The following is a 57,671-nucleotide window of genomic DNA, read 5'->3' on the forward strand; positions in this document are numbered from 1 at the left end:
GCCTCAGCCAGCAGGGCACGCAGGTCAGGATAGTGCTGCAGGGGCGGGCCGGTCGCTGGCCTGAAACCGTGAAGAGCTGGGTTGAAGGAGAGAACCTGTGAAGCAGCGAGGCAGCAGCGCCCTGGGCATGGTGTTGATGATCCTGGTCATCGGCAGTTTTACGCTGCATGCCAGCCGAAAGATGTCAGAGCAGGGAATGCGGCTTCTGGCCGATGAGCAGCAGTTTGTGCAGGATTTCTGGCGGGCGCAGTCGGCGCTGCAATGGGGCTTATCCCTGAACTGGCCAGCCAGTGAGGCGGCCCGCTGTCAGCAGGATGATCGCCAGGGCTGGCGCAGTTGTTTACAACGAGGTGAAAAGGATGAAGGTCTGCTTAAAGGTGAGGCGAGCGAGAGTGGCATGGCGGTCTGGCAATGGGTCCGCTTACGGGGCAATCAGATTACTGCACTGCCGCACGGCTGGATCGACTATTGCCCGCTCACGCCTCCGGCCACCTGTCTGTAAGCACGGTGGATTCAGCCTGCCGGAAGTGTTGTTTGCTCTGCTGTTAATGGCATTAAGCAGCAGCACTCTGTTGCACTATCATCGCGCACTGGCAGTGGGATTCAGCCAGCAGTGGTATCAGCGTGAGGCATGGCGGGTTGCGGAGCGACGTCTGGCAGGGCATGAAGTGGCAGGCTGGAAATCCACGCTGCAACAGTTGAGCGGCCCCTCAGGCTGCACCCTGCAACGGGCAGAAGTGACGGGGCCTTATCAGCGCAGTGCCACCCTGACACGGCTGCGCTGTTAAACATTGCGGGTCGCCCTTTTGATGGGTTTCAACCGCGATACGCGGTAAAGTGACAGAGCCGCAATACCGCAGTCATGTTCTGAGTTATCACAGGAGTTTTCATGTTTCACGTTTATCACTCAAATCAGCTTGATGTGCTGAAGATTCTGGCGGCTGCGGTGATTAAACATGATCCTCTTGATGATCCTTTCGCCTCAGAAATGGTGCTGGTGCAGAGCCCGGGTATGGCGCAGTGGCTGCAAATGGAGCTGGCGCAAACCTTTGGTATTGCGGCCAATATCGAATTCCCGCTGCCCGCCAGTTTCATCTGGGAGATGTTCGTCCGCGTCCTGCCCGATATCCCGGTAGAAAGTGCCTTCAGTAAGGCCAGCATGGGCTGGAAGCTGATGCACCGTCTGCCGGTGATGCTGGAGCATGAAGAGTTCACCTCTTTACGCCACTATCTTCATGATGACGGCGACAAGCGAAAACTGTTTCAGCTCAGCTCCCGCGTGGCCGATCTGTTCGACCAGTATCTGGTCTATCGCGCCGACTGGCTCAACAGCTGGGAGCGCGGTGAAACCATTGAGGGGCTGGGTGACGCGCAGCGCTGGCAGGCCGCACTCTGGCGCGATCTGGTGAGTTATACCCAGGCGCTGCGCCAGCCTGAATGGCACCGTGCCAACCTCTATTCGCGCTTCATTCATACGCTGGAGCAGGCGAAACGCACGCCGGAAAATCTGCCTAAGCGGGTCTTCATCTGTGGCATCTCTGCGCTGCCGCCGGTCTATCTGCAGGCGTTGCAGGCACTGGGACGTCACATCGACATCCATCTGCTGTTCACCAATCCCTGCCGCGATTACTGGGGCGATATTCAGGACTATGCGTTTCTGGCGAAACTGCAAAGCCGTCAGCGCCGACGCCATGGTGCCGATGAATCACGCGGACTCTTCCGGGATGCAGAGCAGGCACCGGCACTGTTTAACGACGCTGGCGAACAGCAGCTGACTAACCCGTTGCTCGCCTCATGGGGCAAGCTGGGGCGCGACAACCTGTTTCTGCTCAGTCAGATGGAGTCGAACGACGATATCGATGCGTTTGTGGATGTGGAGCCGGACAACCTGCTGCACTGCATGCAGCACGATCTTCTCAATCTGCAGGATAACGCCGTCATTGGGCTGAATGCGGCAGAGCTGGCGCATAGCGATCAGAAGCGCCGCCTGGATCCGGCGGATCGCTCAATTGCGGTACAGGTCTGTCACAGCGCCCAGCGTGAAGTCGAAGTACTGCAGGATCATCTGCTGGCGATGATGGAGGCCGACCCGACGCTGAAAGCGCGTGACATCATCGTCATGGTGGCGGATATCGACGCCTATGCGCCTTTTATTCAGGCCGTGTTCGCTAACGCACCTGCCGATCGCTATCTGCCTTTTGCGATTTCAGATCGCCGGGCCAGTCAGGCTCATCCGGCCATTGTGGCATTTCTGCATCTGCTGGCGCTGCCGGACAGCCGTTTTGTCTCTGAGGATGTGCTGGCGCTGCTGGATGTCCCGGCGCTGGCTTCCCACTTCTCCATTGATGAAAGCGGCCTGCGCTTACTGCGGCGCTGGGTCAGCGAATCGGGTGTTCGCTGGGGGCTGGATGATGCCAGCGTAGAAGCCCTGTCACTCCCGATTACCGGCCAGCACACCTGGCGCTTTGGCCTGCAGCGTATGCTGCTGGGCTATGCGATGGAGAGCCACAACGGTGACTGGGAAGGGATTCTGCCCTATGACGAGTCGAGTGGACTGGTGGGGGAACTGGCGGGCCATCTGGCTGAGCTGCTCTCCCGACTTAATCACTGGCGACAGGTGCTGGCTGAACCCCGCCCACTGACGGCCTGGCTGCCCCTGTGCCGGGAGCTGCTGAATGCCTTTTTCAGCCCCGATGCAGAAACCGAGGCCGCCTTGCTGCTGGTGGAAGAGCAGTGGCAGCAATTGATTGAATATGGCATGGATGCGCGGTTTGAAGAGGCGATTCCGGTGGCGATACTGCGCGATGATCTGCGCAGCCGGCTTGATCAGCAGCGCATCAGCCAGCGATTCCTGGCCGGACAGATTAACTTCTGTACCCTGATGCCGATGCGCTCTATTCCTTTTCAGCTGGTCTGTCTGCTGGGCATGAACGACGGCGTCTATCCGCGCACCTTAGCGCCGTTAGGCTTTGATCTGATGCAGCAGCAGTCCCGCAAAGGCGACCGCAGCCGCCGTGATGATGACCGCTACCTCTTCCTGGAGGCGATGATCTCGGCACAGCAGCAGCTCTACATCAGTTATATCGGCCGGGCGATTCAGGACAATACGGAACGCTACCCTTCGGTGCTGGTCACAGAACTGCTGGATTACATTGGACAGAGTTTTTATCTGGACGGCGACGGTCATCTTGAGCTGGATGAGAGTGCCGAACGGGTGCGGATGCATCTTCAGCACCTGCACAGCCGGATGCCGTTTGCTGCGGAGAACTTCCAGCCAGCGGCCAGACTGCAGAGTTTCGCCCGAGAGTGGCTGCCTGCCGCGCAGGGCGCAGGGCAGCCCCAACCCGATTTTGTTCAGCCGCTGGAGGCGCCACTCATTGATGCGCTGACGCTGGAGGCCTTTCTGCGCTTCTGGCGACATCCGGTGCGTGCCTGGTTCCATCAGCGGCTGGGCGTGAGTTTCTGGCTGGAGGAGAACGAACTGCCCGACAGCGAGCCGTTTGCCCTCGACAACCTGGAACGTTATCAGATTAACGCGCAGCTGCTGAATGCCCTGGTCGAAAGCGAGGACACTCAGCGGCTCTATGCGCATCATCGTGCGGCCGGGAATCTGCCTTACGGCGCATTCGGTGAGCTGTTCTGGCAGGCGCAACGCGATGAGATGCAGGAAGTGGCGGCAGAAGTAGTAACGCAACGCAGCGACGGCGAGAGCTGGGAAGTGAATCTGCAGCTGGAGCAGGTCAGCTTAACCGGCTGGCTGACGCAGGTGCAGGATGATGGATTGCTGCGCTGGCGGCCTGGCGTGCTCAACATGAACGACGGACTGTTGCTGTGGCTGGAGCACCTGGTTTACTGCGCGCTGGGCGGCACTGGCAGCAGCCGGATGTTTGGCCGGCAGCAAAGCCGCTGGTGTTTCCTCGCCGTACCGCAGACCGAGGCGATCGCTGCACTGAATGAGTATGTTGCTGGCTATCTCGACGGTATGCGTCAGCCGCTGATGCTGCTTAACAGGAGTGGCGGCGCGTGGCTCACCGCCAGTTACGACAAAAAAAGTCAGCAACTACTGACAGATGAGGCCACCCAGATCAAGGCGCGCAATCGCCTGCTGACGGCCTGGTCAGGCAACTATCAGCTTGAGGGGGAAGGCAGCGATCCCTATCTGCAACGTCTTTGCCGGGTGCTGGATGAATCACAACTACAGCAGATAACTGAGGCGGCACAGCGCTGGTATTTACCGGTGCTGGCTGCACATCAGGATGATGAATAGCCGATCAGAAAGCGTTTTTGCTTTCTGACTCATAACACAGAAATTTTGCTCTGCTTTGAGCCGCCGGGTCCGACATTGGCGGTTTATCGGGAAACGAGAGGGGTTTACATGCGGGTACACGCACGCTGGATAGCGGCGCTAATGTTAAGCCTGGCGGCTTGCACAGCACAGGCGCAGACATCATCGGGCTGGCAGCCAGTTAACGACACCATTCGCAAAAGTGAACAGGATCCCCGTCACTATCAGGCGATCCGGCTGGATAACGGGATGACGGTATTACTGGTTTCCGATCCGGTGGCACCGAAATCGCTGGCGGCGCTGACGCTGCCGATAGGATCGCTGGACGATCCCGATCAGCAGGCGGGACTGGCGCACTACCTGGAGCATATGGTGCTGATGGGCTCAAAGCGCTACCCGCAGCCGGACAACCTTGCTGAATTCCTGAAAAAGCATGGCGGCAGCCACAACGCCAGTACGGCCTCTTATCGCACCGCCTTTTATCTGGAAGTCGAAAACGATTCGCTGGAACCAGCGGTCGATCGCCTCGCCGATGCGGTGGCTGAGCCGCTGCTGGATCCGGTTAATGCCGACCGCGAGCGCCACGCTGTGAATGCCGAGCTGACGATGGCCCGCGCGCGCGATGGCCTGCGTATGGCTCAGGTTGGCGCAGAAACCCTGAACCCGGCCCATCCAGCGTCACGTTTCTCGGGCGGCAATCTTGAAACCCTGAAAGATAAGCCCGGCAGTAAACTGCACCAGGCGCTGCTGGATTTCTATCACACTCATTACTCCGCCAACCTGATGAAGGCGGTGATCTACAGCAACAAACCGCTGCCGGAGATGGCGTCGATTGCGGCTAAAACCTTTGGCCGGGTGCAGAACCATGACGCCAGCGTGCCGGAGATTACGGTGCCGGTGGTGACGGATGCGCAGCAGGGCATCATCATTCATTACGTTCCGGCGCAGCCGCGCAAGCAGCTCAAAATTGAATTCCGCATTGCCAACAACAGCGATCGCTTCCGCAGTAAAACTGACACGCTGATCAGCTACTTAATCAGTAACCGCAGTAAAAATACCCTGACCGACTGGCTGCAAAAACAGGGGCTGGCCGACGGGGTGAATGCGGGCGCGGACCCGATGACCGAGCGTAACAGCGGCGTGTTTGCGATCACCGCTTCACTCACGGATAAAGGTCTGGCACAGCGTGACGAAGTGGTGGCGGCGATATTCAGCTACATCAATCTGCTGCGTCAGCAGGCTGATGATAAGCGCTATTTCGATGAAGTTTCACACGTACTGGCGCTCGATTTCCGCTATCCCTCCCTCACCCGCGATATGGATTACATCGAATGGCTGGTCGATACCATGCTGCGCGTGCCGGTTGAACATACGCTGGATGCGCCTTATCTGGCGGATCAGTACGATGCCGCCGCTATCAAAGCCCGGCTTGACGGGATGACCCCGCAGCATGCGCGCATCTGGTACATCAGCCCGCAGGAGCCGCACAATAAAACAGCCTATTTTGTGGATGCCCCTTATCAGGTTGAGAAGATCACGCCCCAAACCTTTGCCGACTGGCAGCAGCGCGCCAGCCAGATTACGCTGTCGATGCCCGTGCTGAATCCGTATATCCCGGATGATTTCACCCTGTTGCCGTCAGACGGTAAAACGTATCCGCATCCGGTGAAGCTGGAAAACGAAGACGGTATGCGCATTTACTGGATGCCCAGCCGCTATTACGCCAGCGAGCCAAAAGCAGCCATCACCCTGGCGTTACGCAATAAAAACGCCATCAGCGACGCCCGTCAGCAGGTGCTGTTTGGCCTGAATGACTATCTCTCCAGCCTGGCTCTGGACGAGCTTAATTCGCAGGCCTCGGTAGGCGGCATCAGCTTCTCAACCGGTGAAGATGAGGGGCTGGTGTTCAGCGCCAGTGGTTTCACTCAGCGCCTGCCGACACTGCTGAAGAAACTGGTGGAAGGTTATGCCACCTTCCAGCCGACAGAACAGCAGCTGGAGCAGGCCAAATCCTGGTATCTGGAGCGGCTGGACGCGGCGGAAAAAGGCAAGGCGTTTGAGCAGGCGATTCAGCCAATGCAGCTGTTGTCGCAGCTGCCGTATACCCAGCGTGAGGCCCGCCGCAGGCTGGTCAGCACCATCTCGCTCAAAGAGGTGACGACCTATCGCGATACGCTGTTCCGCGACGCCACGCCAGAGATGCTGGTGGTGGGTAACCTCAGTGCTGACAGCGTAAAGCAACTGGGACATGAGCTTAAGCAGCAGATGCAGAGTCATGCCACCCGCGACTGGCACAGCCAGTATGTGACCATTAAAAAGCCGCTGAAAGCCAACCTGCAGCAGCAGGGCAGTAGCACCGACTCCGCCCTGGCCGCGCTCTATGTGCCAATGGGATACAGTGAATATCAGAGCATGGCGCACAGCTCCATGCTGAGCCAGATTGTGCAGCCCTGGTTCTACAATCAGCTGCGTACCAAAGAGCAGCTCGGCTACGCGGTCTTTGCCTTCCAGATGCCAGTCGGTCGCCAGTGGGGGATCGGCTTCCTGCTGCAAAGTAACAGCAAACAACCGGACTGGCTGTTGCAGCGCTATCAGGCCTTCTATCCGCAGGCGGAAAAACGGCTGCGCAGCATGAAGCAGGCCGACTTTGCCCAGTATCAGCAGGCGATGATCAATGATTTGCAGCAGCGTCCGCAGACGCTCTTTGAGGAAGCGGATCGCTACAGCCGCGACTTTGATCGGCAGAATGATCAATTTGATACCCGGCAAAAAATGACAGAGCAGGTTCAGCGGTTAACCCCGGCCAGCCTGGCAGACTTTTTCCGACAGGCCGTGATCGAACACAAGGGCATGGCGATGACCTCGCAGATTGCCGGTACCGGCAATGGCAAAGTTGAATTTGCCCGCCAGCCTGGCTGGAAAACCTGGAATGAAGTGGCGCAACTGCAGCAGTCGCTGCCGGTAAAGAGTGAGACCCAATGACGCAGTTACCTCCCGTATCGCTGAATCCTTTAACGCTGCCGCTCAGAGGCGAGCGGCTGATTGAGGCGTCTGCGGGCACCGGAAAAACCTTTACCATTGGTCTGCTCTATCTGCGCCTGCTGCTGGGTCTGGGCGGAGAAAATGCGTATAGCCGACCGCTTTCAGTAGAAGAAATTTTAGTAGTGACCTTCACCGAGGCCGCGACCGCTGAGTTGCGCGGGCGAATCCGCGAGAACATTCATCAGTTGCGTCTGGCCTGTATTCGCGGCAAAAGCAGCAACCCGATGCATCAGTTACTGCTGGCGCAGATGCCGGATCTGAGTCAGGCCGCCGCGCAGTTGCTGGCGGCAGAACGGCAGATGGATGAAGCCGCTATCTTCACCATCCACGGCTTCTGTCAGCGGATGCTCAATCTCAATGCTTTTGAATCGGGAATGCTGTTTGAGCAGGAGCTGATTGAAGATGAGCAGGCGCTGCTGAAGCAGTCGACCGCCGATTTCTGGCGTCGCCAGTGCTACCCACTGACGCTTGATGTGGCGCGCATTATCGCCGCAGAGTGGAGCGGGCCGGACAGCCTGCTGACAACGCTGCGTCCCTGGCTACAGGGTGAATCGCCGGGCCTGAAACGTCCGCCCGCCGCAGGCGAGACGCTGGAGTCACGTCACGCCAGCAATCTGGCACGCATCGAGGCTATCAAGCAGCAGTGGCAGGCGCTCAGCGCCGATGTTGAGGGGATGATCAGCGCATCCGGCGTGGATAAACGCAGCTACAGCAGCAAACATCTGCCCAACTGGGTCGCCCGCGTCACGCAGTGGGCCGGCAGCGAAACGCTGGATTACCAGTTGCCTAAAGAGCTGGAGCGCTTTGGGCAGCAGGTGCTGGATGAGAAAACCAAAAAAGGCGAAGCGCCGCGCCATTCGCTGTTTGAGGCGATCGATCAGTTCCTGGCCGAACCGCTGTCATTGCGGGATGTGATCATTGCTCAGGCGCTGACCGATGTGCGTGCCACGGTACAGCGCGAGAAACGGTTACGGGCGCTGTTAGGCTTCGACGATCTGCTCAGTAAGCTGGATGAGGCGCTGCAGCAGCCCGGCGGCGTTTTGCTGGCCGAAACCATCCGGGCACGTTTCCCGGTGGCCCTGATTGATGAATTTCAGGATACCGATCCGCAGCAGTATCGCATCTTCCGCACGCTCTATATTAATCAGCCGGAACAGGCGCTGTTTCTGATTGGCGATCCCAAGCAGGCGATTTATGCGTTTCGCGGCGCAGATATTTTTACCTATCTGCGGGCCAGAAATGAAATCAGTGCTCACTACACACTGGATACCAACTGGCGTTCTTCACCGGAAATGGTAGAGAGCGTCAACCGCCTCTTTTCTCAGCTCGATTCGCCTTTCCTGTTCTCGGCGATCCCCTTTCAGCCGGTTAGGCCCGCTGCGCCCAATCAGTCGCTGAAGCTGATTTTTGACGAGCAGCAGCAACCGGCGTTACGGTTCTGGCTGCAGCCTGGCGAGGGCGTCGGTAACAGCGATTACCAGCAGTTTATGGCGCAGCAGTGTGCGGCCGATATCAGCCGCTGGCTGGTGGCAGGACAGCAGGGACGCGCCTGTCTGGGCAAAGGCGAGGCGCTGCAGCCGGTGCGGGCTTCCGATATCACTGTGCTGGTGCGCAGTCGCAATGAGGCCGGTTTAATTCGCGACGCGCTGAATGCGCTGTCGATTCCGTCGGTCTATCTCTCCAGCCGTGACAGCGTCTACACCACGCCGGAAGCGCGCGAACTGCTCTGGTTACTGCAGGCGATTCAGGCACCGGAGCAGGAACGGCTGCTGCGCAGCGCGCTGGCGACCTCTATTTTTGCCATCGACGCGGCAACGCTGGACGCGCTGACACAGAATGAGCGGGAGTGGGATGCGCTGGTGGAGCAGTTTGCCGTCTGGCAGCAGCTGTGGCATCAGCGCGGCGTATTACCGATGCTGCGTGATGTGATGATCAAGCGGCAGCTGGCGGAGAATATGCTGGCCTCGGAGAACGGTGAACGTCGTCTGACTGACCTGATGCATCTGGGGGAACTGCTGCAGGAAGCCTCGGTGCAGCTGGAGAGCCCGCACGCCCTGGTGCGCTTCCTGGCGCAGCAGATCGCCCGGCCGAACAGCCAGGCCTCCAGCCAGCAGCTGCGACTGGAAAGTGACCGCCATCTGGTGCAGATCATTACCATCCACAAATCAAAAGGGCTGCAGTATCCGCTGGTCTGGCTGCCCTTTGCCGCCGGGTTCCGAGAGGCTGCCAGCGCGCTCTATCACGATCGCGACAATTTCACGGCGCTGCTCGATGTGCAGGGCGATGCGCAGAGTCTGGCGCTGGCCGAAGAGGAGCGTCTGGCGGAGGATCTGCGTCTGCTTTACGTGGCGCTGACCCGTTCGGTCTATCACTGCAGCGTCGGCATTGCACCGCTGATCAAAGGCACCCGCAAAAAAGAGGGCGAAAGCGATCTGCACAAGAGCGCGCTGGGCTATCTGGTGCAGCAGGGTCAGGCGGCCGATGCGCAGCAGCTCAGCCAGCGACTCAATGCATTAACCGGTGAAGGCATTGCGCTGGTTGAAGAGGATCTGATTCCGGGGGAAATATGGCAGGACGCTGAGCAGGGTGATGAGGCGTTAAGCAGCCGCGACGTGACCCGCGCGCTGGCGGATGTCTGGCGGGTAACGAGTTACTCTGGCCTGCAACAGCATCACAACTCGCCGCTGCTGGATGCACTGCCCAACTTCGATATCGATGCGGCGGGCGAAGAGGAGAGTGGGGAAGAGGCGGAACTGACGCCACACCACTTTCCGCGCGGTGCGGCACCCGGCACCTTCCTGCACGGCCTGTTCGAGTCGATCGACTTTACCGAGCCGCCGGATCGCATCTGGCTGGAAGATCAGCTGCAGCATAATGGCTATCCGCTGAGCTGGTTACCGGTCATTGAACAGTGGATCGATCGGGTGTTACATACCCCGCTCAACGCGGAGGGGCTGACGCTGTCGGCGATCAAAAGCAGCGATCGGCTGATCGAGATGGCGTTCTATCTGCCGATCAACAACCTGCTGACGGCGGACGATCTTGACGATTTGCTGCGCCGGCACGACAGCCTTTCACAGCAGGCTGCGGCCCTGGATTTTCGTCAGGTGCGCGGCATGCTGAAGGGCTTTATCGATCTGGTCTTCCGCTGGCAGGGAAAATATTATCTGCTGGATTACAAATCGAACTGGCTGGGGGAAAGTCACGCTGCTTATACGCCTGAAGCGATGGCGCAGGCGATGATTGGCCACCGCTACGATTTGCAGTATCAGCTCTATACGCTGGCGCTGCATCGCTATCTGCAACATCGCCTGCCGGACTATGACTATCAGCAACATTTTGGTGGGGTATTTTATCTGTTTTTACGCGGGATGGATGGCAGCTCACCGGACAACGGCATTTTTGCCACCCGACCTGACGAAGCCTTTGTGGAAGAGATCGATGCACTGTTTGGTGAAACCGGGGAGACGTTATGAGTGACATGCTGAGTCTGCTGCTGCAGGCGGTAGAGAAGCGTCTCCTGCGGCCGCTGGATATTCAGTTTGCCCAGCTGGTGGCGCCGGAATCCGATCCTGCGCTACTGCTTGCGGCCGCCTGCGTCAGCGCTGAAGCGGGTGAAGGGCACGTCTGTTTGCCGCTGAGCAATCTCAGTGAAGCGAACCTGTTTGCCGGGCGTCAGCCTGCCCTGGCTCAGGCCATCTGGCAGGCGGCTGACGCGCCGGATGACTGGCCATCACGCTTTGCAGACTGGCCGGCGGTCAGTGACGGCAGCCGGGTGACGCCGCTGGTGCTCAGTAACCAGCGTTTATATCTGCATCGGTTGTGGCACAGCGAAGGCCGGGTTGCCGACTTCTTTGCGGCGCAGGAAGTGAAAACCGCCTTTGATATCAGCGCCGCAGGCGACGTACTTAACAGCCTGTTTGGCGACCAGCCGGAGAACTGGCAGAAAATTGCGGCGGCCGTGGCGCTGACCCGCAAGACGGCGGTGATTTCCGGCGGGCCGGGCACCGGCAAAACCACCACGGTGGCGAAACTGCTCGCCGCCCTGATTCGCCTGAATCCCGGCGCGCTGCGTATTCAGCTGGCGGCACCGACCGGCAAAGCCGCCGCGCGGCTGACCGAGTCACTGGGCCGCGCGCTGCAGGATCTGGCGGTCAGCGACGAAGAGCGGCGGCGTTTTCCCGCCGAAGCCACCACGCTGCATCGCCTGCTGGGCGCGCAGCCCGATACCCAGCGGCTACGCTACCATGCCGGTAACCCACTGCATCTTGATGTGCTGGTGGTGGATGAAGCGTCGATGGTCGATCTCTCCATGATGGCAAAACTGATCGCCGCGCTGCCTGCTCATGCCCGCGTGGTGTTTCTGGGCGATCGCGATCAGCTGGCCTCCGTTGAAGCCGGTGCGGTGCTGGGCGATATCTGCCGCTGCACGGAAAGCGGCTACAGCCTGGAGCGGGCAGAGCAGCTCGCTCTGCTGACCGGCTGCACTTTGCAGGGCAGTGATGATGCGCAGGCCCCGGCAGTGCGTGACAGCATCTGTCTGCTGCAGAAAAGTTATCGGTTTGACGCCTCATCCGGCATCGGCCTGCTGGCCAAAGCGATCAATCAGGGCGATGCAGAGCAGGTCAGGGCAGTGTTTGCTGCGGCTCATGAAGATGTCAGTTACCAGCCGCTGGACAGTGCTGAAGCGTATCAGGCGATGCTCGATGAAGTCGCACAGGGCTATCAGCCCTTCCTGCAGCTCATCAGACAACAGGCACCGCCCGCTGAAGTGATCGCCGCTTTTGGCCGTTATCAGCTGCTGTGTGCACTCCGTGACGGGCCATTTGGCGTGCAGGGTCTGAACCAGCGCATTGAGCAGCGACTGATGCAGCTGCAGCGCATCCGGCGTCCCGGCATGGGCAGCCGCTGGTATGAAGGGCGTCCGGTGATGATTACCCGAAATGACAGCGCGCTCGGCCTGTTTAATGGCGATATCGGCATTACGCTGCGGGATGATGAGGGCAACCTGAAGGTCTTTTTCCCGCTGCCGGATGGGTCGATTAAGGCGATTCAGCCGAGCCGGTTGCCTTCACATGAAACCGCCTGGGTGATGACGGTGCACAAATCGCAGGGATCGGAGTTTGAACATACCGCGCTGGTGATGCCTACGCAGTTTCTGCCGGTGCTGACCCGTGAACTGGTCTATACCGCGATTACCCGTGCGCGCAGACAACTGACCATTTACAGCGAACCAGGCGTGTTTCAGCGTGCCGTGCAGCTGCAAACGCAGCGACGCAGCGGTCTGGTGGAGCGACTGGGGGAAACTGGCTGAGATGAAAGGGGACAGAACACCGTGGTGGTGCCTGTCCCTTCCGGATTAAATCAGGTGAGGTCGGCCATCAGCACTTTTGAACGACGCTGATAGTTATACATCTCTTTTTTACTCTCAGGCAGTGACTCAATATCTACCGGCGTAAAGCCGCGTTCCTGGAACCAGTGGATACTGCGCGTGGTTAACACAAACAGCTTTTCCAGCCCCATCTGCTTCGCCTGCAACGCTACGCGCTGCAACAGCATCTCACCGCGTGAAGAGCTGCGATAGTCAGGATGAACCGCCACACAGGCCATCTCGCCAATCTTCTCATCCATAAACGGATAGAGCGCGGCACAGGCGATGGTCAGATTGTCGCGCTGAATAATCGTGAATTTATCGATCTCCATTTCCAGCTGCTCGCGTGAGCGACGCACCAGAATGCCCTGCTGCTCCAGAGGGCGGATCAGTTCGAGGATGCCGCCGATATCGTTGATATTGGCGCGACGGATCTGCTCGGCCGACTCCATCACGATCTGCGTACCGATACCGTCGCGTGAGAAGAGCTCCTGCAACAGCGCGCCATCTTCCTGATAACTGATTAAATGGCTGCGGCGCACGCCACTGCGGCAGGCTTTTACGGCACCACGCAGGAAGCGCACCGTTCCGGAAAGATAGTCGCCTTCCTTTTCAATTTCGTCGATACGCGCCTGCGCGTCATTCGGGAACAGCTCGGAGATGATTTCGCCTTCACTGTTCAGTACGCCCTGTTCAGAGCAGAAACCGATCATTTTTTCCGCTTTGAGCTTAATCGCCAGCTGGGTGGCAACCTCTTCCGAAGTCAGATTAAAGCTTTCGCCGGTAACAGAAACCGCCACCGGCCCCATCAGCACAATGGCATCGTTATCCAGCTGACGATGAATGGCCTCTTCATCAATACGACGGATACGCCCGCTGTGACAGTAATCCACGCCATCATCCACGCCCAGCGGCTGTGAAATAATGAAGTTGCCGCTGACCACATTGATATGCGCACCCTGCAGCGGGGTGTTGTTGAGACTCATCGAGAGGCGGGCAGTGATATCCAGCTGCAACCGGCCAGCAGCCTGCTTCACTAACTCCAGCGATTGCGCGTCAGTCACCCGGGTAAATTTATGATAAACCGGCTCCAGCTGCTGCTGGGCGAGGCTGGCATCAATCTGCGGCCGGGCGCCATAAACGACGACCAGGCGGATGCCCAGGCTGTGCAGCAGGCCGATATCATTAACGATGCCGGAGAAGTTCTCATGCTCAATCGCTTCGCCACCGAGCATGATGACAAAGGTTTTACCCCGGTGGGCATTGATATAGGGAACGGTATGGCGAAAACCCTGAACCAGTTCGGTACTACGTTCCTTCACGGCCAACCCTCAGTGAATGTTTATTCGTATTTTTTGTATTTTTATGCTTTTACGCCCGATTTTGCAAGTCTTAATCCTGACGAAAATTTACGTTTTTATGAGTGTCAAAGACGCTAACAGCCTGCATTATTTAGGGTTTCCGGAGTGACATCATCCTGCGGATTGGATAAAGTTTTCGCCGCCATTTGATTAACTGGCGATTTTTTAGACATAACACAGCAGCTGGAGCGGCATGTCAGACGGTAATTCCCAATTTTCACGCAGACGATTTTTACAGGGGACAGGCGCCTTACTGCTGTTAAGCGTCAGCCGCACAGGGATGGCGGCGAAGAACCACATAGTGGCGGTGCGTATCTGGCCCTCATCCACCTACTCGCGCATGACGCTGGAGTCAAATGTCGCACTGAAGTATAAGCAGTTCGCGCTGAGCAATCCCGAACGCCTCGTCATAGATATTCAGGGCCTGCATCTCAATTCGGCCCTGAAAGGGGTGGATAAGCAGGTACGTGTTGACGATCCCTTTATCAAAAATGCCCGTGTCGGCCAGTTCGACAGCAACACGGTGCGCGTCGTCCTGGAGTTGAAGCGCAACGTCGCGCCGAAGATCTTCAATCTCTCACCGGTCGCCGGGATCAATCACCGGCTGGTGGTCGATCTCTATCCGAGCCAGAACCCGACAGAAGAGGATCCACTGCTGGCCCTGCTGAAAGATTATAACCAGGGCGATCTGGAGAAAGATGAGGGCGTGCAGGCCCCGTTGCCGGGTAAAGCGGGGCGCGATCGTCCGATCATCATCATGATCGATCCGGGGCACGGCGGGGAAGATCCGGGTGCGCACGGCAAATATAAGACCCGCGAAAAAGATATTGTGCTGAAGATCGGACGGCGGCTGAAAGCGCTGATCGATAAAGAGTCCCACATGAAAGCCTATATGACGCGCAATGAAGATGTCTTTATTCCGCTGCGCGTCAGGGTCGCCAAAGCCCGTAAACTGCGTGCCGATCTCTTTGTTTCTATTCATGCGGATGCCTTTACCAGTCGCGCAGCGCGTGGCTCTTCGGTGTTTGCCTTATCCACCAGCGGTGCCACTTCCGCAGCCGCCCGTTTCCTGGCGCAGACGCAGAATGAATCCGACCTGATTGGTGGTGTCAGCAAAAGCGGTGACCGCTATCTGGATCACACCATGTTCGATATGGTGCAGCGCCAGACGATTCACGACAGCCTGAAATTTGGTAAAGAGGTGCTGCATCGCATGGGGCGCATCAACCATCTGCATAAACGCACCGTGGATCAGGCCGGATTTGCGGTGCTGAAAGCCCCGGATATTCCGTCCATTCTGGTAGAGACCGCGTTTATCAGTAATGTGGAAGAGGAGCGTAAATTGCGAACCACCCGCTATCAGCATCAGGTCGCGGAGGCGATTCTGGAGGGTATCAGGGCGTATGTGAAGAGTGGGGCGGCACTGGCCCATCGGTAACGGGGAGTGCGGGTAGCCCGGCTATCCGCGCGCTTTTCAGGGCAGAGAGGGCTAAAGAGGCGTTCCGGGAACGTCAGAAACAAAAAAACACCCTTTCAGGTGTTTAAATGATTGGTTGCGGGGGCCGGATTTGAACCGACGACCTTCGGGTTATGAGCCCGACGAGCTACCAGGCTGCTCCACCCCGCGTCCGTATCATACTTTTTCACATTGTGACTTCTGTAAAACTACTGCAGAAGTATTGGTTGCGGGGGCCGGATTTGAACCGACGACCTTCGGGTTATGAGCCCGACGAGCTACCAGGCTGCTCCACCCCGCGTCCGTATTGCTTCTATTACTTTTACTTCTCACACTGTGACTTCTGTAAAACTGCTTCAGAAGTATTGGTTGCGGGGGCCGGATTTGAACCGACGACCTTCGGGTTATGAGCCCGACGAGCTACCAGGCTGCTCCACCCCGCGTCCGTGGAAGCGCACTATACTCTCCGCGCTGATTCATGCAACCCCTTTTTGCAGATAAACGTCAAATTAACAGCCAGTTGCTGAAGGATTCAGCCATCTGATTAATTATTGAACTGATATGCGCCCGGTCAAAGCGGATGCATTTCATTCTGTCGGGGGCTTTGCTATCGTCGCGGGGCGAACAGTTATAAAAAGAGAAGATAATGAAATCACATTGGGTGAAGTATGCACTTACTGGCGCGTTAATCACGCTGCTGGCGGCCTGTAGCTCTAAACCGACCGATCGCGGTCAGCAATATAAAGATGGCAAATTTGAACAGCCGCTGGCGCTGGTGAATCAGCCCAACGCGAAAGGCGCGCCGGTTAATGGCAAAGATTTTGGCGATCAGGTGCGCCAGATTCAGTCCGCGTCATCCGCCCTTTATAGTCGTCAGAACGGCACCTACAGCGCAATTGAAAGCTGGCTGATGGCGGGAGCCGATACGCGACAGCTTCGTCAGTATGGCCTGAACGCCTGGCAGATGGAGGGAACGGATAACTACGGTAACGTGCAGTTCACCGGTTACTACACGCCGGTCGTCGAAGCACGTTACACCCGACAGGGTGAGTTCCAGTATCCGATCTACCGCATGCCGCCGCGTAAACGCGGTGAAAAATTACCGAGCCGCGCCTCTATCTATAGTGGCGGACTTGATGACCGCTACGTCATTGCCTACAGCAACTCGCTGATTGATAACTTCATGATGGACGTGCAGGGCAGTGGTTATGTCGACTTTGGCGATGGCCGCCCGATGACCTTCTTTGGTTACGCCGGTAAAAATGGCTGGGGCTACCACAGTATTGGTAAAGAGCTGATCGATCGCGGCGAAGTGAAGCGTGAAGATATGTCGATGCAGGCGATTCGCCAGTGGGCGCAGGAGCACTCTCCGCAGGAAGTGCGTGCGCTGCTGGAAACCAATCCGTCATTCGTCTTCTTTAAAGCTGAGCCGTTTACGCCGGTGCGCGGTGCCAGTGCCGTTCCGCTGGTAGCGAAAGCCTCCGTTGCCTCTGACCGCTCAATTATTCCGGCGGGCACCGTACTGCTGGCGGAAGTGCCGCAGTTAAATGAGAAGGGCAAATTCAACGGCAAATATGAGATGCGCCTGATGGTGGCGCTCGACGTGGGCGGCGCGATTAAAGGCCAGCACTTTGATATCTATCAGGGTATCGGCCCGGACGCCGCACATCTGGCGGGCTTCTACAATCATTACGGACGCGTCTGGGTGATCAAAGCCGCACCGGGGGCCGGACAGCCGCTGTTCTCCAGCCCGCAAAACGGTAATAATGGTTCACTGCTTCTCGGCGCTAACTAATTTCTTCTCTGCGGGCCTCCGGGCCCGCACGACGTAACAGGTTCAACTATGAAAGTGTTAAATGACGCCTGGCATCAGCGCTTTGGCGGCACGGCGCGTCTCTATGGCCAGGATGCGCTGCAACGTTTTGCTGACGCACACTTCTGCGTCATCGGTATTGGCGGCGTCGGATCCTGGGCGGCGGAAGCACTGGTGCGCACCGGGATTGGTAAAATCACCCTGATAGATATGGATGATGTCTGTATTACTAACACCAACCGACAGCTTCACGCGCTGCAGGGCAACGTTGGCAAAGCCAAAACGGACGTGATGGCAGATCGGCTGCGTGCGATTAATCCCGACTGCGAAGTGATCTGCATTGATGACTTTATTACGCCAGAGAACACCGCCGAACTGATGGCCGCCGGTTTTGACTACGTGATCGATGCTATCGACAGCGTGCGGCCTAAAGCGGCGCTGATCGCCTGGTGTCGCCGGAATAAAATCCCGTTGATCACTACCGGTGGTGCGGGCGGGCAGATCGATCCGACCCAGATCCAGGTCAGCGATCTGGCGAAAACCATTCAGGATCCGCTGGCGGCGAAGCTGCGTGAGCGACTGAAAAGCCTGGGTGTGGTGAAAAACAGCAAAGGTAAACTCGGCATCGACTGCGTCTTTTCCACCGAAGCACTGGTCTATCCGCAGGCAGATGGCAGTGTCTGTGCTTCACGCAGCACGGCAGAGGGTCCGAAGAGAATGGATTGTACATCCGGCTTTGGCGCAGCAACCATGGTCACCGCCACCTTCGGCTTTGTTGCCGTTTCGCATGCGCTGAAGAAGTTTCTGGCTCGCGCGGCCCGTCAGGACGCCGTCAGCGCCTGACGTGCGGCGTGCTCAACTGCGGTGGTCAGCGCCTGCAGGCCGCTGCTGCGGGAGGCGCTGAGCTGGGCGCGCAGGCCCAGTTCATCAAACAGGGTTAAGGGATCGGTGGCCAGCAATTGCTCCGGCGTCTGGCCCTCAACCGCGGTCAGCAGTACGGCAAGCAGGCCGCGCACAATCCGTCCTTCACTGTCACCATAGAAGTGCAGTGAGCCATCCTCAGTTAACTGGCTGCCCAGCCAGACCCGGTTTTCACACCCGCTCAGTTCAATGTCCGCTGTTTTCAGTTCCTCCGGCAAGGCAGGCAACTGGCGGCTTAGCTGGATCAGCTGACGATAACCATCCTCCCACTGATGAAAGCGGCTAAAGCTCTCTTTCAGACTGGCAACGGTAATCTGTTCGCCAAAGGGGTGTGGCGCTAACAGCGATGAACGCATAATCAAAACTCCGATAACAGCGAGATGGCGCCTTTCATGGCGCGCACCAGCGCATCAACATCCTGCAGATTATTATAGGGTGCAAAAGAGGCCCGCAGCGTGCCGCTGACGCCCAGCGCCGCCAGCAACGGCTGCGCACAGTGCTGGCCCGCGCGCAGGGCGATGCCCTGTTCGGCCAGCAGCGTCACCAGATCGCTGTGATGCAGGTCAGCAAATTCAAAAGCCAGCAGACTGGCGTTGCCACAGCGGAAACTACGGAAGCCGGGCAGTTCTGCCAGCTGCTCTTCCGCCAGCGAGGCAAGCTGCTGACTCCAGCGCTCCGCTTCGGGCAGATCGTACTGCGCCAGCCAGCTCAGTGCTGCACTCAGACCCACCACGCCCGCCACATTCGGGGTACCGGCCTCAAAGCGCCACGGCACCGGCTGCGGCGTGAAACCACCGAAATCGACATCCGTGATCATCTTACCGCCGCCCTGCCAGGGCTCCATCGCCTCCAGCAGTTCCGCTTTGCCATATAACGCGCCAATGCCCATCGGGCCGTAAATCTTATGGCCGGAAAAAGCGTAAAAGTCGATATCCAGCGTCTGTACGTCAGGCGGGCAGTGCACCACGCCCTGCGCGCCATCGACCATCACTTTCGCACCCACGGCGTGCGCTAGCGGAATCGCCCTGGCAAGATCGGGACATCCGCCGGTGACGTTCGACATCTGACCCACGGCCAGCAGGCGGGTGCGGGTGTTGAGCAGGGCAGGTAACAGGCTGATATCCGGCAGATGGTCCGGCCCCAGCGGCCATTTTACGACGCGGGCGCCGCACGCCTGAGCGGCCATCAGCCAGGGAACCAGGTTGGCGTGGTGTTCCGCCTCGCTGACCACAATCTCATCACCGGGCTGCAGGCGCGGCCGCAGCCAGCTGTTCGCCACCAGGTTTATTGCTTCGGTGGTGCCGCGCGTCCAGACAATCTCACGATCGTCAGCGGCGTTGAGCCAGCGGGCAACCTGATTGCGCGCCTGTTCATAGCGATGGGTTAAGGCCTGGGCGGCGGCAAACTGGCTGCGATGTACCGTACCCGCGCTGAGGCTGTAAAACTGCTGCGTGCTGTCAATGACGGCCTGCGGCTTCAGCGTGGTCGCCGCGCTGTCGAGATAAACGCCGGCGTCGGCGAGCGCGGGAAACTGCTGGCGGAATGCGGTGGGATTAAATGCGGTCATGCCTGGTCCATGATAAGAAAAATTAGGACCAAACTGAAAGAATGGTCTGCGTCTGGCAAAGCTGGAAAAGCGCGTTATGCTGAATATTGCAAGGTTTGAACCAAACCCGCATAACTACGGGACGTTTACTAGTCGAACTCACTTATCGGCTGCCTCGGGTTAGCGTAACGCGGGTGGTTTGATGCAATCAATCTACAAGGAGATAGCAGATGAAAAAACTTACCGCAGTACTGGCCATGTGTACGCTGGCTTTCACCCTGACTGCCTGTTCAAGCAATTACGTGATGCATACCAATGATGGACGCACCATTGTCGCTGCCGGCAAGCCTAAAGTCGATAACGATACCGGCATGATCAGCTATAAAGATGCGAATGGCAACGAGCAGCAAATCAACCGCTCTGATGTCAAAGAAATGGTCGAGTCTGGCAAGTAATACGCAAAAAAAAGCACCGCAATTAGCGGTGCTATTTAAAAATCACTATGGACAGACAGGGTAAATCTACAGGAATTAAGAGCTCGATCCGCAATCGTCGGATCAAAAATTGCAAACACAACATCACGACCACAAGCCAAAAGCTTTCAGAAAATCTGCGAACTCACTCACAATTCTAAAAACTTTTCGTTCCGGCTCAGGAAGTGCGGCAACTATAGGTATTTGCTGGAGGTTCCTCAACGGACAAATTATAATGCCTCGGATTAAAAATTCTAATACGTAAACGCTTTGCATAAGCCTGCGTATTTTTCGCCGATCCGGATACGGAAAACCATGTCGAAACGCCTTCCTCCTCTCAACGCACTGCGTGTTTTTGATGCCGCTGCGCGCCATTTAAGCTTTACCAAAGCCGCTGAAGAGCTGTTTGTCACCCAGGCTGCTGTAAGCCATCAGATTAAATCTCTGGAAGATTTTCTGGGGTTAAAGCTGTTTCGCCGGAGGAATCGTTCGCTGTTACTGACCGAAGAAGGGCAAAGCTACTATCTCGACATCAAAGAGATTTTCCAGGCGATCAATGAAGCGACCCGCAAACTGCAGGCGCGCAGTGCCAAGGGTGCGCTGACGGTCAGTTTACTGCCGAGCTTTGCCATTCAGTGGCTGGTTCCCCGCCTCTCCAGCTTTAATATGGCTTATCCGGGAATCGACGTGCGTATCCAGGCGGTTGACCGTGACGAAGAGAAACTGGCCGACGATGTTGATGTGGCAATTTTCTACGGACGGGGCAACTGGCCCGGTCTGCGGGTTGAAAAACTCTATGCCGAATATCTGCTGCCGGTCTGTTCGCCATCGCTGATGACCGGGGAAAACCCGCTGAAAACGCCGATGGATCTCTCGCGCTTTACCCTGCTGCATGATGCCTCCCGCCGTGACTGGCAGTCGTATATCCGGCAACTGGGTCTGCAGCATATCAATGTGCAGCAGGGGCCGATCTTCAGCCACAGCGCCATGGTGCTGCAGGCGGCAATCCACGGTCAGGGGGTGGCGCTGGCAAATAATGTGATGGCGCAGAGTGAAATAGAAGCCGGACGGTTAATCTGCCCGTTTAATGATGTATTAGTCAGTAAAAACGCTTTTTATCTGGTTTGTCATGACAGTCAGGCAGAACTGGGTAAAATAGCCGCCTTCCGACAGTGGATCCTGGAAAAAGCGGCAACCGAACAAGAAAAATTCCGCTTCCGCTATCAACAGTAACAGTTTGATTTGTTTGCATTCAGATGCAAAAAGCACCCAGAGGATCGGTTAATGTCCAGTCGTGCCATGTTTGTTTTTGCGGCTATCAGCGGATTTCTGCTGGTGGCTTTTGGCGCATTTGGTGCCCACGTTTTGAGTCAGTCGCTTGGCGCGGCTGAAATGGCCTGGATTCATACCGGGCTGGAATATCAGGCTTATCACACCTTAGCGGTGATGGGACTGGGCGCCGCGATGTTACGCCGTGCCAATATCTGGTTTTACTGGAGCAGTGCGCTGATGGCGCTCGGCACCGTGTTGTTTAGTGGCAGCCTCTATTGTCTGGCGCTGTCACACCTGAAGTTTTGGGTATTTATCACACCAGTGGGCGGGATCTGTTTCCTTGCCGGTTGGGTATTGATGTTGATTGGCGCTCTGCGTCTTAAACGAAAGGCAGAACGCCATGAATAAAGTTTTACTCTATTGTCGTCCCGGTTTTGAAAAAGAGTGTGCGGCGGAAATCAGCGCCAAAGCGGCCGAACGTGAAATCTACGGCTTTCCACGGGTTAAAGATGACTCCGGTTACGTGCTGTTTGAGTGCTATCAGTTTGAAGATGCGGAGCGTCTGGCGCGTGAACTGCCGTTTGACGAGCTGATCTTTGCCCGTCAGATGCTGGTCGTCGGCGAAATGCTGCGTGACCTGCCGCAGGAAGATCGCATCACCCCGATCGTCGGCATGCTGACTGGCGTGGTGGAGAAGGGCGGCGAACTGCGTGTTGAAGTACCTGACACCAACGAAGCCAAAGAGCTGACCAAATTCTGCCGTAAGTTCACCGTGCCGCTGCGTTCAGCACTGCGTGAAAGCAAAATTCTGCTGAATTATGAAAGTCCGAAACGCCCTGTGGTGCATGTCTTTTTCATCGCACCTGGCACCTGTTACGTTGGCTACTCCATCCGGGAAAACAGCTCGCCGTTTTACATGGGTATTCCACGCCTTAAGTTTCCTTCCGATGCACCAAGCCGTTCCACGCTTAAGCTGGAAGAGGCGTTCCACGTCTTTATCCCTGCGGATGAGTGGGATGAGCGTTTAGCCAGTGGCATGTACGCCGTGGATCTCGGAGCCTGTCCGGGCGGCTGGACTTATCAGCTGGTCCAGCGCAGCATGATGGTTTATGCGGTGGACAACGGACCGATGGCCCCAAGCCTGATGGATACCGGCCAGGTGATGCACGAGAAAGCCGATGGATTTAAATTCCGTCCGCCACGCACCAACATCAGCTGGCTGGTGTGTGACATGGTGGAGAAGCCGGTTCGCGTGGCTAACCTGATGACCGACTGGCTGGTCAACGGCTGGTGCCGTGAAGCGATCTTTAACCTCAAATTGCCGATGAAAAAGCGTTATGAAGAGGTGACGCAGAATCTGGCAATGATGCAGGAGCGCTTTGATGAGAATGGCATTAACGTGCAGATTCGCGCCCGCCAGCTCTATCATGACCGCGAAGAGGTGACGGTTCATGTGCGCCGTATGTGGGCAGCCACCGGTGGCCGTCGCGACGAACGTTAATCGCCGGGCTGAGTGCAATCGCACTCAGCCGGTATAACGCAGCGTATTCAGATTTCCCTGCAACACCAGATCCCGCTTCAGCGTGGCCACCTGACGGCTGATCTCAGCCATCTGCTGGCCTTCCGCGAGCTTTTCCTGCCATTTGGCGGGTACCTTATCCAGTTGCTGATAGATCCCTTCGAGCGTATGAAACTCAGTCAGCAGCTGTTTCGCGCTTTTCGGGCCGATGCCGGTGATGCCCGGAATTTTACTGCTGCTGATGCCGCACAATCCCCAGTAGTCGGGTAACAGCTGTGGTGCCACGCCAAATTCAGCGTCGATAAAGGGCAGATCGAGCCACCGTTTCTGAAAATAGTCGCGAATACGGATCTCGGGTGCCAGCAGCTGACAATAGCCTTTGTCAGTGGAGACAATGGTGGCCTGATGTCCGGCCTGAGCCATTTTCACCGCCAGCGTCGCCGCTAAATCATCCGCCTCATCCTCGCCCGCTATCCAGCAGCTGACGCCTGCGGCGCGAAAAGCCTCCTGTAACGCTGGCATCTCTGCCTGTAAATCGTCTGGCATCGGCGGGCGACCGCTTTTGTAATCGGGAAGCAGCTGATGCCGCCAGCCCTGATGACGCGCTTCGCCATCAAATACGGCGACAGCGTGCGTTGGATGGGCGTGACCCAGTACCTGGCGCAGCGCGGCCACGCAGCCTTCGACACAGGGTGAGCCTTGTACCGCATGCAGACGGCGAATCAGATTCAGCGCGTCAACAATAACAAGATGAAGAGCCATGAGAGTATGGGCAGCCCGTGGGCTGCCTCCTGGTTTATTTGATAATTTCGTAGCAGGGGATGTAGGCGGTGCCTGGCAGCTTCATGCGTTGCTGAGCAACGAATCCCTGCAGCAGTTCATCCATGCGGTGCATGATGTCGGGGTCGCCATGCAGTTTAAAGCGTCCCTTCTCACGGATTTCGCGGATGCCCATCTCTTTAACGTTACCCGCGACGATGCCTGAGAAGGCGCGGCGCAGGTCGGCAGCCAGCTTCTCGGGAGGCTGGTTGGTGTAGAGATTGAGGTTCGCCATATTTTCATGGGTTGGCAGGAACGGCACCTGCAGATCCGGTTCAATGCGAATCGACCAGTTGAAACTGTAAGCATCGCCGGTTTCGCGACGATTCTCTTTCACCTGCGGCATCGCTTTCTTCATCAGACGCGCCACTTCTGCCGCGTCATCAATGATGATCTGATAATGCTTCCGCGCCTGTTCACCCAGCGTGTTAACGATGAAATCATCCAGCACGCGGAAGTAATCGGCGCTCTCTTTCGGGCCGGTCAGAATCAGCGGCAGCACCTGATCGCTGTTGTGCGGATTCATCAGGATGCCCAGCAGATAGAGCAGCTCTTCTGCCGTGCCGACGCCGCCAGGGAAGATGATGATGCCGTGGGCAATACGCACAAAAGCTTCCAGACGTTTTTCAATGTCCGGCATGATGATCAGCTCATTCACCAGCGGATTCGGCGGTTCAGCCGCGATGATTGAGGGCTCGGTCAGGCCGATAAAGCGGCTGTCACGATAGCGCTGCTGAGCGTGGCCAACGGCAGCTCCTTTCATCGGCGCTTCCATCACGCCCGGCCCGCAGCCGGTACAGATGTTCAGTTCACGCAGCCCAAGCTGCGTTCCGACATTGCGGCAATACTGATATTCGACAGCGTTGATGGAGTGACCACCCCAGCACACCACGGTGTTGGGATACTCGCCGATGTGCAGTGCCCGCGCATTACGCAGAATAGAAAAGACGGTGTTGGTGATCGTGGCGGAATCGTTCTCTTCCGCTGCCGTGAAACGGCCCGGCATGTTGAGCTGACCGCTGACAAACAGGATGTCACGCAGCACGGCAAACAGGTTTGCCTGCAGTGAACGGATGATGCGGCCATCCACGAACGCCTCTTCCGGCGGATTGATCAGTTCCAGTTTGACGCCGCGCTCACGGCGCAGCACGTTGATGTCGAAATTCTCAAAGCGGGAGAGCAGTTCGTGGCTGCTGTCAGTCTGGCTGCCGGAGTTCAGCACGGCCAGGGAGCAATTGCGGAACAGCTGGTAGAGGTCACTGCTGGCTGTGCGCTTCAGCATATCCACTTCCAGCTGCGAGAGCAGATCCATTGAGCCAAGTGGGCTGATATGGGTAATCAAATGAACTCCTTTACACCCGCCTGGGTGCGTGTTGGCACTGCAAAGGCAGTGACGAAAATCCCTGGTCGGCAACCCGCAGGTTGCCGCCATCACCAGAGTAGCCTTGTCGGCCCGCACAGCTCAAGCGGAACTGCGCTTCCTGCACGCAGCCTGCGAGAAGTCTCGCAAACTACTGACGAACCAGCCGTGAAAAACCGGGGGAGAAGGGCACATTGGTGCGCCACGGGTTGATATCCAGCCCGCCACGACGGGTATAACGCGCATACACGGTCAGCGCTTCCGGATGGCAGAAACGCATCACATCATTAAAGATGCGCTCGACGCACTGCTCGTGAAATTCGTTGTGCTGGCGGAACGAGACCAGATAGCGCAGCAGCGCTTCACGCTCGATACGCGGGCCTTTGTAGCGGATCATCACCGAGCCCCAGTCAGGCTGATTGGTAATCAGGCAGTTTGACTTGAGCAGGTGGCTGACCAGCGTCTCCTCAACGATTTCACTGCCTGTGGCATCCGCCAGATAATCCGCATTGAAGCGGTAATCCTCGATGGCGATATCCTGCTCATCAATGCAGGTGCCCTCAAAATGACCGATAGGCTGGCCTTCAATCTCATGAAGACGGAACAGCGCGACCCGCGCTTCACCTTCGGCACAGGCACTCAGATCCCGCTCCAGCGTCTGACGGACCTCGCCCCAGTCCGCAAAGCGGGTCTGGTTGAAACTGTTCAGGTAGAGCTTGAAGCTTTTCGACTCGATAAGATTGCGGCTCTGCGCGTCCAGCACCACTTCGCCGACGGCAACCTGAGGCAGCCCTTTGCTGTTGAGCCACGAGAGTTCATACAGCGTCCAGATATCGCTGCCGGTAAAGGGCAGGCTGTCGGGAAACAGGCCAAGCGGTTCACGGTTCAGGCTGCGTGGCACCGACTGCAGTAAGCTGTTGTCATACCGATCGTGATAGGCTGTGGGTTTGCCCAGCGTCAGGTTACTGAGTGCCTGATCCTGTTCGTGAGTAGTCATTGCGGTTACCACCAAAATTAATCAAAGTGGGTAAGTGTAACCCATCAGAAGTGAGAATATGAATGATGCAGCAAACTGCCGCCGCGTTGCGCGACTTTACCACCCGATACTGCCAGCACTGGCTTCAGCACGCGGGGCATGCACCGGCCAGCAGCGATCTTTATGGCGTCCCCTCGCCCTGTAAAAGGGAGGATCGCGATCAGCGTGTCGTCTGGCAGCCGCAGCCGTTTAGTCTGCCTCCGACGCTGGATGCGATTGAGCGGGCAATCGACATCCAGCTCCAGCCGTCGATCACAGATTTCTACACCACGCAGTTCGCCGGGGATATGCAGGCCCGTTTTGGTGAGAACCCGCTGACACTGTTGCAGGTGTGGAGTGAAGAGGATTTCCTGCGGTTACAGGAGAATCTGATTGGGCATCTGGTGATGCAGCGCCGCCTGAAACAGGCGCCTACGCTGTTTATTGCCACGACCGATTCAGAGGAGGAGATCATCTCTCTCTGTAATCTCAGTGGCGAAGTCATTCTGGAGCAGCCTGGCCGTAAACAGCGTGTCGTCTTAGCGGAAAGTCTTGAGATATTTCTTAAGTCATTACAACCGGTTATCATCTGATTTGCAGTGATTTGCCGCTCGGCTTGTAAGACATCTCTTACATCTGCTGTAAGAGATCGCCATATAACGGGTGAGACATCCGGAAGGCCGATATGTAAAAATATTGTGAATCATCAACTTAATGGCGTTTATCCTAAATTGTGCCGCAGATTTCGTAAAGTTCCGCTGTGAGTACCTTGTGCGCGTAACGAGTTCTGTCAAAATGTTTCGCACTGCAGGACGCTCAGGAAACAGATATCGTCAGGATGATGATAAGCCATGAGGCAGGAACGTAACGGAGCTTACGGCACACGGAAGGTTTCAGGACGAAACAGGAACGCTCAGGATTGGGCAAGGGACACCTCCAGGATGGAGAACGAGAACCCCCTCAGACGAGGTGGTGGGCCAGGACGCTAAGGATACATCAGGATGATGCGCGACAGGAGTTCGCACTGGACAAGTTGTCATGGAAGAGCAGGGAGCAAAAACGTAGCGGGAAGGCTGCAAACGAACCGGGAGCACTGTTTATACAGTGCTCCCTTTTTTTGTGCCTGTGCCAACAAGTGATATGCTTGCCGCCCATTTTTGACTGCTCGCTGGAGGTGGCGCATGACGCCTGAACAATTGATTACGCAACGGCTGGAGCAACTGGAAGCGGTGATGCGTGAGCACCATCTCTGGCAGAGTATGCCGCCAGCCGAAGGCGCGCTGGAGAGCCAGGAACCCTTTTGCCTGGATACGCTGGAGCCGCTGCAGTGGCTCCAGTGGGTCTTAGTCCCGCGGATGCATGCCCTGATTGCCGCCGGGCATCCGTTACCGCAAAACTTTGCCGTTGCTCCCTACTATGAAGTGGCGCTGGAGTCTGACCAGCCCGGTATTGCGCCGCTGCTGCTGACCCTGCGTCAGCTGGATACGTTGATCGGGGATGCTGCCCACTGATGCTGGAGATACTCTATCAGGATGAGTGGCTGGTGGCCGTCAACAAGCCCAGCGGCTGGCTGGTTCATCGCAGCTGGCTGGATCGCCATGAAACGGTGTTTGTGATGCAGACCGTGCGTGATCAGATCGGACAGCATGTCTTTACTGCGCATCGTCTGGATAAGCCCACGTCAGGCGTGCTGCTGATGGGGCTTTCGAGCGAAGTCGGACGTCTGCTTTCCCTGCAGTTTGAACAGCACCAGATGCAGAAAACCTACCACGCCGTGGTACGCGGCTGGCTGGAGAGCAGCGGGACGCTCGATTATCCGCTGGTGGAAGAGCTGGATAAAATTGCTGACAGGCACGCCACTGAAGCGCGAACCGCACAGCCCGCCATCACCGATTATCAGTCACTGGCCACCGTTGAGATGCCGGTCGGCATTGGTCGTTATCCCACGTCGCGTTACAGCCTGGTTGAAATGGCCCCGAAAACCGGTCGCAAGCATCAGCTGCGTCGCCATATGTCACACCTGCGTCATCCGATTATCGGTGATTCTGCGCACGGTGATCTGCGTCAGAACCGGGGGGCCGCCGAACATTTTGGCGCTAACCGACTGATGCTGCACGCCAGCAGCCTGGCATTGACCCATCCGGTGACCGGTGAACCTTTGCTGATTCGCGCCGGACTTGATGGCGTCTGGCAGAATCTGATGAATCAGTTTGGCTGGCAGGATCAGATTCCTGAGGTGCCGCGGGTTGAGTTTGACGCAGCACCAGGACAGGATAACGTTTCAGAATAAGGGAGAAAGCAGATGGCAAAGATTGGCATTTTTGTGGGTACGGTTTACGGCAATGCGCTGATGGTGGCGGAAGAAGCGGAGCCGTTACTGCAGCAACAGGGGCACAGCGTCACCGTGTTTGACGATCCGACGCTGGCTGACTGGCAGAACTATGCCAGCGACGTGGCGCTGGTGGTTACATCGACCACCGGGCAGGGCGATTTTCCCGACACGATTTCAGGTCTGTTCCATGCGATTAAAGATAAGCTGGGTCATCAGCCTGCACTGCGCTATGGCGTGATTGCGCTGGGTGACAGCAGTTATGACCATTTTTGTGGCGCGGGCAAAGCCTTTGATGCGCTGCTGCAGGAGCAGGGCGCGCAGCGGGTTGGAGAGGTGTTACTGGTTGATGCCACTGAAAACCCTGAGCCGGAAGCGGTTACCTCTCCGTGGGTTGAAGCCTGGGGCGCGCAACTCTGATGGCGATGCCAGGCTTATCTCTGCCTTAGCAGCATAAAGATAAGCCTGGCGTGCGATATCAGGTAATGGGTGCCGGGTTAAACACCGCCAGCTGATTACGGATGCCCCAGCGATCGGACCAGGTCTGCTTCCTGCCACTGGCAATGTCCAGAATCAACTCAAACAGTCTCCAGCCTACCTGTTCAATACTCTCTTCACCGGTCGCAATTGTCCCGGCATTGATGTCCATCAGATCGTGCCAGCGCTCGGCCAGGGCATTACGCGTCGCCATCTTGATCACCGGAATCGCAGCCAGACCGTAAGGCGTTCCGCGCCCGGTAGTGAACACCTGCAGAGTAATACCTGACGCCAGCTGCTGCGTTCCGCAGACAAAATCGCTGGCGGGCGTCGCCGCATAAATCAATCCACGCCGCGTAGGCCGCTGACCGGGTGAGAGCACTTCAACAATGGCGCTACGTCCCGATTTAGCGATTGATCCGAGAGCTTTCTCCACCACGTTCGCCAGCCCGCCTTTTTTATTGCCCGGCGACGGGTTAGCGCTGCGGTCGGTCTGGCCCTGGTCGAGGTAATTGTCATACCAGGCCATCTCCTCCAGTAAGCGCTTACCAACTTCCTGATTAATGACGCGCGGTGTCAGCAGGTGAATCGCATCACGCACTTCAGTCACTTCCGAGAACATTACGGTCGCGCCGCAGCGCACCAGTAGATCAGAGGCGAAGCCCACGGCCGGATTCGCCGTTACGCCCGAGAACGCATCGCTGCCACCACACTGCATACCGACAATCAGTTCTGCCGCCGGGCAGGTTTCACGCTGGCGCTGATTAAGCCGCTGAAGATGACGCTCCGCGACCTGCAGAATCTCATTCACCATCGCCCCAAAGCCCACCAGTTTTTCATCCTGCAAACGCACGATGTCATGATCGTCCAGCGAAATGGCCTGCACGTCAGGCGTGCCGGTCAGCAGACGCTCCGGCTGTAACTTTTCACAGCCCAGGCTGACGATCATCACTTCGCCGCCGAAATTGGCATTCAGCGCCAGGTTATGAATAGTGCGAATCGGCACCACCGCAGCAGGCGCGTTGATCGCGACGCCACAGCCATAAAGGTGGTTCAGGGCGACCACGCCATCGACATTCGGATAGCGCGGCAGTAAATCCCGTTCAATGATCTGCACGACATGATCCACCACACCCGCCACGCAGTGAACGCTGGTGGTGATGCCAAGCAGGTTACGTGTGCCCACGCTGCCATCCGCATTGCGGTAACCTTCAAAGGTGTAGCCCTCCAGCGGCGGCAAATCAGGCGGAACCTGCGTGGCTAACGGCAGACTCTCCAGCGGAGGAGCTTCCGGCAGCGCCACCAGAGACTCATCAATCCAGCTGCCCCGGGCAATATCCCGCAATGCATAGCCAATGACTTCGCCATAACGCACGATCTCAGCACCCTGATTAATCGCGCTCAGCGCCACTTTGTGGCCCTGCGGCACATGCTCTGTGAGTGTCAGGCCATCCGCAAACTGCGTGCCGGCTGGCAGACCCAGGCTGTTGACCACAATCGCCACATTGTCGTGCTCATGGACTTTGATATAGAGCGGTTGTTCATTTGTGTTGGGGTTCATCGCTCACCTTCCTGTCTGTCGTGCCGTACTTGTGCGGCACGCTGTAATGTTCTGACCTGTCACACGCTTGTTTGCCAGCTTCAGTATAGGGAGGGCGGTCAGGTGGCGCATTGTGCAAATGACCACCATTGAGGCCATTCAACCGACTGTTTTGAGACGATTATCCAAAAGCAAGTGAAGAGCCTCACAAACAGCGGGGGAAAGCGTTATCCGGGGCGGATTCCGCACGGGTATTTGCCACTTTCGTGAGCCACGCCGCAGGGTTTTGTGCATCCGCCAGACATTCACTTCATTAACTCGGTTATTCCAGGGCGATGCGCCAATGTGATCGCCACAACCTGTTCTTATACTGAGTTTCGTTAGCCAAAGTCAGGTTATCTGTCACGACGTATTACTCATCCGCAGAGGCTGAAGAGACGCATACCCGCCGCTTCTGTCCGCCGCCGGATGAATAAATAAAGGTTTGCCAGAACAACAAGATCGCCGTGTTTAACCCAACTTCTCTCTGATACCCAACGCGATGTGTATGCAGTCAGAGCGAATGTAGCTCACGCTATATTTCAGGAGTGCATCATGAATAGTTTCAGCCAGACAGCGGAAACGGTGCAGAAACGCACTAATGCCCGTTACTGGATTGTGGTGATGTTATTTATCGTCACCTCATTCAACTACGGTGACCGCGCAACCATTTCGATTGCCGGTTCGGCGATGTCCAAAGATATCGGCCTCGACTCGGTCGGACTGGGCTATATCTTCTCTGCCTTCTCATGGGCGTACGTTATTGGTCAGATTCCGGGCGGCTGGCTGCTCGATCGCTTCGGCTCAAAACGTGTCTATTTCTGGAGCATCTTTACCTGGTCGCTGTTTACCCTGCTGCAGGGCTTCGTTGATATCTTCAGCGGCTTCGGCATCATCATGTCGCTGTTTATTCTGCGTTTTCTGGTCGGTCTGGCCGAAGCGCCGTCCTTCCCCGGCAACAGCCGCATTGTGGCCGCCTGGTTCCCGGCGCAGGAGCGCGGCACGGCGGTCGCCATCTTCAACTCGGCGCAATACTTCGCCACGGTGATCTTCGCCCCCATCATGGGCTGGCTGGTCTCTGAAGTGGGCTGGGCGCACGTGTTCTGGTTCATGGGCGGCCTGGGCATCATCCTCAGCTTTATCTGGCTGAAAGTGATCCACGATCCTACCGATCACCCCGGCGTGAACAAGGCTGAACTGGAGTACATGGAGCAGGGCGGCGCGCTGATCAATATGGATGTCAAAAAGGACACCCGCAAAGTGAGCTGGAGCGAGAAGTGGTTCCAGATCAAACAGCTGCTGACGTCACGCATGATGCTGGGCATCTACCTCGGTCAGTACTGTGTTAACGCCTTAACCTACTTCTTTATTACCTGGTTCCCGGTCTATCTGGTGCAGGCGCGCGGCATGTCGATTCTCAAAGCGGGCTTCATTGCTTCGATTCCGGCGGTGTGCGGCTTCCTCGGCGGCGTACTGGGTGGGGTGATTTCTGACTGGCTGATGCGAAAAACCGGCTCGCTGAATATCGCGCGTAAAACGCCGATTGTGCTCGGCATGCTGCTCTCTATTTCGATGGTGATGTGTAACTACACCGATACCGAATGGATGGTGGTGTTCTTTATGGCACTGGCGTTCTTCGGTAAAGGCATCGGTGCGCTGGGCTGGGCGGTGATGGCAGATACCGCGCCGAAAGAGATCAGCGGCCTGAGCGGTGGCCTGTTCAACATGTTCGGGAATATCTCCGGCATCGTTACCCCTATCGCCATCGGTTACATCATCGCGACAAGCGGATCCTTTGAGGGCGCGCTGGTCTATGTCGGCATTCATGCCTTTGTCGCCGCCTTCAGCTTCCTGGTGATTGCCGGAAACATCAAACGTGTCGAACTTCAATCCTGGCCCGGTAAGGACGCATCATGAATACGCAAAGTTCACCGGTGATTACTGAGATGCAGGTTATCCCGGTTGCCGGTTACGACAGCATGCTGCTCAACATTTGCGGTGCGCACAACGCCTGTTTTACCCGCAATATCGTGGTGCTCACCGACAGCGCCGGTCACACCGGCGTCGGTGAAGCGCCAGGCGGCGACACCATCTATCAGACGCTGGTAGAGGCGATTCCGCAGGTGAAAGGTCAGCAGATTGCCCGAATGAACCGTCTGGTGCAGCAGGTGCACAAAGGCAATCAGTCGGCTGACTTCACCACCTTTGGCAACGGTGCCTGGACCTTTGAATTGCGGGTTAATGCCGTGGCCGCGCTGGAAGCCGCGCTGCTCGATCTGCTGGGACAGTGCCTGGGCGTTCCGGTGGCTGAACTGCTGGGACCGGGCAAACAGCGTGATGAAGTCACGGTGCTGGGCTATCTGTTCTATCTCGGCGACCGCCGCAAAACCGATCTCCCTTATCTGAGTGGTGAGCAGGCCAGCCACGACTGGTATCACCTGCGTCATCAGGAAGCGCTGACCAGCGATGCCGTGGTGCGGCTGGCTGAGGCCGCACAGGATAAATATGGCTTTAAAGATTTCAAGCTCAAAGGTGGCGTGCTCCCCGGTGAGCAGGAGATCGCCACGGCGGCAGCGCTCAAGCAGCGCTTTCCCGACGCCCGTATCACGGTCGACCCCAATGGGGCCTGGCTGCTGGATGAGGCGATAGCGCTGTGTAAAGGGATGCAGGATGTACTGAGCTACGCCGAAGATCCGTGCGGCGCGGAGCAGGGCTATTCGGGACGTGAAGTGATGGCCGAGTTCCGGCGCGCCACCGGCTTGCCGGTCGCCACCAATATGATCGCCACCAACTGGCGTGAAATGAACCACGCGGTGATGGTCAACGCGGTCGATATTCCGCTGGCCGATCCTCACTTCTGGACGCTGAGCGGCGCCGTGCGGGTCGCGCAGCTGTGCGATGAGTGGGGCCTCACCTGGGGCTGTCACTCCAATAACCACTTCGATATTTCGCTGGCGATGTTCACCCATGTGGGTGCAGCGGCGCCAGGCAATCCTACCGCGATTGATACCCACTGGATCTGGCAGGAGGGCGATCAGCGCCTGACTAAAAATCCGCTGCAAATCCGTAACGGGAAAATTGCCGTACCGGATGCGCCTGGCCTGGGCGTTGAGCTCGACTGGGAGCAGGTAAACAAAGCCCATCAGCTTTATCAGTCACTGCCCGCCGGTGCACGTAACGACGCCACCGCGATGCAGTATCTGGTTCCCGGCTGGACTTTTGATCGCAAGCGCCCGGCATTTGGCCGGACAACAGCATAAGGAGCAGGAGATGAGTTCAACACCGAAAGTGACCGCCATGCAGGTTATACCGGTCGCAGGCTACGACAGCATGCTGCTGAACCTCAGCGGCGCTCACTCGCCATTCTTTACCCGCAATATTGTGATTATCAAAGATAACGCCGGACACACCGGCGTCGGCGAAATTCCGGGCGGCGAGAAAATCCGCCAGACGCTGGAAGATGCCGCCTCGCTGGTGATCGGCAAAACGCTGGGTGAGTATAAAAATACCCTCAGCCTGGTGCGCAGCACTTTTGCTGACCGCGATGCGAACGGGCGCGGCAACCAGACGTTTGATCTGCGCACCACGATCCATGTGGTGACCGGCATTGAAGCGGCGCTGCTTGACCTGCTGGGCCAGCACCTGGGCGTTAATGTCGCCTCGCTGCTGGGCGATGGGCAGCAGCGCGACCGCGTTGAGATGCTCGGCTACCTGTTCTACATCGGCGACCGCAATAAAACGTCGCTCTCATATCAGAACCAGCAAAGCGACCCTTGCGACTGGTATCGGCTGCGTCACGAAGAGGCGCTCACCCCGGATGCGGTGGTGCGTCTGGCTGAAGCCGCTTATGAGAAATATGGCTTCAACGACTTCAAACTGAAAGGCGGCGTCTTGCGCGGCGGTGAAGAGGCTGAAGCGGTCACCGCGCTGGCAAAACGGTTCCCTGAAGCCCGTATCACCCTCGATCCCAACGGGGCCTGGTCGCTCAACGAGGCGATCATGCTCGGCAAACAGCTCAAAGGTGTGCTGGCCTACGCAGAAGATCCCTGTGGCGCCGAGCAGGGCTACTCCGGCCGCGAAGTGATGGCCGAGTTCCGCCGCGCCACCGGCATGCCGACCGCCACCAACATGATCGCCACCGACTGGCGGCAGATGGGGCATACCCTGTCGCTGCAGTCGGTCGATATTCCGCTGGCTGACCCGCACTTCTGGACCATGCAGGGCTCGGTGCGGGTGGCACAGATGTGTCACGACTTCGGCCTGACCTGGGGTTCGCACTCCAATAACCATTTTGACATTTCGCTGGCGATGTTCACCCACGTTGCCGCTGCCGCGCCGGGTGCGATTACTGCGATTGATACCCACTGGATCTGGCAGGAGGGCAATCAGCGCCTGACCAAAGAGCCGTTCCAGATCAAGGGCGGCATGGTGCAGGTGCCGCAGAAACCGGGCCTGGGCGTTGAGCTGGATATGGATCAGGTGATGCAGGCCAACGCGCTCTATCAGAAGCAGGGGCTGGGCGCGCGTGACGATGCCGAAGCGATGCAGTTTTTAGTGCCGGGATGGACTTTCGACAATAAACGTCCTTGCCTGGTACGTTAACCTTTTCGGCTCCCCGTGCGGAGCCATCGTCACAGGAGTTCAACCATGAGTAATGCAGCCTGGCCCAATGGATTTCGTCGTCGCCTGTTAGCGGGTGACACCCTGATTGGCAGCTGGTGCGCGCTGGCCAGTCCGATCTCAACTGAAATCCTGGGGCTGGCCGGTTTTGACTGGCTGGTCCTGGATGGAGAGCACGCGCCCAACGATATCACCACGTTTGTGCCGCAGCTGATGGCGCTGAAAGGCAGCCACAGTGCGCCTGTGGTGCGTCCGCCCTGTAACGAGCCGGTGATCATTAAGCGTCTGCTGGATATCGGGTTTAACAACTTCCTGGTGCCGTTTGTCGAGACCGAAGAGGAAGCCCTGCGGGCGGTCGCTTCTACCCGCTATCCACCAGCCGGGATCCGCGGTGTTTCCGTGTCGCACCGCAGCAACATGTACGGCACGCTGCCGGATTACAACCAGCTCATTAATGACAACATCACGGTGCTGGTGCAGATCGAAACGCAGCAGGCGGTCGACAACATTGACGCGATTGCAGCCGTTGACGGCGTGGACGGTATTTTTGTCGGGCCGGGCGATCTCTCCGCTGCGCTGGGCTACCTCGGCCAGCCTGCGCATCCTGAAGTGCTGAAAGTGATTAAACACGTCTTTGAACGTGCTAAAGCCGCCGGTAAGCCGAGCGGGATTCTGGCGCCGGTTGAAGCGGACGCGCGTCGCTATCTGGAGTGGGGCGCCACCTTTGTGGCCGTCGGCAGCGATGTCGGGATGTTCCGCAACGCCTCGCAGGCGTTATGCGACAAATTTAAGCGCTAATCAATTAGGGGGTAACGCAATGAAAATTGGATTCATCGGCCTGGGCATCATGGGCAAACCCATGAGTAAAAATCTGGTGAAAGCCGGTTATTCGCTGGTGGTACGCGACAACAACACCGAAAACGAAGCGGAACTGGCTAAACTGGGCGCGACCGTGGCGAAAACGCCAAAAGAGGTGGCGGAGCAGTGCGATGTGGTGATTACCATGGTGCCGAACTCGCCGCAGGTTATCGACGTCTGCCTGGGGAAAAACGGCATCATTGAGGGGGCGAAGCCGGGTCTGGTCGTCATCGACATGAGCTCAATTGCACCGCTGGCGAGCCGTGAAGTGCATGACGCGCTGGCAGAAAAGCAGATAAAAATGCTCGATGCGCCGGTCAGTGGCGGCGAGCCAAAAGCGATTGAAGGCACGCTCTCCGTGATGGTCGGCGGTGATAAAGCCGTGTTCGATGCCTGCTACGACATCATGAAGTCAATGGCGGGATCGGTGGTGCATACCGGCGACATCGGCGCAGGTAACGTGACCAAGCTGGCTAACCAGGTGATTGTGGCACTGAACATTGCGGCGATGTCTGAGGCGTTATCGCTGGCAACCAAAGCGGGTGTGAATCCGGATCTGGTTTATCAGGCCATTCGTGGCGGCCTGGCCGGCAGCACGGTGCTGGATGCGAAAGCGCCGATGGTGATGGATCGCAACTTCAAGCCGGGCTTCCGTATTGACCTGCATATCAAGGATCTGGCGAATGCGCTGGATACTTCGCACAGCATCGGCGCGCATCTGCCGCTGACCGCGGCGGTGATGGAGATGATGCAGACGCTGCGCAACGACGGACAGGGTAACGCCGACCACAGCGCGCTGGCCTGCTATTATGAGAAGTTAGCGAAGGTTGAAATCGCCCGCTAAATCCCGGTGCCGGTCTCACGAAACCGGACTGGTTCAGAGCCGTTTCAATAACTTAACTGCGCTCGGATTGCCTATGAAAATCGTAATCGCACCGGATTCATATAAAGAGAGTTTATCCGCCCTGGATGTGGCATCGGCGATTGAAGCGGGTTTCCGTGACATTTTCCCTGATGCGCATTACGTGAAAATACCGGTCGCCGACGGCGGCGAAGGCACGGTAGAAGCGATGGTGGCGGCGACGAAGGGAAAAATCGTCAGGCTGAAGGTGACCGGACCGCTGGGCTCGCAGGTCGACGCCTTTTATGGCCTGTCCGGCGATGAGTCCACTGCCTATATCGAAATGGCAGCGGCCAGCGGACTGGAGCGGGTGCCTGCGTCCCAGCGTGACCCGCTGATCACGACCTCATTCGGCACCGGCGAGTTGATCAGGCATGCGCTGGATAAGGGCGTCGCCCACATCATCATTGGTATCGGCGGCAGCGCCACCAATGATGGCGGAGCCGGGATGATGCAGGCGCTGGGTGCGCGGCTGCTGGACGCCCAGGGCAACGAGATTGGTCACGGTGGTGGTGCGCTCTCAGACCTCGCCAGCATTGATATTGACGCGCTGGATGCCCGCATTCATCCGTGCCGCATTGAAGTGGCCTGTGATGTTACTAATCCGCTGACCGGCAAAGAGGGCGCATCGGCCATTTTTGGTCCGCAGAAAGGGGCGACGCCGGCGCTGGTGCAGCAGCTCGATCAGGCGCTGGCCCATTACGCCGCGATTATTCATCGCGACCTTGATATCGATGTGCTGCATATTCCGGGCGGTGGTGCCGCGGGCGGTATGGGCGCGGCGTTACACGCCTTCTGTCATGCGGAACTGCGGCGCGGCATTGAGATTGTCACGGAGGCGCTGGGGCTGGCTGAAGAGGTGAAAGATGCGGACCTGGTGATTACCGGTGAAGGGCGCATCGACAGCCAGAGTATTAATGGCAAGGTGCCGATTGGCGTTGCCAGCGTGGCGAAGCGCTTTAACAAGCCGGTGATTGGCATTGCCGGCAGCCTGACGGCGGATGTCGGCGTGGTGCATCAGCACGGAATCGATGCGGTATTCAGCGTGCTTTACAGCATCTGTTCACTGGATGAGGCGCTCGCCAGCGCCGGAAAGAATGTTGAGATGACGGCGCGTAATGTCGCCGCCACACTCAAACTCGCCGGGTTTCACTGACCGCTATTGCCAGACCTCTTTATCCGCCGGGCCGCGCATCAATGCTGATGCGCGGCCCGGTGCGCGTCTGCACTGGCGACAGACTCGCAGAAACCTCAGCCAATCCCTAACAGCTGCCGGGCCTCTCTGGCGACATTCTCCATCTCATCCTGCAGCTCCAGCAGTTCCGGCTCCAGTGCGGCAATATCGCTGGCCTCCAGCAGGCCCCGCTCCAGCTGATGACAGAGTTGCTTCATGCGCGGCACGCCGCTGTAGCTGGCACTGCCGTGCAGCTTGTGAATAATCTCACGCAGGGCGTTGACCTCATTGGTCGCCATAAACTGCGCCATCTTCGCATGCACTTCCGGTAAAAACTCCAGCAGCATCCGCAGCAGGTCGCGCGCCAGTTCGGGTTTGTTCGCCGCCTGCCGCAGCGCCAGTTGCCAGTCCAGCGTCGGTAATATCGGCAGCAGTTCCGGCACAGCGGCCACCGGTGGCGGCGTGTAGCGTGCCAGCAGCTGTCTTAACTTGCTCTCATCAATCGGCTTGGCAAGGTAGTCATTCATGCCCGCCTTGATTAACTGCTCGCGCTCGCCATCAATCGCATGGGCGGTCACCGCCACAATCGGCGTACTGGCGTGATGCGGCATGCTGCGGATAATTTCGCTGGCGCGGATGCCGTCAATCTCAGGCATCTGAATATCCATCAGAATCACATCCAGCGACTGCTGGCGCGCCTCGCGAATGGCGTGTTCGGCACTGCTGCACAGCAGGATGTTCTGCACCTGCTCCTCCAGCAGCGCACCAATCAGTTTGAGGTTGGCGGGGTTATCATCCACCGCCATCACCGTCAGCGGCAGACGCGGTGAAAGCGGCAGCTCACTGATCTGACGGGTGTGAAGATCCAGTAACATTGGCAGGAGTCGCGTCAGGGAGATCGGCTTAGCGATGCAGCCATCGATGCCGCGGACCTTCAGCTCATCTGCCAGTAACATCATCGGGCTGGGAAGCGCCATCAGCACGTTGTCTGCCCGATCCAGCAGCCCATTGATCATGCGCTCATTGAGCAGTTCGGGCTGGCTGATATCGACCGGCATCGCCATCAGCAGCAGCGGATAGTGAGACTCTTTTAAACCCTCCAGCGTTTCGCTGTAATCGATCTGCAACGGCGTGGCGCTCAGCATCTCCAGCGCCGGGCTGGCAACGTTTGCATCGGCTTCCACATAGGCAATGCGCGCATGTGACAGCGCCTCCAGCACGCGCGGCATGCCGGGCGCATTGGGATTGAGATCCAGCTGCACGCGAATCACAAAGACAGATCCCTGATCCGGCTCGCTGCTGAAGGTGATTTCGCCGCCCATCTCCCGCACCAGTTTCTGGGTGATCACCAGCCCCAGCCCGGTCCCGCCATGCCGGCGTGTAATACTGGCGTCAGCCTGACGGAACGCCTGGAACAGCTGTGTCTTTTGCTGCTCAGAGATGCCGATGCCGGTGTCCTCAACCTGTATCTCCAGCTCGACGCGCGACTGCGTAATCACCCGTTGTCCGACACGCAGGCCGATGTATCCCTTTTCGGTAAACTTAATGGCGTTACCGATAAGGTTGATCAGAATCTGCTGCAGCCGCAGCGCATCCCCAATCACGTTGTCCGGCACGCTGCTGTCACACACCACCGTCAGCTCCAGCCCCTTGTCATGCGCTGACGGCGCCAGCAGCACCAGGGTTTCATCCAGCGTGGCGCGCAGCGGGAAGGGGATCGCCTCCAGCATCAGCTTGCCCGCTTCCAGCTTCGAAAAGTCGAGCACGTCATTGATGATGCTGAGCAGGTTGTTAGCGGAACGTTCGATGGTCTGCATATAGTCGCGCTGGGTGGTGCGCAGCTGGGTTTTCAGCATCTGCCGGGTAAAGCCCAGCACGCCATTCAGCGGCGTCCGCAGCTCATGGGACATATTGGCCAGAAACTCAGATTTGATACGCGCCGCTTCCTGGGCGCGTTTCTTCGCCAGATCCAGCTCAACGTTCTGAATCTCCAGCTGTTCCAGCGTTTCACGCAGGTCGTAGGTCGCCTGGTCGATGTTGTGCTGCATCTCTTCGTGATAGGCGGTCAGCGACATCGCCATCGCGTTGATACCGTTTTTCAGAATGCTGAGTTCACCCAGCATGTAGCCCTCAACGCGGCTGTCGAGCTGGCCGCGACGGATGCGGTCAACGGTGGTGACCATATTGCGGATCGGGCCGGTCACATCGCGCATCAGACGATAGGCAAACAGCATGGCGAGACAGAGGCAGAAGAGCAGCATCAGCGTGGCGACAAACACCTCTTTGTACTGCTGCAGCCGCACCGACTGCAGATCGAGTTCTATCGCCACATAACCCAGCGGATTGCCCGACGGCTTGGCATCCTCATCCGGTAATTCATCCACATCGTAACGCTCGCTGGTAATCGGCGTGCGCAGAATCAGTATGCTGCCGTGACGCTCCATTGAGACATCGTCGGGCAGGGCGCGGATATCATCCTGTTGCAGCAGGCTGAGGTTTTGCTTGTGGTTGGAGGTGACGTAGAGCTGATTGTGGTTATCAAACACCGAGATTGCCCGGACGATGCCGGAGTGGCGGCGGTGCAGCAGGCTGACCAGTTCACGCATGGCATCACGGTTGTGCCAGGTCATGCTGTATTCGCTGGAGATCGCCAGCGGTTCGATGATGTTGGCCCCGGCATCGATTACCTGGCGCTGCAGTTCATTGTAGCGATGCACCACAAAAAATGAGCTGAGCAGCAGGCCAACCATCAGCGTGGGTGCCAGAATTAAAATCATCATTCGCGCCCGCAGGCTGTATTTGGTCATAATAGTCGCCTGGCTACTCCGGCATTAACGTCCCTGTGCATGCTGTCGACAAAAACTATGCAGGTCGTTTTCGATAAAGAGAATTAATAACACTATGGCGCAATTCTACGTTGCAAAACAGCGCGTGACGACGCAACAACGGATCACCGTCACCATTGAGGAGCTTGACCCGTTTGGACAAGGGGTGGCGCGCCACAAGGGCAAAACCCTTTTTGTCACGGGTGCTCTGCCGGGTGAACAGGCGGAGGTCGTGCTGACAGAGGATAAACGTCAATTTGCCCGCGCGAAAGTGACACGACTGATTAGCCGCAGCCCGGACCGCGTCGCACCACGCTGCCCGCACTACGATCGCTGCGGCGGCTGCCAGCAGCAGCATGCGGATGTCGCGCTGCAACAGCAGAGCAAATCCCAGGCGCTGAGCCGGATGCTGAGCCAGGCGTCGTCACAGAACGTGGCCGTGGATGAGGTGATTGCCGGACAGCCCTGGGGCTATCGCCGTCGTGCCCGTCTGGGTCTGCAATGGCAAAATAAAGCGCAGCGCCTGCAGATGGGCTTCCGCCAGGAAGCCAGCAACGATCTGGTCGATATTCAGCACTGCCCCGTTTTAGTGCCCGAACTTGAGGCATTACTGGTTCCGCTGCACCAGTGTCTCAGCGACTTACGCGCCGTCAGGCGTCTCGGGCATGTGGAACTGGTGCTGGCCGACAACGGCCCGCTGATGATTCTGCGCCATCTTGATGCGCTGCATGCCGATGACCGTGAAAAACTGGAACAGTTTTCGCATAAGCATCAGCTGATGCTGTTCCTGGATGCGGGCGATGAAGCATTAACCGCGTTAAGTCCGTCGACGCCGTTTTATCAATCTCACCAGCTTAAGCTAACCTTCAGCCCACAGGATTTTATTCAGGTTAACGATGGTGTTAATCAGCAGATGGTAGCGAAGGCGATCGCCTGGCTCGATCTGCAACCGGAAGACCGGGTGCTGGATCTGTTTTGCGGCATGGGAAACTTCACACTTCCTATAGGAATCTTCGTACATAATGTGGTTGGTGTGGAGGGGATTGCAGCATTAGTGCGGCAGGCAGCGTATAATGCTGATTTGAATAATCTTAAAAATGTAAGTTTCTTTCAGCATAATCTGGAAGAAGAGGTGTCGCGCCAGCCGTGGGCGGCACAGGGTTTTAACAAGGTATTACTCGATCCGGCACGCGCCGGGGCTGCGGGCGTAATGGCGCATGTGGTTAAACTTGCACCAGAACGCGTGGTCTATGTTTCGTGTAATCCCACAACACTCGCCCGCGACAGTCAGACATTGCTGTCGGCAGGCTACCAATTGGAAAGGGTCGCGATGCTGGATATGTTCCCACATACCCGTCATCTCGAATCCATGGTGCTGTTCAGAAAAACATAAGCGATGTAAGTCGTTGTGCAGGAGAGGTTATGGTTGCGGTCAGAAGTGCGCATTTAAATACTGAGGGGGATTTCGCCCTCGACCAGTGGATCGCCAGTCTCGGTATTGCCAACCCGCAATCATGCCAACGCGTTGCCGAGACCTGGCGCTACTGCGAAGCGCAGACGCAGGGCCATCCCGATCAGTCGCTGCTGCTGTGGCGCGGTATCGAGATGGTGGAAATCCTCTCAATGCTCAGCATGGATATCGAAAGCCTGTGTGCGGCGCTGATTTTCCCGCTGGCTAACGATGAAGTGGTGAGCGAAGAGGAGCTGGAAACCGCCGTCGGCAAAGGCATCGTCTCGCTGGTACACGGCGTGCGCGACATGGACGCCATCCGCCAGCTGAAAGCGATCCACAACGACTCCATGGCCTCTGAACAGGTCGATAATGTCCGCCGCATGCTGCTGGCGATGGTGGAAGATTTCCGCTGCGTGGTGCTCAAGCTGGCCGAACGCATCATGAACCTGCGCGAAATGAAAGATGCGCCGGAAGATGAGCGGGTGCTGGCCGCCAAAGAGAGCACCAACATCTATGCGCCACTGGCCAACCGTCTGGGGATTGGTCAGCTCAAATGGGAGCTGGAAGATTACTGCTTCCGCTACCTGCATCCCGACGAATATAAGCGCATCGCCAAATTACTGCATGAGCGGCGAATTGACCGCGAGCAGTACATCGATAACTTCGTCAGCAACCTGCGTAAAGAGATGGCTAAAGAGGGCGTGCGCGCCGAAGTCTATGGTCGTCCGAAACATATCTACAGCATCTGGCGCAAGATGCAGAAAAAGTCGCTGGCCTTCGATGAGCTGTTTGACGTGCGAGCGGTGCGCATCGTGGCCGATCGCCTGCAGGATTGCTACGGCGCGCTGGGTACGGTGCATACGCTCTATCGCCATCTGCCCAGCGAGTTTGATGACTACGTCGCTAACCCTAAACCCAACGGCTATCAGTCGATTCATACGGTGGTGTTAGGGCCGCAGGGCAAAACGGTGGAGATCCAGATCCGCACCCGCCAGATGCATGAAGATGCCGAGCTGGGCGTGGCGGCGCACTGGAAATATAAAGAGGGTCCTTCCACCAGCAGCGCACGTGGCGCGGCCGGTCACGAAGAACGTATCGCCTGGCTGCGTAAACTGATCAGCTGGCAGGAAGAGATGGCTGACTCCGGCGAGCTGCTGGAAGAAGTCCGCAGCCAGGTGTTCGATGACCGGGTCTACGTCTTTACCCCGAAAGGCGACGTGGTGGATCTGCCGGCCGGGTCGACGCCGCTCGACTTCGCCTACCATATTCACAGCGACATCGGTCACCGCTGCATCGGCGCGAAAATCGGTGGCCGCATCGTGCCGTTCACCTACCAGTTGCAGATGGGCGATCAGGTTGAAGTCATCACCCAGAAGCAGCCGAACCCGAGCCGTGACTGGCTTAACCCGAATCTGGGCTACATCACCACCAGCCGTGGACGCTCGAAGATCCACAACTGGTTCCGCAAGCAGGATCGCGACAAGAACATTATCGCCGGACGCCAGATTCTGGATAACGAACTGAATCAGCTCGATATCAGCCTGCGCGAAGCGGAAAAACTGCTGCTGCCGCGCTACAACGTGACCTCACTTGAAGAGCTGCTGGCGGCCATTGGCGGCGGCGATATTCGTCTTAACCAGATGGTTAACTTCCTGCAGGCGAAGCTCAACAAGCCGAGTGCCGAAGAGGAAGACCGCGAAGCGCTGCGCCAGCTGACTCAGAAATCGTATACCCCCTCTGCCCGTAAAGAGAGTGGACGCGTGGTCGTGGAAGGCGTCGGCAATCTGATGCACCACATCGCGCGCTGCTGCCAGCCGATTCCGGGGGATGATATTGTCGGTTTCATCACGCAGGGGCGCGGCATCTCGATTCACCGCGCCGACTGCGACCAGCTGGCTGAACTCACGTCGCATGCGCCGGAACGTATCGTCGATGCGGTATGGGGCGAAAGCTACTCCAGCGGTTACTCGCTGGTGGTGCGCGTCACCGCCAACGATCGCAGCGGCTTACTGCGCGACATCACTACCATTCTCGCCAACGAGAAAGTGAATGTACTGGGCGTTTCGAGCCGCAGCGACACCAAAAAGCAGCTGGCGACCATCGACATGGATATCGAGATTTACAACCATCAGGTACTGGGACGTGTCCTGGCGCGCCTGAATCAGGTCTCTGATATCATTGACGCCCGCCGCCTGCACTGATATTCAGTCAGGCACTGCGGCAGCGGAGCCTGCGGGGGCGTTTTCTGCACCACAACATACTGGCGGAGGCTGTTCACCGCATCCGTCAGTGTTGCACGCTTTACCTCTTCGCCCGTTGCCTGTCACCTGACTACTCAAGGACCCCTCTGAATGAACGCGATTGAGCGCCTGCTTGGCATAATGAAAACCCTGCGCGATCCGCAACATGGCTGCCCGTGGGATCGTGAACAGACCTTCGCCACTATCGCGCCCTATACGCTGGAAGAGACTTACGAAGTACTGGATGCTATTCAGCGCGAAGATTTTGACGACCTGCGCGGCGAGCTGGGCGATCTGCTGTTTCAGGTGGTGTTCTATGCGCAGATGGCCAGCGAACAGGATCGCTTCAATTTCGAGGATATCTGTAACGCGATTAGCGACAAGCTGGAGCGCCGTCATCCGCATATTTTTGGCGATGCCACGGCAGAAACCAGCAGCGACGTGCTGAAAAACTGGGAAGCGATCAAAACCGCCGAGCGGGCTGACAAAGCCCAGCATTCCGCGCTGGATGATATCCCTAAAGCCCTGCCTGCGCTGATGCGCGCCCACAAGATTCAGAAGCGCTGTCACAATGTCGGCTTCGACTGGACCACGCTGGGACCGGTGGTGGCGAAAGTGCATGAAGAGATTGATGAAGTGATGCACGAGGCGCAGCAGAGCGTGGTGGATGGCGAGAAGCTGGAGGAGGAGATTGGCGACCTGCTGTTTGCCACGGTGAACCTGTCGCGCCATCTTGGCAGCAAAGCGGAAACCGCGCTGCAAAAGGCCAATGACAAGTTTGAACGCCGGTTCCGCGAAGTCGAAGCCATCATTGCCGCACAGGGGCTGAGCATGCCGGGTGCCACGCTGGAGCAGATGGAAGCGGCCTGGCAGCAGGTAAAACAGGGCGAGAAGCGCTGATTATTCCAGCGCTGTGCATTAAGTCGCCGTTTACGCTTACTCGATTCAGCTTGGCGGCAACTTTGTGACGCACATCAACATTTCATCGGCAGCTATCCGCTATGTTAAGGCGCAGCAATGCGTTGGAGGATGGCTGTGATTCATCAATTGTGGCTGATAGCGGTTTCCAGTATACTGTTTTCCCGTCCTGGTTATTCCACCGTCTTTAAACCTAAACTCTCAGGTTCAGCATGACAACGAATTATATTTTTGTGACCGGCGGGGTCGTTTCCTCTCTGGGTAAAGGCATTGCCGCAGCCTCCCTCGCAGCCATTCTCGAAGCCCGTGGTCTGAACGTGACCATCATGAAGCTGGACCCGTATATCAACGTGGATCCAGGCACGATGAGCCCGACACAGCACGGTGAAGTTTTCGTCACTGATGACGGCGCTGAAACCGATCTGGATTTGGGTCACTACGAGCGCTTCATCCGCACCAAAATGTCGCGTCGTAACAACTTCACCACGGGTCGTATCTACTCAGAAGTCCTGCGCAAAGAGCGCCGTGGCGACTATCTGGGCGCAACCATTCAGGTTATCCCGCACATCACCAACGCCATCAAAGAACGCATTATTGAAGGCGGTGAAGGTCATGATGTGGTGCTGGTCGAAATCGGCGGCACGGTAGGGGATATCGAATCACTGCCGTTCCTGGAAGCGATTCGCCAGATGGCCGTGGATGTGGGCCGCGAACACACGATGTATATGCACCTGACGCTGGTGCCTTACATGGCGGCTGCCGGTGAAGTGAAAACCAAACCGACTCAGCACTCCGTAAAAGAGTTGCTGTCGATTGGTATCCAGCCAGACGTGCTGATTTGCCGTTCTGACCGTGCCGTACCGGCCAACGAACGCGCCAAGATCGCCCTGTTCTGTAACGTCCCTGAAAAAGCGGTTATCTCGCTGAAAGACGTTGATTCCATCTACAAGATTCCTGGCATGCTGAAATCGCAGGGCCTGGATGACTATATCTGCAAGCGCTTCAACCTGAATGCACCGGAAGCCAATCTGGCCGAGTGGGAGCAGGTGATCTACGAAGAAGCCAATCCGGGTGGTGAAGTCACCATCGGTATGGTTGGCAAGTATGTTGAGCTGCCGGATGCCTATAAGTCCGTCATCGAAGCGCTGAAACACGGCGGCCTGAAAAATCGCGTCACTGTGAACATCAAACTGATCGATTCGCAGGATGTTGAGTCACGCGGTGTCGAATTACTGAAAGATCTGGATGCGATTCTGATTCCAGGTGGCTTCGGCTACCGTGGCGTGGAAGGCAAGCTGATGACCGCGCAGTACGCACGTGAAAACAACGTGCCTTACCTCGGCATCTGCCTGGGTATGCAGGTCGCGCTGATGGAGTTTGCCCGCAATGTCGCCGGCATGCCTGGCGCCAACTCCACTGAATTTGTGCCAGACTGTAAATACCCGGTGGTGGCGTTAATCACCGAATGGCGTGACGAAGAGGGCAACGTCGAAGTCCGCAGCGAGCAGAGCGATCTGGGCGGCACCATGCGTCTGGGCAGCCAGCAGTGTCAGTTAACGCCGGGCAGCCAGGTTCGCCAGCTCTACGGCTCTGACACCATCGTTGAGCGCCATCGCCACCGCTACGAAGTGAACAATATGCTGTTAAAGCAGATTGAAGCAGCCGGTCTGCGCGTAGCAGGTCGCTCTGGTGATGATCAACTGGTTGAGATTATCGAGATCCCGAACCATCCGTGGTTTGTGGCTTGCCAGTTCCACCCGGAGTTTACCTCGACCCCACGCGACGGCCATCCGTTGTTTGCCGGCTTTGTTAAAGCCGCGCATGAGCATCAGAAGCGTTTAGCGAAGTAAGTTTCACAGGCAGCGCGCGAACTTTTCGCGCGTTGCTTGTCTTAGGATTGACTAACTTGTACTGAGGAAAATCGTAATGTCCAAAATCGTAAAAGTCATCGGTCGCGAAATTATCGACTCACGTGGTAACCCGACTGTTGAAGCTGAAGTGCATCTGGAAGGCGGTTTCGTAGGCCTGGCCGCTGCGCCATCAGGTGCTTCTACCGGTTCACGCGAAGCGCTGGAACTGCGTGACGGTGACAAATCACGTTATCTGGGCAAAGGCGTAACGAAAGCCGTTGCTGCAGTAAACGGTCCGATTGCTGAAGCGGTAAAAGGCAAAGACGCGAAAGATCAGGCGAACATCGATAAGATCATGATCGACCTGGACGGTACTGAGAACAAATCTAAGTTCGGTGCTAACGCCATTCTGGCCGTTTCACTGGCAGCGGCTAAAGCAGCTGCAGCTTCTAAAGGTCAGCCGCTGTATGAGCACATTGCTGAACTGAACGGCACCCCAGGCAAATACTCTATGCCACTGCCAATGATGAACATCATCAACGGCGGCGAACATGCCGACAACAACGTCGACATCCAGGAATTCATGATTCAGCCGGTTGGCGCTGCAAACCTGAAAGAAGCCATCCGTATGGGTTCTGAAGTTTTCCACAACCTGGCAAAAGTGCTGAAAAGCAAAGGCATGAGCACCGCAGTCGGTGACGAAGGCGGCTATGCACCAAACCTGGGTTCCAACGCCGAAGCCCTGGCTGTTATCGCTGAAGCGGTAAAAGCAGCAGGCTACGAGCTGGGCAAAGACATCACCCTGGCGATGGACTGTGCGGCATCTGAGTTCTACAAAGATGGCAAATACGTTCTGGCCGGTGAAGGCGGTAAAGCGTTCACATCAGAAGAGTTCACCCACTTCCTGGAAGATCTGACTAAGCAGTATCCGATCGTGTCTATCGAAGATGGCCTGGACGAATCTGACTGGGATGGCTTCGCTTACCAGACCAAAGTTCTGGGCGACAAAATCCAGCTGGTGGGTGACGACCTGTTCGTAACCAATACCAAAATCCTGAAAGAAGGTATCGATAAAGGTATCGCTAACTCCATTCTGATCAAATTCAACCAGATCGGTTCTCTGACCGAAACTCTGGCTGCGATCAAAATGGCGAAAGATGCGGGCTACACTGCCGTGATCTCTCACCGTTCAGGCGAAACCGAAGATGCGACCATCGCTGACCTGGCGGTAGGTACTGCAGCGGGCCAGATCAAAACCGGTTCAATGAGCCGTTCTGACCGTGTTGCTAAGTACAACCAGCTGATCCGTATCGAAGAAGCGCTGGGTTCTAAAGCGCCATTCAACGGTCTGAAAGAAGTTAAAGGTCAGTAATGACCCCGTGCTGATGTCGCGCTAAGCGGCATCGCATCGTCTGAAAGCCCCGCCTTGTGCGGGGCTTTTGCTTTTTCGTGTCGCGCAGCTGTTGTTGTGCGGCACACGCTGGCATAATCAGCGCCCCGATTTATCCAGGCGAGTAAAAAATGTTCTACCCGATTAACGAAATGTTCCAGACACTGCAGGGCGAAGGTTATTACACCGGCGTGCCTGCTATTTTCATTCGCCTGCAGGGATGCCCGGTGGGCTGTAGCTGGTGCGATACCAAACACACCTGGGAAAAGCGGACAGATCGGGAAACGTCGCTGGGCGATATTTTGATCAAGACAGTGGAAAGCGACGCCTGGGGTGATGCCGATGCGGCGACTCTGGTGAGTGCCATTGCGCAGCAGGGCTGGACGGCGCGCCACGTGGTGATTACCGGCGGTGAACCGGCGATTTACGACCTGCGTCCGTTAACGACTGCGCTGGAGCAGCACGGTTTCCAGTGTCAGATTGAAACCAGCGGAACCCACGAGATTCACTGTTCCGGACAGACCTGGGTGACCGTTTCTCCGAAGGTCAACATGCGCGGCGGCTATGATGTTCTGCCCCAGGCGCTGAGCCGGGCCGATGAAATCAAACATCCGGTTGCGCGCGAGCGCGATGTCGAAGCGCTGGATCTGTTGCTGGCGGGCATTAATGACACCAAAGCCCGGATCATCGCGTTACAGCCGATCAGCCGCAAAGATGATGCCACCCGACTCTGCATTGAAACCTGCATTGCACGCAACTGGCGTCTGTCGATGCAGACCCATAAATACCTCAATATCGCCTGATAACGCGCGTTGAGGGGTTAACCGCAGGGAAGAGGGGCATTCAGATGCGTGACGGAGAGGGGAATAGCGTCGGATCGAAGGGTTCGATCCGACAGACTTAGCCGCGGTAAACGCAGCCTGCAGTGCAGGTTTCTTTGATCATCACCGCGCTCAACAGCGGCAGTTGTGGCTTCATCTGATCCCAGATCCATTTCGCCAGCACTTCGCTGGTGGGATTTTCCAGGCCAGGAATATCATTCAGATAGTAGTGGTCCAGCCGATTGTACAGGGGCTTAAACGCCGCCTTCAGTTCAGCAAAGTCCATAACCCAGCCGGTATGCGCATCCACTTCGCCGGTAATCTCCAGACGAACCAGGAACGAATGACCGTGCAGACGGCCACATTTGTGTCCGGCCGGCACATTCGGAAGATGGTGCGCGGCTTCGAACTGGAACTCTTTAAACAAGGTGGTAGACATAGTGGTTCTCAGACATTAAAAATCCGCTGAATTCTACCTGATTACCGCTTTTTTCGCACCCGCACCGCACAAAGCGATACTTTTCCTGCCTGATTGATCACTGGCGTCCAGCTAATTAACTGATATACCACTGCTTTACTTACCACTTTTAACGATTACGACTATCTGGAAAACCATTTAGTCATTTTGGTTATTTGATATGTCGAAGGTGTATTTAATCGTTAATATACGGACCGGTAACCTACGCACTCTTCCGCCACTTTACGGTCCGGACTTCTGATACTGGAATTTTTAACGCGATGACGACTCAGGCACCTGGTTCACTGCTTCCGCTCTCCCCGGAACAACTCGCCCGCTTACAGGCGGCGACGACAGATTATTCCCCGACTCAACTGGCGTGGCTGTCAGGCTATTTCTGGGGCCGGGTAGAACAGGCACCGGGTAGCGCCGTCGCCAGTAGCGCACCGCCAGCCCCCGCCGCTGAAGCGCCGGTTATTACATTGCTTTCCGCCTCCCAGACCGGCAACGCCCGTCGTCTGGCTGAGCAGCTGCGTGATGACCTGCTGGCCGCGAAGCTGAACGTAAACCTGGTGAATGCCGGTGATTACAAGTTCAAACAGATTGGCCAGGAAAAAATGCTGGTGGTCGTGACCTCGACGCAGGGCGAAGGCGAGCCGCCGGAAGAGGCGGTGGCACTGCATAAATTCCTGATGTCGAAAAAGGCACCGAAAATGGAAGGTGCAGCCTTTGCGGTATTTGGCCTGGGCGACACCTCCTATGAATTCTTCAGTCAGGCGGGCAAAGATTTTGACAACCGTCTGGCCGAACTGGGCGGCGAACGTCTGCTGGATCGCGTTGATGCGGATGTCGAGTACGCAGAGCAGGCTTCCGCCTGGCGCAGTGCACTGACGGACATTCTGAAACAGCGCGTGCCGACCGAATCCCCGGCGCAGGCTGCGGCGACAGCAGCAGGCAGCGTCAACGAAGTCACCACCAGTCCTTACAGCAAAGAGTCTCCGCTCAGCGCCAGTCTGGCGGTGAATCAGAAAATTACCGGACGTGACTCAGATAAAGATGTGCGCCATATCGAAATCGATCTGGGCGACTCCGGTCTGCGCTATCAGCCTGGCGATGCGCTGGGCGTCTGGTATGAAAACGATGCGGCACTGGTCAGCGAACTGCTGGAGCTGGTCTGGCTGAAGGGCGATGAGTCAGTAGAGGTTCAGGGCAAAACCCTGCCGCTGGCTGAGGCGCTGCAGAAGCACTTTGAGCTGACGGTGAACACCGCGCAGATCGTGGCGCAGTACGCTCAGCTGTCACGAAACGCCGAGCTGCTGTCGCTGGTGGATGATAAAGCCAGGCTGCAGCAGTATGCGCAGCACTATCCGATTGTGGATATGGTGCGTCTGGCCCCGGCTGAACTCACCGCAGAACAGCTGACCGGCATGCTGCGACCGCTGACGCCGCGACTCTACTCTATCGCCTCTTCGCAGGCCGAAACCGATACCGAAGTGCACATCACCGTGGGTGCCGTACGCTTTGATATTGAAGGTCGCCAGCGCGGCGGCGGTGCATCGACCTGGCTGGCCGATCGTATCGAAGAGGAGGGCGAAGTCCGCGTCTTCATCGAGCACAACGACAATTTCCGCCTGCCGGCTAACCCGGACGCGCCGGTAATCATGATTGGCCCGGGCACCGGCATTGCGCCGTTCCGCGCCTTTATGCAGCAGCGCGACAACGACGGTGCCAGCGGCAAAAACTGGCTATTCTTTGGTAATCCGCACTTCACCGACGATTTCCTCTATCAGGTGGAGTGGCAGAAATATGTGAAGGATGGCCTGCTGACGAATATCGACCTCGCCTGGTCACGCGATCAGGCAGAGAAGATTTACGTGCAGGATAAGATTCGCGCGAAAGGGGCCGAAGTCTGGCGCTGGATTGAAGAGGGCGCGCATCTTTATGTCTGTGGCGACGCGAATCGTATGGCAAAAGACGTCGAGCAGGCATTGCTGGATGTGGTGGTCGAACACGGCGGAATGGATCGTGAAACGGCCGACGAATTTTTAAGTGAGCTGCGCATTGAGCGCCGTTATCAGCGAGACGTTTACTAATGAGTGATAAACACCCTGGACCGCTGGTTGTAGAAGGCAAATTAACCGACGCTGAGCGTCTGAAGAAGCAGAGCAACTATCTGCGCGGCACCATCAAAGAAGATCTGGAAGAGGGTCTGACCGGTGGCTTTAACGGCGACAACTTCCTGCTGATCCGTTTTCACGGTATGTATCAGCAGGACGATCGCGACATTCGTGCCGAACGTGCCGAGCAGAAGCTGGAGCCGCGCCATGCGATGATGCTGCGCTGCCGACTGCCGGGCGGCATCATTACGCCGACTCAGTGGCTGGCCATCGACAAATTTGCGACCGATAAAACCATTTATGGCAGCATCCGTCTGACCAACCGTCAGACCTTCCAGTTTCACGGCATTCTGAAGAAGAACGTCAAGCCGACACATCAGATGCTGCATGAAGTGGGGCTGGATGCGCTGGCCACCGCCAACGACGTGAACCGTAACGTGCTCTGTACCTCGAACCCGGTGGAGTCGGAACTGCATCAGGAAGCGTATGAGTGGGCGAAGAAGCTCTCTGAGCATCTGCTGCCGCGCACCCGTGCCTATGCCGAAATCTGGTGGGATCAGGAGAAAGTCGCGACGACCGATGAAGAGCCGATCCTCGGTGAAACCTATCTGCCGCGTAAATTCAAAACCACCGTGGTGATCCCGCCGCATAACGATGTGGATCTGCACGCCAACGATCTGAACTTTGTCGCGGTCGCCGAGAAGGGCAAGCTGGTGGGCTTCAACCTGCTGGTGGGTGGCGGCCTGTCGATTGAGCACGGTAACAAAGCGACTTATGCGCGCACCGCCAGCGAGTTTGGTTACTTCCCGGTAGAGAGGATCCTCGACGTGGCCGAGGCGGTCGTGACGACTCAGCGTGACTGGGGTAACCGTACCGATCGTAAAAACGCCAAAACCAAGTACACCCTGGAACGTGTTGGCGTCGAGACCTTTAAAGCCGAAGTTGAAAAACGTGCCGGTGTGACGTTTGAGCCGATCCGTCCTTATGAGTTCACCACCCGTGGCGATCGCATTGGCTGGATCAAAGGTATCGACAACAAATGGCACCTCACGCTGTTTATTGAAAATGGCCGCCTGCTCGACTATCCGGGCCGACCGCTGAAAAGCGGCATCGCGGAAATTGCGAAAATCCATCAGGGCGATTTCCGCCTGACTGCCAACCAGAACCTGATTGTGGCGGGCGTACCGGAAAGCGAAAAAGCGCAGATCGAAGCGATCGCCCGTGAACATGGCCTGATGGATCACGTCACGCCTCAGCGTGAAAACTCCATGGCCTGCGTCGCGTTCCCGACCTGTCCGCTGGCGATGGCAGAAGCCGAACGTTTCCTGCCCGCGTTCGTGACCAAAGTGGAAGGGATCATGCACGCGCATGGCGTCGGTGATGAGCACATAGTGTTACGCGTTACCGGTTGTCCGAACGGTTGCGGCCGTGCCATGCTGGCTGAGCTGGGTCTGGTGGGCAAAGCGCCAGGCCGCTACAACCTGCATCTGGGCGGAAACCGCAGCGGAACGCGTATTCCCCGTATGTACCGTGAAAACATTAACGAAAGCGAAATTCTCGCCACCATTGATGAGCTGGTGGGACGCTGGGCCACCGAACGCCAGGCCGCTGAAGGCTTTGGTGACTTCACCATCCGTGCAGGCATTGTTGCGCCGGTGCTGGACCCGGCACGCGATTTTTGGGAGGAAGCAAAATGAGTCAGCCCGACCTCGCAGCACTGAATGAGATGTCCAAAGTCCAGCGCGCCATGGCGCTGGCCGCGACCAATGCGCAGCTGGAGAAGTCATCAGCGGAAGAGCGGGTCAGCTGGGCGCTGGAGAATCTGCCGGGTGCTTATGTGCTCTCCTCCAGTTTCGGTATTCAGGCCGCGGTGTCGCTGCATCTGGTGACGCGTCAGCAGCCCGATATTCCGGTCATCCTGACTGACACCGGCTATCTGTTCCCGGAGACCTATCGTTTTATTGATGAGCTGGCAGACCAGCTCAATCTCAACCTCAAAGTGTTCCGCGCCGAAACCTCACCGGCCTGGCAGGAAGCGCGCTACGGCAAACTGTGGGAGCAGGGCGTCGAGGGGATTGAGAAATATAACGAGATCAACAAAGTCGAGCCGATGAATCGCGCCATTGAAACCCTGGGCGCGCAGACCTGGTTTGCCGGCCTGCGCCGCGACCAGTCCGGCAGCCGGGCGAATCTGCCGGTGCTGGGCGTACAGCGTGGCGTCTTCAAGCTGCTGCCGATTATCGACTGGGATAACCGCCAGATTCATCAGTATCTGGAGCAGCACAAGCTGAAGTACCATCCGCTGTGGGATGAAGGCTATCTTTCAGTGGGCGATACCCACACTACCCGCAAGTGGGAGCCAGGTATGGCAGAAGAAGAGACACGCTTCTTCGGTCTCAAGCGCGAGTGTGGTCTGCACGAAGGCTGATGCCGTGCTTCTCTCCCTGAAGACAGGGAGAGAAGTGCTTCGGCACCGTCAGGCGGGAAGCTAAACGCCTTGTAATCCGGCAAACGCCTCCGTTGCACGCGTCACATTCACTTTTGTCACGTCATACTCTGCCACCGCGACAAACGGATCTTCCGCTAAAATCGCATCCAGCGCTTCACGTTCCATCTCCCTGACCAGCAGCATGCCGCCCGTGCGCGGATCTTTTCGCCCTGCGGCAATAAAACTGCCCGCGTCAAAATAGCGATCGAGCCATTCGATATGGCCTGCCAGCAGCGCTTCAACGTCTTCTATCGGACGCACATAATTCAGAAAGACGACGTACATGTCAGATCCTTATACTTTGGGATTGGTCAGTTCGCTGATCAGCGGCAGCAGCACGCGGACGCTGTCGCGGGTTCGCAGGGCAATCTGTCCCGGCAGCCAGCGGTCGAGATAGCTCAGATTATCCAGGTCTGTCTGATGACGGGTCACGCCATCAGGAAAGTGGTGGCTGCGATGACGCTGCAGCGCGCCATCTTTATTCCCCAGCGTCCAGTTGCTGGCGGTGACATCCAGCAGCGGAAAGCCCGCCTTGTCGAAGGCATTCAGGCCGTTAAAGTCTTTGCGGTTCAGCTGGTGGCTGGCAGCGGGGATGCCCTGCTGACGCGCCAGTAGCAGCGCGCGATCGCTGGTCTGCTTGCGCACCGCCCGGGGCGTGTTCATGCCGCTGTTGAAATAGAGGTGATCGCCGGTGATCAGGCTGTTCAGATCGATGACCAGCAGCGTGTTCTTTTTCTCACGCGTGCTCATCCGCTCAACATAGTCATCCATGCCGTGCAGGTCGGCTTCTCCGGCGCTCAGCGCGACAAAGCGGATGCCATAGTGCAGCGGCTTGCGACTCAGCTGCTGTGCCAGTTCCAGCATCACGCCAAGACCCGACGCATTGTCATCGACGCCCTGCAGCCGTAAGCCGCCCAGATTATGATGGGCCTGGCTGCTGTTTTGCGGCGTCCAGGTATCCAGATGCGCCACGATCAGGATCTCCTGCGGCACGCTGCCTGCGCGCGCGGCAATCACCGAGGTGGCGGTGAGCTTATGCCAGCGCTGTGTGCCGTCATCTTCCTGCCACTTATAGCCGGTGTTGAACTGGCGGGTATCGGTCTTATAACCCAGTGCGGTAAATTGCTGCTGCAGGTAGTCAGCGGCCATCAGCTCAGCCGGACTGCCGCTCATGCGGCCAGGGAAATAGGTGGCGATGTGCCGGACCTGCTGTTCGGCAAACTGGCCTGTCGGCGTGGCCAGAGCCAGCGGGGAAATGAGTGCGCCAAACAAAACTGTCGCTACCCTCAGGCGGAGGGAACAAAACATAATGCATCCTTTTTTCATTATCCGGGAGGCGTTGGTCATGCGGGTCAGGGCCGATCATGCCGCGCGCATTATATCCCTTTTGTCGCGCCAGTTTGTTAGTGGAATCGGGCGCCGCTTCATTTGAAAAGGAGAATGTGCCTTTGTCGCTGGCACTTATCTGCTTTTGCAGCCGCAGGCACCGGTACGAATCTGTGAAGCTGTTCACGAAAAAGCCATTAAATTTCATCCGCTAAGATCAAATTGTTCTGTGCTTTGCGGAATCGTTATTCCATTCGGTAACTACTCATTCCAATTCGTAATTTCATCTGGATAAACCCTGCGACGTATAGTCGCGTTAATACAAAGTTAAAACATCAGGGTTAACGTGGACTATTTGCCTCTTTTTGCCGATCTCTCTGGCCGCCCGGTTCTGGTTGTCGGCGGTGGGGATATTGCGTCGCGAAAAATTGAACTGCTGCGTCGTGCGCGTGCGCGCGTTCTGATCGCCTCTCGTGAACTCTGCCCTGAACTTCAGGAACTGCTGGAAAGCCAGGATCTGGAGTGGCTGGCGACCGAGTTTGATCCGTCCCAGCTGGATGGCGTTTTCCTGGTGATTGCCGCCACCGACGATAACCATCTCAACACCCAGGTTTTTGAAGCTGCTAACGCGCGGCATAAGCTGGTTAACGTGGTCGACGACCAGCCAAAATGCACCTTTATCTTCCCTTCGATTGTTGACCGCTCACCGCTGGTGGTGGCGATCTCTTCCAGCGGCACCGCACCGGTGCTGGCCCGCATGCTGCGCGAAAAAATCGAAACGCTGCTGCCCGCCAGTCTTGGTCAGATGGCGGAAGTAGCCGGACTCTGGCGTGACAAAGTTAAACAGCGCTTCAGCCGCATGTCTGACCGCAGACGCTTCTGGGAACGGGCGTTTAACGGCCGGTTCGCCAGTGAGATGTCAGCCGGTAACGTCGAAGAGGCGAAACGCACGCTGGACCGTGAACTGCAGGAAGAGCCGACCCGTCAGGGCGAGATTTTCCTGGTGGGCGCCGGGCCGGGTGACAGCGGCCTGCTGACGCTGCGTGGCCTGCAGGTGATGCAGTTAGCCGATGTGGTGCTCTACGACCATCTGGTCAGCGAAGAGGTGCTGGATCTGGTGCGCCGCGATGCCGATCGCATCTGCGTCGGCAAACGGGCCAGCGCACACACGTTGCCGCAGGAAGAGATCAATCAGTTGCTGGTTTCACTGGCGCAGAAAGGCAAGCGCGTCGTCCGCCTCAAGGGTGGCGATCCCTTTATCTTTGGCCGCGGCGGCGAAGAGCTGCAGGCGGCGCAGCAGGCGGGTATTCCGTTCCAGGTGGTGCCGGGCGTCACCGCAGCTGCCGGTGCGACAGCCTATGCCGGTATTCCGCTGACCCACCGCGACTACGCGCAGAGCGTGATGTTTATTACCGGTCACTGCCGCCCCGATGGGGATGACATTGACTGGCCATCGCTGGCGCGTGCGCGTCAGACGCTGGCGATCTACATGGGAACGGTTAAAGCGGCGGCCATCAGTGCGGCGCTGATTCAGCACGGTCGTGCGCCATCAACGCCGGTGGCGGTGATCAGTCGCGGCACCCGTCAGGATCAAC

General features: G+C 57.3%; 45 protein-coding genes and 3 tRNA genes (2 of these 48 cut by a window edge). 34 read left to right on the forward strand and 14 right to left on the reverse strand.

Going from position 1 to position 57,671, the window contains the following annotated elements:
* From PU624_RS07710 to recD, 7 genes are all read left to right on the forward strand, one after another.
* Positions 1-101, forward strand: the final stretch of a protein-coding gene (locus PU624_RS07710) for a prepilin peptidase-dependent protein (protein WP_283547172.1). It extends 427 nt beyond the left edge of the window; the window shows 101 of its 528 coding nt (coding positions 428-528); its start codon lies off the left edge, out of view; the stop codon is at positions 99-101.
* Positions 98-502, forward strand: coding sequence for a DUF2509 family protein (locus PU624_RS07715; RefSeq protein WP_283547173.1), 405 nt, complete (start codon positions 98-100; stop codon positions 500-502). The genes PU624_RS07710 and PU624_RS07715 overlap by 4 nt, the downstream gene beginning before the upstream one ends.
* 46 nt (positions 503-548) lie before the next feature.
* Positions 549-788 (forward strand): prepilin-type N-terminal cleavage/methylation domain-containing protein, encoded by a 240-nt coding sequence (locus PU624_RS07720; RefSeq protein ID WP_349372160.1) that lies wholly within the window; start codon positions 549-551, stop codon positions 786-788.
* 101 nt (positions 789-889) lie between these two features.
* The gene (recC, locus tag PU624_RS07725) at positions 890-4,267 is read left to right on the forward strand and encodes an exodeoxyribonuclease V subunit gamma (protein ID WP_283547175.1); all 3,378 of its coding nucleotides are present in this window, start codon (positions 890-892) and stop codon (positions 4,265-4,267) included.
* 108 nt (positions 4,268-4,375) lie between these two features.
* Positions 4,376-7,267 carry a pitrilysin gene (gene ptrA, locus PU624_RS07730; protein ID WP_283547176.1) on the forward strand — a complete coding sequence of 964 codons (2,892 nt, stop codon included), beginning with the start codon at positions 4,376-4,378 and terminating at the stop codon, positions 7,265-7,267.
* Entirely contained in the window at positions 7,264-10,803 is a 3,540-nt protein-coding gene (gene recB / locus PU624_RS07735; RefSeq protein ID WP_283547177.1) for an exodeoxyribonuclease V subunit beta, read from the forward strand. The genes ptrA and recB overlap by 4 nt, the downstream gene beginning before the upstream one ends.
* Positions 10,800-12,641, forward strand: a complete 1,842-nt coding sequence (gene recD, locus PU624_RS07740) for an exodeoxyribonuclease V subunit alpha (protein ID WP_283547178.1) — start codon at positions 10,800-10,802, stop codon at positions 12,639-12,641. The genes recB and recD overlap by 4 nt, the downstream gene beginning before the upstream one ends.
* A 50-nt stretch (positions 12,642-12,691) precedes the next feature.
* On the opposite strand, the gene argA is transcribed toward recD, so the two are convergent.
* A complete protein-coding gene (argA, locus tag PU624_RS07745; protein ID WP_003853937.1) occupies positions 12,692-14,020 on the reverse strand; it encodes an amino-acid N-acetyltransferase in 1,329 nt (442 codons plus the stop codon).
* A gap of 232 nt (positions 14,021-14,252) precedes the next feature.
* Between argA and amiC the strand changes: the two genes are divergently transcribed.
* The gene (gene amiC / locus PU624_RS07750; RefSeq protein WP_283547179.1) at positions 14,253-15,497 is read left to right on the forward strand and encodes an N-acetylmuramoyl-L-alanine amidase AmiC; all 1,245 of its coding nucleotides are present in this window, start codon (positions 14,253-14,255) and stop codon (positions 15,495-15,497) included.
* Positions 15,498-15,609: 112 nt separating this feature from the next.
* Here amiC and PU624_RS07755 read toward each other — a convergent pair.
* From PU624_RS07755 to PU624_RS07765, 3 genes are all read right to left on the reverse strand, one after another.
* Positions 15,610-15,686: transfer RNA gene (locus PU624_RS07755), tRNA-Met, on the reverse strand.
* A gap of 53 nt (positions 15,687-15,739) precedes the next feature.
* A tRNA-Met gene (locus tag PU624_RS07760) sits at positions 15,740-15,816 on the reverse strand.
* A 65-nt stretch (positions 15,817-15,881) separates the two neighbouring features.
* A tRNA-Met gene (locus tag PU624_RS07765) sits at positions 15,882-15,958 on the reverse strand.
* 203 nt (positions 15,959-16,161) lie between these two features.
* On the opposite strand from PU624_RS07765, the gene mltA reads away from it, so the two are divergent.
* Positions 16,162-17,310, forward strand: coding sequence for a murein transglycosylase A (mltA, locus tag PU624_RS07770; protein WP_283547180.1), 1,149 nt, complete (start codon positions 16,162-16,164; stop codon positions 17,308-17,310).
* 48 nt (positions 17,311-17,358) lie between these two features.
* The gene (gene tcdA, locus PU624_RS07775) at positions 17,359-18,171 is read left to right on the forward strand and encodes a tRNA cyclic N6-threonylcarbamoyladenosine(37) synthase TcdA (protein ID WP_283547181.1); all 813 of its coding nucleotides are present in this window, start codon (positions 17,359-17,361) and stop codon (positions 18,169-18,171) included.
* Here tcdA and csdE read toward each other — a convergent pair.
* Entirely contained in the window at positions 18,150-18,605 is a 456-nt protein-coding gene (csdE, locus tag PU624_RS07780) for a cysteine desulfurase sulfur acceptor subunit CsdE (RefSeq protein ID WP_283547182.1), read from the reverse strand. The genes tcdA and csdE overlap by 22 nt on opposite strands.
* Before the next feature lie 2 nt (positions 18,606-18,607).
* Entirely contained in the window at positions 18,608-19,816 is a 1,209-nt protein-coding gene (gene csdA / locus PU624_RS07785; RefSeq protein ID WP_283547183.1) for a cysteine desulfurase CsdA, read from the reverse strand.
* A gap of 209 nt (positions 19,817-20,025) precedes the next feature.
* Here csdA and PU624_RS07790 point away from each other — a divergent pair, with 209 nt between their 5' ends.
* The 4 genes from PU624_RS07790 to rlmM all read left to right on the forward strand — a co-directional run bounded on the left by PU624_RS07790 (position 20,026) and on the right by rlmM (position 23,041).
* Positions 20,026-20,250 carry a YgdI/YgdR family lipoprotein gene (locus PU624_RS07790; protein ID WP_090965769.1) on the forward strand — a complete coding sequence of 75 codons (225 nt, stop codon included), beginning with the start codon at positions 20,026-20,028 and terminating at the stop codon, positions 20,248-20,250.
* 333 nt (positions 20,251-20,583) lie between these two features.
* Positions 20,584-21,501 (forward strand): transcriptional regulator GcvA, encoded by a 918-nt coding sequence (locus PU624_RS07795; protein WP_283547184.1) that lies wholly within the window; start codon positions 20,584-20,586, stop codon positions 21,499-21,501.
* Between the two features lie 51 nt (positions 21,502-21,552).
* Positions 21,553-21,948 carry a DUF423 domain-containing protein gene (locus PU624_RS07800; protein ID WP_013358901.1) on the forward strand — a complete coding sequence of 132 codons (396 nt, stop codon included), beginning with the start codon at positions 21,553-21,555 and terminating at the stop codon, positions 21,946-21,948.
* Complete coding sequence (gene rlmM, locus PU624_RS07805; protein ID WP_033783981.1) at positions 21,941-23,041, forward strand: 23S rRNA (cytidine(2498)-2'-O)-methyltransferase RlmM; 1,101 nt, start codon at positions 21,941-21,943, stop codon at positions 23,039-23,041. Before PU624_RS07800 ends, rlmM begins: the two co-directional genes overlap by 8 nt.
* A gap of 24 nt (positions 23,042-23,065) precedes the next feature.
* On the opposite strand, the gene xni is transcribed toward rlmM, so the two are convergent.
* The 3 genes from xni to queF form a co-directional block, all read right to left on the reverse strand.
* Positions 23,066-23,821: a flap endonuclease Xni gene (xni, locus tag PU624_RS07810; RefSeq protein ID WP_283547185.1), complete on the reverse strand. Its 756-nt coding sequence runs from the start codon at positions 23,819-23,821 to the stop codon at positions 23,066-23,068.
* A 34-nt stretch (positions 23,822-23,855) separates the two neighbouring features.
* Complete coding sequence (gene ppnN, locus PU624_RS07815) at positions 23,856-25,220, reverse strand: nucleotide 5'-monophosphate nucleosidase PpnN (RefSeq protein ID WP_283547186.1); 1,365 nt, start codon at positions 25,218-25,220, stop codon at positions 23,856-23,858.
* A gap of 169 nt (positions 25,221-25,389) precedes the next feature.
* Positions 25,390-26,235: an NADPH-dependent 7-cyano-7-deazaguanine reductase QueF gene (gene queF / locus PU624_RS07820; RefSeq protein WP_283547187.1), complete on the reverse strand. Its 846-nt coding sequence runs from the start codon at positions 26,233-26,235 to the stop codon at positions 25,390-25,392.
* A 62-nt stretch (positions 26,236-26,297) separates the two neighbouring features.
* On the opposite strand from queF, the gene syd reads away from it, so the two are divergent.
* The 4 genes from syd (at position 26,298) to PU624_RS07840 (ending at position 29,002) form a co-directional block, all read left to right on the forward strand.
* On the forward strand, positions 26,298-26,846 hold the full coding sequence (syd, locus tag PU624_RS07825; protein WP_283547188.1) for a SecY-interacting protein: 549 nt from the start codon (positions 26,298-26,300) through the stop codon (positions 26,844-26,846).
* 588 nt (positions 26,847-27,434) lie between these two features.
* Positions 27,435-27,764 carry a YqcC family protein gene (locus PU624_RS07830; RefSeq protein WP_283547189.1) on the forward strand — a complete coding sequence of 110 codons (330 nt, stop codon included), beginning with the start codon at positions 27,435-27,437 and terminating at the stop codon, positions 27,762-27,764.
* Complete coding sequence (truC, locus tag PU624_RS07835) at positions 27,764-28,543, forward strand: tRNA pseudouridine(65) synthase TruC (protein ID WP_283547190.1); 780 nt, start codon at positions 27,764-27,766, stop codon at positions 28,541-28,543. Before PU624_RS07830 ends, truC begins: the two co-directional genes overlap by 1 nt.
* Positions 28,544-28,555: 12 nt before the next feature.
* A complete protein-coding gene (locus tag PU624_RS07840) occupies positions 28,556-29,002 on the forward strand; it encodes a flavodoxin (RefSeq protein WP_283547191.1) in 447 nt (148 codons plus the stop codon).
* 58 nt (positions 29,003-29,060) lie between these two features.
* Here PU624_RS07840 and garD read toward each other — a convergent pair whose 3' ends face one another.
* Positions 29,061-30,620: a galactarate dehydratase gene (gene garD / locus PU624_RS07845; protein ID WP_283547192.1), complete on the reverse strand. Its 1,560-nt coding sequence runs from the start codon at positions 30,618-30,620 to the stop codon at positions 29,061-29,063.
* A gap of 573 nt (positions 30,621-31,193) precedes the next feature.
* Between garD and PU624_RS07850 the strand changes: the two genes are divergently transcribed.
* The 6 genes from PU624_RS07850 (at position 31,194) to PU624_RS07875 (ending at position 38,173) form a co-directional block, all read left to right on the forward strand.
* A complete protein-coding gene (locus tag PU624_RS07850; RefSeq protein WP_283547193.1) occupies positions 31,194-32,555 on the forward strand; it encodes an MFS transporter in 1,362 nt (453 codons plus the stop codon).
* Entirely contained in the window at positions 32,552-33,898 is a 1,347-nt protein-coding gene (locus PU624_RS07855) for an enolase C-terminal domain-like protein (RefSeq protein ID WP_283547194.1), read from the forward strand. Before PU624_RS07850 ends, PU624_RS07855 begins: the two co-directional genes overlap by 4 nt.
* Before the next feature lie 10 nt (positions 33,899-33,908).
* On the forward strand, positions 33,909-35,240 hold the full coding sequence (gene gudD / locus PU624_RS07860) for a glucarate dehydratase (RefSeq protein WP_283547195.1): 1,332 nt from the start codon (positions 33,909-33,911) through the stop codon (positions 35,238-35,240).
* A gap of 45 nt (positions 35,241-35,285) precedes the next feature.
* Positions 35,286-36,056, forward strand: a complete 771-nt coding sequence (gene garL / locus PU624_RS07865) for a 2-dehydro-3-deoxyglucarate aldolase (protein ID WP_283547196.1) — start codon at positions 35,286-35,288, stop codon at positions 36,054-36,056.
* A gap of 19 nt (positions 36,057-36,075) precedes the next feature.
* A complete protein-coding gene (gene garR / locus PU624_RS07870) occupies positions 36,076-36,960 on the forward strand; it encodes a 2-hydroxy-3-oxopropionate reductase (protein ID WP_283547197.1) in 885 nt (294 codons plus the stop codon).
* A 73-nt stretch (positions 36,961-37,033) separates the two neighbouring features.
* Entirely contained in the window at positions 37,034-38,173 is a 1,140-nt protein-coding gene (locus tag PU624_RS07875; RefSeq protein ID WP_283547198.1) for a glycerate kinase, read from the forward strand.
* Positions 38,174-38,268: 95 nt separating this feature from the next.
* Here PU624_RS07875 and barA read toward each other — a convergent pair whose 3' ends face one another.
* The gene (gene barA / locus PU624_RS07880) at positions 38,269-40,998 is read right to left on the reverse strand and encodes a two-component sensor histidine kinase BarA (protein WP_283547199.1); all 2,730 of its coding nucleotides are present in this window, start codon (positions 40,996-40,998) and stop codon (positions 38,269-38,271) included.
* Between the two features lie 94 nt (positions 40,999-41,092).
* Here barA and rlmD point away from each other — a divergent pair, with 94 nt between their 5' ends.
* The 6 genes from rlmD to queE all read left to right on the forward strand — a co-directional run bounded on the left by rlmD (position 41,093) and on the right by queE (position 49,670).
* Complete coding sequence (gene rlmD / locus PU624_RS07885) at positions 41,093-42,409, forward strand: 23S rRNA (uracil(1939)-C(5))-methyltransferase RlmD (protein ID WP_283547200.1); 1,317 nt, start codon at positions 41,093-41,095, stop codon at positions 42,407-42,409.
* A 29-nt stretch (positions 42,410-42,438) separates the two neighbouring features.
* The gene (gene relA / locus PU624_RS07890) at positions 42,439-44,670 is read left to right on the forward strand and encodes a GTP diphosphokinase (protein WP_283547201.1); all 2,232 of its coding nucleotides are present in this window, start codon (positions 42,439-42,441) and stop codon (positions 44,668-44,670) included.
* 150 nt (positions 44,671-44,820) lie between these two features.
* On the forward strand, positions 44,821-45,609 hold the full coding sequence (mazG, locus tag PU624_RS07895; protein WP_283547202.1) for a nucleoside triphosphate pyrophosphohydrolase: 789 nt from the start codon (positions 44,821-44,823) through the stop codon (positions 45,607-45,609).
* Between the two features lie 230 nt (positions 45,610-45,839).
* Complete coding sequence (pyrG, locus tag PU624_RS07900) at positions 45,840-47,477, forward strand: glutamine hydrolyzing CTP synthase (RefSeq protein WP_013358881.1); 1,638 nt, start codon at positions 45,840-45,842, stop codon at positions 47,475-47,477.
* A 76-nt stretch (positions 47,478-47,553) separates the two neighbouring features.
* On the forward strand, positions 47,554-48,849 hold the full coding sequence (eno, locus tag PU624_RS07905) for a phosphopyruvate hydratase (protein ID WP_283547203.1): 1,296 nt from the start codon (positions 47,554-47,556) through the stop codon (positions 48,847-48,849).
* Between the two features lie 149 nt (positions 48,850-48,998).
* On the forward strand, positions 48,999-49,670 hold the full coding sequence (gene queE, locus PU624_RS07910; protein WP_283547204.1) for a 7-carboxy-7-deazaguanine synthase QueE: 672 nt from the start codon (positions 48,999-49,001) through the stop codon (positions 49,668-49,670).
* A 97-nt stretch (positions 49,671-49,767) separates the two neighbouring features.
* Here queE and queD read toward each other — a convergent pair whose 3' ends face one another.
* Positions 49,768-50,127, reverse strand: a complete 360-nt coding sequence (queD, locus tag PU624_RS07915) for a 6-carboxytetrahydropterin synthase QueD (protein WP_013358878.1) — start codon at positions 50,125-50,127, stop codon at positions 49,768-49,770.
* Positions 50,128-50,426: 299 nt separating this feature from the next.
* Between queD and cysJ the strand changes: the two genes are divergently transcribed.
* The 3 genes from cysJ to PU624_RS07930 are packed head-to-tail and all read left to right on the forward strand — an operon-like array spanning position 50,427 to position 54,690.
* Positions 50,427-52,238, forward strand: coding sequence for an NADPH-dependent assimilatory sulfite reductase flavoprotein subunit (gene cysJ / locus PU624_RS07920; RefSeq protein ID WP_283547205.1), 1,812 nt, complete (start codon positions 50,427-50,429; stop codon positions 52,236-52,238).
* A complete protein-coding gene (gene cysI, locus PU624_RS07925) occupies positions 52,238-53,959 on the forward strand; it encodes an assimilatory sulfite reductase (NADPH) hemoprotein subunit (protein ID WP_283547206.1) in 1,722 nt (573 codons plus the stop codon). Before cysJ ends, cysI begins: the two co-directional genes overlap by 1 nt.
* Positions 53,956-54,690 (forward strand): phosphoadenylyl-sulfate reductase, encoded by a 735-nt coding sequence (locus PU624_RS07930; RefSeq protein WP_004571209.1) that lies wholly within the window; start codon positions 53,956-53,958, stop codon positions 54,688-54,690. Before cysI ends, PU624_RS07930 begins: the two co-directional genes overlap by 4 nt.
* A 60-nt stretch (positions 54,691-54,750) precedes the next feature.
* On the opposite strand, the gene PU624_RS07935 is transcribed toward PU624_RS07930, so the two are convergent.
* Both PU624_RS07935 and PU624_RS07940 read right to left on the reverse strand, forming a co-directional pair.
* Positions 54,751-55,035, reverse strand: a complete 285-nt coding sequence (locus PU624_RS07935; RefSeq protein ID WP_283547207.1) for a YciI family protein — start codon at positions 55,033-55,035, stop codon at positions 54,751-54,753.
* Positions 55,036-55,044: 9 nt separating this feature from the next.
* Positions 55,045-56,058: an aminopeptidase gene (locus tag PU624_RS07940; RefSeq protein ID WP_283547208.1), complete on the reverse strand. Its 1,014-nt coding sequence runs from the start codon at positions 56,056-56,058 to the stop codon at positions 55,045-55,047.
* 364 nt (positions 56,059-56,422) lie between these two features.
* On the opposite strand from PU624_RS07940, the gene cysG reads away from it, so the two are divergent.
* Positions 56,423-57,671: the 5' portion of a siroheme synthase CysG gene (gene cysG / locus PU624_RS07945; RefSeq protein ID WP_283547209.1), read on the forward strand. It continues 167 nt past the right edge of the window; the window shows 1,249 of its 1,416 coding nt (coding positions 1-1,249); it begins with the start codon at positions 56,423-56,425; its stop codon lies off the right edge, out of view.

Source organism: Pantoea sp. Lij88, from assembly GCF_030062155.1.
In the GTDB taxonomy this organism is placed as follows: domain Bacteria; phylum Pseudomonadota; class Gammaproteobacteria; order Enterobacterales; family Enterobacteriaceae; genus Pantoea.

What these genes read in the sequence shown, in the direction of transcription:
- barA (WP_283547199.1), bottom strand. Translation starts at nt 40,998, where the DNA reads ATGACCAAATACAGCCTGCGGGCGCGAATGATGATTTTAATTCTGGCA.
- truC (WP_283547190.1), top strand. Translation starts at nt 27,764, where the DNA reads ATGCTGGAGATACTCTATCAGGATGAGTGGCTGGTGGCCGTCAACAAG.
- PU624_RS07800 (WP_013358901.1), top strand. Translation starts at nt 21,553, where the DNA reads ATGTCCAGTCGTGCCATGTTTGTTTTTGCGGCTATCAGCGGATTTCTG.
- PU624_RS07795 (WP_283547184.1), top strand. Translation starts at nt 20,584, where the DNA reads ATGTCGAAACGCCTTCCTCCTCTCAACGCACTGCGTGTTTTTGATGCC.
- tcdA (WP_283547181.1), top strand. Translation starts at nt 17,359, where the DNA reads ATGAAAGTGTTAAATGACGCCTGGCATCAGCGCTTTGGCGGCACGGCG.
- rlmD (WP_283547200.1), top strand. Translation starts at nt 41,093, where the DNA reads ATGGCGCAATTCTACGTTGCAAAACAGCGCGTGACGACGCAACAACGG.
- cysJ (WP_283547205.1), top strand. Translation starts at nt 50,427, where the DNA reads ATGACGACTCAGGCACCTGGTTCACTGCTTCCGCTCTCCCCGGAACAA.
- gudD (WP_283547195.1), top strand. Translation starts at nt 33,909, where the DNA reads ATGAGTTCAACACCGAAAGTGACCGCCATGCAGGTTATACCGGTCGCA.
- PU624_RS07830 (WP_283547189.1), top strand. Translation starts at nt 27,435, where the DNA reads ATGACGCCTGAACAATTGATTACGCAACGGCTGGAGCAACTGGAAGCG.
- garR (WP_283547197.1), top strand. Translation starts at nt 36,076, where the DNA reads ATGAAAATTGGATTCATCGGCCTGGGCATCATGGGCAAACCCATGAGT.
- recB (WP_283547177.1), top strand. Translation starts at nt 7,264, where the DNA reads ATGACGCAGTTACCTCCCGTATCGCTGAATCCTTTAACGCTGCCGCTC.
- syd (WP_283547188.1), top strand. Translation starts at nt 26,298, where the DNA reads ATGATGCAGCAAACTGCCGCCGCGTTGCGCGACTTTACCACCCGATAC.
- xni (WP_283547185.1), bottom strand. Translation starts at nt 23,821, where the DNA reads ATGGCTCTTCATCTTGTTATTGTTGACGCGCTGAATCTGATTCGCCGT.
- csdA (WP_283547183.1), bottom strand. Translation starts at nt 19,816, where the DNA reads ATGACCGCATTTAATCCCACCGCATTCCGCCAGCAGTTTCCCGCGCTC.
- PU624_RS07855 (WP_283547194.1), top strand. Translation starts at nt 32,552, where the DNA reads ATGAATACGCAAAGTTCACCGGTGATTACTGAGATGCAGGTTATCCCG.
- PU624_RS07940 (WP_283547208.1), bottom strand. Translation starts at nt 56,058, where the DNA reads ATGTTTTGTTCCCTCCGCCTGAGGGTAGCGACAGTTTTGTTTGGCGCA.
- PU624_RS07720 (WP_349372160.1), top strand. Translation starts at nt 549, where the DNA reads ATGGCATTAAGCAGCAGCACTCTGTTGCACTATCATCGCGCACTGGCA.
- recD (WP_283547178.1), top strand. Translation starts at nt 10,800, where the DNA reads ATGAGTGACATGCTGAGTCTGCTGCTGCAGGCGGTAGAGAAGCGTCTC.
- queF (WP_283547187.1), bottom strand. Translation starts at nt 26,235, where the DNA reads ATGACTACTCACGAACAGGATCAGGCACTCAGTAACCTGACGCTGGGC.
- ptrA (WP_283547176.1), top strand. Translation starts at nt 4,376, where the DNA reads ATGCGGGTACACGCACGCTGGATAGCGGCGCTAATGTTAAGCCTGGCG.
- PU624_RS07790 (WP_090965769.1), top strand. Translation starts at nt 20,026, where the DNA reads ATGAAAAAACTTACCGCAGTACTGGCCATGTGTACGCTGGCTTTCACC.
- rlmM (WP_033783981.1), top strand. Translation starts at nt 21,941, where the DNA reads ATGAATAAAGTTTTACTCTATTGTCGTCCCGGTTTTGAAAAAGAGTGT.
- relA (WP_283547201.1), top strand. Translation starts at nt 42,439, where the DNA reads ATGGTTGCGGTCAGAAGTGCGCATTTAAATACTGAGGGGGATTTCGCC.
- pyrG (WP_013358881.1), top strand. Translation starts at nt 45,840, where the DNA reads ATGACAACGAATTATATTTTTGTGACCGGCGGGGTCGTTTCCTCTCTG.
- PU624_RS07930 (WP_004571209.1), top strand. Translation starts at nt 53,956, where the DNA reads ATGAGTCAGCCCGACCTCGCAGCACTGAATGAGATGTCCAAAGTCCAG.
- garD (WP_283547192.1), bottom strand. Translation starts at nt 30,620, where the DNA reads ATGAACCCCAACACAAATGAACAACCGCTCTATATCAAAGTCCATGAG.
- garL (WP_283547196.1), top strand. Translation starts at nt 35,286, where the DNA reads ATGAGTAATGCAGCCTGGCCCAATGGATTTCGTCGTCGCCTGTTAGCG.
- cysI (WP_283547206.1), top strand. Translation starts at nt 52,238, where the DNA reads ATGAGTGATAAACACCCTGGACCGCTGGTTGTAGAAGGCAAATTAACC.
- queD (WP_013358878.1), bottom strand. Translation starts at nt 50,127, where the DNA reads ATGTCTACCACCTTGTTTAAAGAGTTCCAGTTCGAAGCCGCGCACCAT.
- PU624_RS07935 (WP_283547207.1), bottom strand. Translation starts at nt 55,035, where the DNA reads ATGTACGTCGTCTTTCTGAATTATGTGCGTCCGATAGAAGACGTTGAA.
- mltA (WP_283547180.1), top strand. Translation starts at nt 16,162, where the DNA reads ATGAAATCACATTGGGTGAAGTATGCACTTACTGGCGCGTTAATCACG.
- amiC (WP_283547179.1), top strand. Translation starts at nt 14,253, where the DNA reads ATGTCAGACGGTAATTCCCAATTTTCACGCAGACGATTTTTACAGGGG.
- mazG (WP_283547202.1), top strand. Translation starts at nt 44,821, where the DNA reads ATGAACGCGATTGAGCGCCTGCTTGGCATAATGAAAACCCTGCGCGAT.
- eno (WP_283547203.1), top strand. Translation starts at nt 47,554, where the DNA reads ATGTCCAAAATCGTAAAAGTCATCGGTCGCGAAATTATCGACTCACGT.
- PU624_RS07850 (WP_283547193.1), top strand. Translation starts at nt 31,194, where the DNA reads ATGAATAGTTTCAGCCAGACAGCGGAAACGGTGCAGAAACGCACTAAT.
- queE (WP_283547204.1), top strand. Translation starts at nt 48,999, where the DNA reads ATGTTCTACCCGATTAACGAAATGTTCCAGACACTGCAGGGCGAAGGT.
- PU624_RS07875 (WP_283547198.1), top strand. Translation starts at nt 37,034, where the DNA reads ATGAAAATCGTAATCGCACCGGATTCATATAAAGAGAGTTTATCCGCC.
- csdE (WP_283547182.1), bottom strand. Translation starts at nt 18,605, where the DNA reads ATGCGTTCATCGCTGTTAGCGCCACACCCCTTTGGCGAACAGATTACC.
- recC (WP_283547175.1), top strand. Translation starts at nt 890, where the DNA reads ATGTTTCACGTTTATCACTCAAATCAGCTTGATGTGCTGAAGATTCTG.
- PU624_RS07840 (WP_283547191.1), top strand. Translation starts at nt 28,556, where the DNA reads ATGGCAAAGATTGGCATTTTTGTGGGTACGGTTTACGGCAATGCGCTG.